Source organism: Candidatus Dormiibacterota bacterium (genome assembly GCA_035544955.1).
Classification (GTDB): domain Bacteria; phylum Chloroflexota; class Dormibacteria; order CF-121; family CF-121; genus CF-13.
Map to the genome: position 1 here is coordinate 1 of DASZZN010000009.1, position 56210 is coordinate 56210.

Below are 56210 nucleotides of genomic sequence, written 5' to 3' on the forward strand. Positions count from 1 at the left end.
CGCTCGCATGGCACTAAAGCGCCGCTCGCGTGGGCCGGCGGGCCCGGCGCACTCGGCCGAAATCACGATGGCCTCGTGTGCGCGTACAGGCCGCATGCGACGCCGGCCCTGTTACGCGCGAAAGCGCGGGCGGCCTGACGGCCGCTGGACGACGCACCCGCCCGCCCGGTTAGTCACCGCCGCCGCCGCCACCGCCACCACCATGGCCGCCGCCCCCGCAGCCCTCATCGCAGCGCGATGGTGGTGGGGGAGGCGGGAGTTGCGACTGCGCAACTAGCTCGGTGCCCGGAAGGAGGTAGGCGACGTATCCATTCATGCTGACCGGATTGAGACCGCCCGGCACGGCAAACCAGCTGTCGGGCTGGCCGTTGAGGGCTTCCGTCATGAAACCGTGGAAGATCGGTGCGGCGCCCACGATCCCACTGACATTGCGCATCGGCGTCTGATCGGCGTTCCCGACCCAGACGGCAACCGCCAGGTTGGGCGTGAAGCCGACGGTCAGGTTGTCGCGGAAGTCGTTCGTCGTCCCGGTCTTGGCGGCGACATGATGGCCGGCCACCACCAGGTCGCTGTTCCGGCCGAACTCGAGCGACCGGTTGCGATCGTCCGAGAGCATCTGCGCCATGATGAAGCTGACCTGCGAGGTGAGCGCCGGCTTGCCGTTTCCGCGCGGGTCGTAGCGATAGAGGGTGCTGCCGTCATGCGCCGTGATCTTGAGGATCGGTTGCGGGTGTTCGTAGATGCCCTGCGCGGCCAGCGTGCTGGCGCCGACGGCCATGTCGATCAACGGGACTTCGTACCCGCCAAGCGTCAGGCTCGGCTGATAGCTGCTGGCCGGCTGGTTGAGCGTCGTCACGCCCATGCGGCGGGCGACATCCACGACCCGGTCGGTTCCAGTGCCCAGCTCGACTTTCACGGCCGGAATGTTGAGCGAGTTGCCCAGCGCGAAGGGGAGGGGCTGCCAACCGTGATACCAGCCGTCGTAGTTCTGGGGCGTGTAGCTGCTGCCATCGCTCAGCCGGACGTTGATCGGCTCGTCCAGTACCCAGGAGCCCATCGTGAATTTCTGCGACTCGATGGCAGCCGTGTAGGTGAACATCTTGAACGCCGACCCAGGTTGACGCGGGACGACCGCCATGTTGTACTGCCCGCCCGGCACGTCGGCGCCCGCCGACCCGACCATCGCCAGCACCGCCCCGGTTTCCGGATCGAGCGCGACCAGCGCGCCGTCGGTGACGTGCTGCCCCTGCAGCGCCATGACTTTCTCCCGAACCTGGCGCTCGGCGATCGACTGCAGGTTCCAGTCGAGCGAGGTGATGACCGTCAGTCCGCCGTTCTTGAGCAGCTCCCCGCCGTAGGTTTGCTCCAGTTGCGACGCGACCCAGTGCACGAATCCGGGAGCTTTGACGTCGTCGGCCGTCGAGGGTTTTTGCGGGCTGAGCTTCTGCGCGTACGCCGACTGCGCCTGGGCTGCGGTGATCGCGTGGTTGCGGACCATCGCATCCAGCACCACGCGCTGCCGTGCCTTCGACCCGCTGAAATTGGTGATCGGATCGAGCTCGGTGGGTGCCTGTGGCAGTCCGGCGAGCAAGCTCGCCTCCGCGAGGGACAACTGGCTGGCGGATTTGCCAAAGTAGGTCTGCGCCGCCGCTTCCACACCGTAGGAGCGATTGCCGTAATAGATCCGGTTCAGGTAAGCCTCGAGGATCTGTGCCTTCGAGTACTGGTGCTCGATCTCGACGGCGAGGATCGCCTCGTCCAACTTGCGCAACACCGAGCGGTCCTGCGAGAGGTAAATGTTCTTGACGAGCTGCTGAGTGATCGTGCTGCCACCCTGGTTGAAGCGCAGATGCAGCAGGTCGTCGAGGCCGGCCTGACCGGTGCGCAGCAGGTTGAGGCCGCCGTGCTGATAGAAGCTGCGATCTTCGACGGCGATGGTCGCCTGTTGCATGGCGGGTGCCACCTTGGTCAAGGGCACGATGTGCCGCCGCTCCGATCCCTGGTGGATCTCGGCGAGCAGGACGGTTCCGGTGCGGTCGTAGATGCGGGTCGAGAGCGGCAGGCGGGCAGTGCTGAGATTCGCGGTGGATGGGAGTCCGGCCCACACGTAGAGCACACCGGGGAGTAAGACGAGGAGGAGGGCCAGGAGGACGGCCGGGCCCATCGTCCAGGGTCGGAAGCGGCGTGGCCGCCTCGATGCGACCGCCCGGCCACAACTCGAGCAGTACCGGCTATCGGGCCTCAGCCCAGAGCCGCAGGCGGTGCAGAACGAGCCGGTAGTATTGACGGGTTACATTATAGCGAGAGGCTCAATAAACTCCCGCCCCGACCCTCCCCCGAGGGGGGAGGGAGATCTCAGACGACGTGGGCGCCCAATACTCCCCGGAGATGGGCGAGCGCCCAGTGCTGGACGTCGTCGCCGGGGTGGCCGGGGCCATCGAAGGTCTCCACGGCCGAGGCCGGCACGAACACCCGGTAATCGCGGTTGCGCAGGTCGGCGACCGTGTGCAGGACACAGATGTCGGTGCAGACACCCACCACCGTGACCTGCTCCGGTTGGGCGGCGAGCAGGCGGGCGTCGAGGTCGGTTTCGAAGAAGCCGGAATAGCGCCGTTTTCGGATCAGGGTTGCGTCGTGGAGCAGCGGCTGGAGTTCCGGGACCACCTCCGACTCGGCCGTCCCGCGCACGCAGTGCACGGGGAAGACCTCGAACTCGCGGTCGTTGGGGTCGTGCGTGTCCGCCAGGAAGATGAGGTGGTCGCCGGCCTGGCGGCGTTGCTCGATCACCTCGCGAATTCGGGGGATGGCGGCGTCGCAGCGAGGGGAGGCGAGGTTCCCCTGCTTGCAGAACCCGTTGAGCACATCGACTACGATCGTGACGTTCGGCACGGTCAGGTAACCGGCTCGAGGCGCGGATTCGGCCGGTAGCGGCGCCCGGCCTTGGCACAGGGGCGGCCCTCGACCATCACGACGTCGGCCGTATAGTCATAGATCCCCTGGAAGAAGGCGCTGCCGACGCCGTAGGCATCGACCGGCACCCGCGCGGCCTCGAAGCGCTTGATCTTGTCGACGTTGAAGCCGCCACTGGCGACGATCTTGACGTGCTCGAAGCCCTCGCGGTCGAGCGCCTGCCGAACCAGGTGGCAGAGTTGGGGGTTGACCCCGCGCGGGTCGAAGTCGCCCATCAGTTTCTGGACGCTCACGTCGACCACCGTCTCCGAGGTGTCGAGGCGAACTCCCCACAGCCGGTCCTTGAGTGCGCGCGCAACCTCGAGCGAGGTCCGCACGCAATCATTCTCCCAATCGACCAGAACCACCAGGTTCGCCGCCGGTTCCATGTATTCCGCGTATTTCTTCGCCGCCAGCACGGTGTCGCCGTGGTAGGCGGCAATCAATCCGTGTGGCACCGTTCCGATCCCCTGGCCGCCCCACCATGAGGCCTGTGCGTCCGTGGAGACGCCGATCGCGCCCGAGACGTGGGCCGCGTAGCCGTCGCCGGTCTGGACCAGGTGGTGGTCGTGACGAGCGGGGAAGAACATGATCTGTTTGCCGTTGGCTGCCTCCACGACGCGCCGAACGTTGGTGGCGACCTTCGTCCGGCGCGAGAGCACGCCGAGATAGACCGTCTCCAGGCGGGCGAAAAGCGTGTAGTCCCCCTCGATGGTCATGGTGGTCTCCCAAGGCGCCGCCTCGTCGCCGTCGTAAAGCGCATGGACGCGAAGCTGCGTGAAGTCTTCCGAACACAGCTTGACGATGGCGATCGCTTCATCCATGCCGCCCACAACGGCCTGGTTCTTCTGGAAGACCTGCATCAGGACGTGCGGGTGCTGGTTGTCCGCCTTGAGGACGTCGACGGTGCGGTTGAAGTAGACGTCGCTGTAATAGCCTTCGCGAATCCGCTCGACCGGCAGCCGAAAGACCGACGGGTCGAGACGTTCGCGTTTACGCGTTGGGGCTTGGGTTATCGCTTCCGTGGCCACGGCAGGTGTTCAGATATTAGGCGCCGATCTTGCGATACCGTTGGTAGCGCTCCTCGACGAGACGATCGATATCGATCGTCTCGAGCGCGCCCAGATGGCGCCGCAATGCCGCGCCGGCGGCGTCGGTGGCCACGCCGAAGTCGTTGTGGGCGCCGCCCGGCGGCTCCGGCACGATCTCATCCGCCAGGCCAAGCCGTTTCAAATCCGCCGCCGTCAACTTGAGGGCATCGGCCGCCTCGACCTTGCGGGCAATGTCGCGCCAGAGGATGGAGGCGCAGGCCTCGGGCATGGCGACGCTGTAAATGGAGTGTTCCATCATCAGCAGGCGATCGCCTACGCCGATGCCGAGCGCTCCGCCGCTGCCGCCTTCGCCGATCACCAGCGTCACGATCGGCACGCGCGCCTGCGATAGCGCCACCAGGTTGTCCGCGATCGCCCAGGCGATGCCACGCTCTTCCGCGCCCGCGCCGGGAAATGCCCCCGAGGTGTCGACGAAGGCCACGATCGGAAACTGGAATCGTTCCGCCTGCCGAATCAGCCGCAGGGCCTTGCGGTACCCCTCAGGGTTGGCCATGCCGAAGTTGCGCATGGCCCGTTCCGCCGTGGTGCGGCCTTTCTGCTGGGCAATCACCATGACGGTCCGCTGGTCGAAGGCGGCTGGGCCGCCGATGATCGCATGGTCGTCACCGAAGACGCGATCTCCATGCAGTTCGAAGAAATCGCTGAAGATCGCGTGGATGTAGTCGAGCGCGTAGGGCCGGTCTGGATGCCGGGCGAGCTCGACCTGCTCCCAGGTTGCTGCCGCGACCGAACCGTTCTCGCTCACCGGGGGACGACGACGGACGCGGGCGCGGGCGTCTTCGCCTGGTGCTGCAGCTCGAAGTCGCCGGCGATGCCGTTCCTCGTGTAGAGGTCGAGCAGCTGGCGCAAGACGGCCGGCAGCTCGGGCCGGGGGACGACGAGGTCGATCATGCCGTGATTCCAGAGGAATTCCGCCGTCTGAAATCCCTCAGGCAACGTCTCATAGGTCGCCTGCTGGATGACTCGGGCGCCGGCGAAGCCGATCATTGCGCCGGGCTCGGCAATGATGATGTCGCCCAGCGAGGCGAAGCTGGCCGTCACGCCGCCCATCGTCGGGTCGGTCAACAGCGAGATGTACGGGACACCGGCCGCGTTCAGCCGGCCGAGGGCCGCCGACGTCTTCGCCAGCTGCATCAAGGAAAGCATGCCCTCTTGCATCCGGGCGCCGCCCGACGCGGAGATGATCAGGAGCGGCAAACGGTTTTGCAGGGCCCGCTCAATGCCGTTCGTGATCTTTTCGCCGGTTGCCGCGCCCATGCTGCCGCCCATGAAGGCGAAGTCGAGGCAGACGATGACCAGCCGGTGACCGGCCAGCATCGCTTCGCCCCAGATGACCGCCTCGTTCGCACCCGTCGCCGCACGACTCTGCTCGATCCGCTTGGTGTAGGGCTGCGAGTCTTTGAAGCCAAGGACGTCCTTCGCCACGATCCCCTGGTCCTCTTCCCGGAACGAGCCGGGTTCCACCAGCATTGCCACCCGCTCGGGAGCGCGCAGCCGGAAGTGGTAGCCGCAGCGATAGCACACGCCCAGGGCCGCCGTCAGGCGGGCGGGTTCGAGTGAGGTATCGCATTTGGGACAGGTGAGGCGGTCGATCTCCTCGCCGACGCCGGCACGCGGCGACGGCAGAGCGACATAACGGGTTTTCGGACGAAACATGGGTCAGGCCGCGGCCCTGACGGGCGCGCCTTCCCATTTGATGACGCAAGCACCCCAGGTCAGCCCGGAGCCGAACCCGACGAGGACGAGATGATCACCGGTTTTCAGGCGGCCAGCGGCCAGCGCGTCTTTGAGGGCGAGCGGAATCGAGGCCGTCGAGGTGTTGCCGTAATTGGCGATCTCGTTGACCATCACGTCGGCGCCCACACCCAACCGCTTGCCGGCCGCCTCGATGATGCGGGCGTTAGCTTGATGCGGAACGATCAGTTTGACGTCCTCCAGCGAAACGTTGGCCTTCTCTAGCGCCTCGAGTGTCGCCGAGGCCAGGATCTCGGTGGCGAAGCGGAACACTTTGCGACCGTCCATGCGGATCTCCGGACGGCCGCGGCCTTCCGGGCCGTCGGCGCCGGGTGCGACATAGATCAGGTCGCCGCCCGAGCCGTCCGATCCGAGCACGCAGGACTTGATGCCGGCGCCGTTCGAGCTCGGCCCCAACACCACCGCACCGGCGCCGTCACCGAAGACGACGCACGTGCCGCGGTCCTTGAAGTTGATGATCTTGGTGAGCGTCTCGCTGCCGATCACGATGGCTTGCTTCGACTCGCCCCCACTGACGAATCGGTCGGCAATGCTCATCCCGTAAAGGAAACCGGTACACGCCGCCTGGACATCGAACGCCGGGCCGTGGGCGCCCAGTCGCTCCTGCACACGTGATGCGACCGAGGGAAACATCGAGTCCGGCGTGGACGTGCTGCACACGATGAGGTCGGTGTCCTCCGGGCGCAACCCGGCTGCGGTCAGCGCGTCCCTGGCGGCATTAGCGGCCAGGTCGGTCGCGGTCTCGTCGACCGCGGCGATGTGCCGCTCGTGGATACCGGTCCGTTCGCGGATCCAGGTGTCGGACGTCTCGACCATCTTCTCGAGGTCGGCGTTGGTCAGGATGCCGGACGGAACATAGCTGCCGACCGACTTGATGCTGGTAAGCATGCGTCTCCCCGGCTGAAGAATCTGGCTGACCAGTATATACCGGCATCCCCAGACTAGTTACGCTTTTTCACCGACCGTCAACAGGACCGTTGCCGCCGCCAACGGCGCGTGTTTCATGCGAGCACGGTGACCTGGAAATGGCGCTCGCGTGGGCCGTCGAAGTCGGCGAAGAAGATCCCCTGCCACCGTCCCAGCGCGAGCCGGCCGTTGCGCACCGGGACGACCTGCGAGGTGCCCACCAGGCTCGCTTTGATGTGGGCCGCGGCGTTGCCCTCGGCGTGGCGGTAGCCGTTCTCCCAGGGCACGAGCGCCTCCAGCGTTCGAAGAATGTCGGTCAGGGCGTCCGGGTCGGCGTTCTCGTTGATGAAGACGCCGGCGGTCGTATGCGGCACGTAAACCTGGCAGAGCCCGGTTTGGACGCCGCTCTCGCGGACCACCTGCTGCACGCGATCCGTGATGTCGATGGCATCGGCGCGCTTGCCCGAGCGGACCTCGAGTACGTCGATTTTGGCCGCGCTCCCCATGCACAACATCGTAACAACGGATTCTTCCATCTCCCAAGTTGGAGACCGGCACCCGATAATGGCGCAACGTGTCTCGCGACTTACCGATCGGGAACGGGGCCCTGCTGGTCAACTTCGATCGCAACTACCAGCTGCGCGACATCTATTACCCGCGCGTCGGGCAGGAGAACCATACCAGCGGCGAACCGTGCCGCTTCGGGATCTGGGTCGACGGACGGTTCACCTGGCTGGACGACCCGGCCTGGTCGCGCAATATGGTCTACCTTCCGGACACGCTGGTTACGAACGTTACCCTTCGTCATCCGGATCTCGCGATCAGCCTGACCTTCAACGATGCGGTCGACCTCGGCCGCGACATGCTCCTGCGCCGCGTGAAGGTCTTGAACGAGGGGCCCGAGCGCGAGGTCCGCCTCTTCTTTCATTACGACTGGCACATCTACGGCACCGAGGTCGGCGACACCGTGATGTACTACCCCGCGGTCAAAGGGTTGGTCGCCTACAAGGGCCAGCGCTGCTTCGCCGCCTGCGGTCAGGTTGGTGATCGCATCGGGCTGGACGGGTACGCCTGTGGCAAGAAAGACGTCGGGGGTGCGCAGGGGACCTGGCGGGACGCCGAGGATGGCGAGCTCAGCAACAACCCGATCGAGCAGGGGTCGGTTGACATGACGATCGCGCTCAAAGTCGGCCGCATCGCCCAGGCAGAGACCGCCACCGCCTACCACTGGCTGATCGCCGCGCGCAACCTTGCCGAGCTGCAGACGGTCGCCGACGTCATCACGCTGCGTGGACCGGAGGCGTTTCTCGAGCGTACGCGCTCCTACTGGATGGCCTGGGTCAACAAGGAAGAGCGCGAGTTCGGCGATCTCTCGCCGCAGGTGGCGGACCTCTTTCGCCGCAGCCTGCTGGTGGTGCGCACCCAGATCGACAGTGGTGGGGCCGTGCTCGCCGCCAACGACACCGACATCATCAAGTTCGCGCGCGACACCTATAGCTATATGTGGCCGCGCGACGCCGCGCTGGCCGTCTACGCGATGGACCAGGCCGGCTATGTCGACGTTCCCCGACGGTTCTTCGAGCTCTGCGCGAAGATCGTGACCAAGGAGGGGTACTTCCGCCACAAGTACACGCCGGCAGGCGACCCCGGCAGCAGCTGGCACCCATGGGTCGATGCCACCGGGAAGCCGCAGTACCCGATCCAGGAGGACGAGACCGGCCTGGTGCTCTTCGCCCTCTGGCAGCACTACGACCACCATCGGGACTTCGAGTTCTTCAAGGCCTATTACCGCCCTCTGATCATCCTGGTCGGGGATTTTCTGGCGAGCTACATCGACCCGCTCACCGGGTTGCCGCAGCCGAGCTATGACCTTTGGGAGGAACGGCGCGGCGTCATGAGCTTCACCGTGGCCACTGTCTGGGCCGGGCTTCAAGCCGCCGCCAACTTCGCCGCGCTCTACGGGGAGATGACGCTGGCCGCCCGCTACCGGGGCGTGGCCGACGGGATCAAGCAGGGAACCCTGCGCTTCCTCTTCGACCCGGAGCTGAACCGCTTCATCCGCCGGATCTACGTTCGAGCGGATGGCACGACGGCGCGCGACCTGACGATCGACTCCAGCGTCTACGGGCTCTGGTACTTCGGCATGTTCACGGCCGACGATCCGCAGATCGTGAGCACGATGAAGGCGGTCTACGAGCGGCTCTGGTGCAAGACCGAGGTCGGCGGCATCGCCCGCTACGAGAACGATTGGTACTACCAGGTGAGCCAGGACATCGGGAACGTCCCCGGCAACCCGTGGTTCATCTGCACCATGTGGTACGGACAGTGGCTGGTCAGCCAGGCCCGGTCGCTCGACGACCTCAAGAAGGCCCGTGACATCCTCGACTGGGTGGCGGCCGCCGCCTTGCCCAGTGGGGTGCTATCGGAGCAGTTGGACCCCTATAGCAAGGCGCAGCTCTCAGTCTCGCCGCTGACCTGGAGCCACGCCACGGTCGTCTCGCTCGTTCACGAGTACGTGCGTAAGCTGAGGGGCCTGACAGGGAGTCCGGCTCCGGTGCCGCGCCTCACCGACGAGCGAGCCTAGGGCCGAGACCCGATGTTTCAGTTCGCCTCGCTTTGTTATTCTCGACTCCGTGCACGGCGTGCTGGCGGCGATCAAGGCTGACTTCGGCTGCCTGCTCGTCGCCGCGCTCTTCATCATCATCATGGCGTCGGCGATCATCTTCGCGACGATCTTGACGCCACCAGCCCACAACCCGTTCGTGTGATGGCCTCCTCCTTCAAGCGCCTCATCGAGGACAGCCGCGAGATGTCACGGCGAAGCTTCCTGGCGATCGCCGGCTGGGTCGGCTTTACCGGCGCCTCGGCGATCGCCCTCTACCAGAGCCTCAAGTTCGTGTACCCGAACGCCACCTACGAGGACCCGCCGGCGTTTAAGGCGGACCCGCCCACCACGTATGCGGTCGGGTCGACGACGGTCCTCATCGACAAACGGGTCGTCATCAACCACGATCCGGACGGCTTCTATGCGATCAGCCTGATCTGCACCCACCTGGGTTGCACGCCCCGTTACTTTGACGACGTCACCAGCGACCTGGTCGCCGCCGGCACCTCGATCTCCAAGGACCCCGACACGGGCCAGCAGGCGACGAAAGCCAACCCGGCCCTGAAGGGTTTCAAGTGTCCCTGCCACGGTAGCCGATACTTCCGAGACGCCATCAATTTCTTTGGGCCGGCGCCCCGGCCGATGGACCGTGTCCACCTCGAGGTGGCCCCGGATGGGAAACTGTTGATCGACCGCTCTGTCATTGTGGATCGCAGGTTCCGCCTGAAAGTCTGATCAGCTAACGGGGAGGATTCATGACCGTAATCCGTGCGGCGCTGGACGAGATGTTCTCTGTCATCGGCCAGATGGTTGGCTCCGTCTTCCGCCACGGTCTTCCACTCACCGACAAGATCGCCGCCCGCACGGCCCTCACCAACTTCTTCCTCCACATCCACCCGGTCCGCGTGCGGCGCTCCTGGATCCGGATGTCGTACACGCTGTGCCTTGGCGGGCTGTCCTTCTTCCTCTTCATCGTGTTGACCGTCACCGGGCTCTTCCTGATGTTCTATTACGTACCCTCTACCCACCAGTCCTACCAGGACATGCGCGACCTGCAGTTCGTCGTCACCTTCGGTGGGGTCATCCGCAACATGCACCGCTGGGCGGCGCACGCGATGGTGATCACGGTCTGGCTCCACATGGCGCGCGTGTTCCTGACCGGCGCCTACAAGAAGCCGCGCGAGTTCAACTGGGGCGTCGGCACGCTCCTCCTGCTGATCACGCTGCTGCTGAGCTTCACCGGTTACCTGCTGCCCTGGGACCAGCTGTCCATCTGGGCGGTCACAGTCGGTACAAACATGGCGAAGTACGCGCCCATCGCCGGTCCCTACACCCGCTACCTGCTGATCGGCGGGCGTGTGGTCGGGGACAATGCCCTGCTGCGCTTCTACGTGCTGCACGTCGTGGGCTTGCCGCTGGCGGCGTTCCTGTTGATGGTCGTCCACTTCTGGCGAGTCCGAAAAGATGGCTTCAGCGGGGGGCTCTAGCTAACTATGGCTACTGAGGCGCGCGACCGGATCGCGGCCCGCGAGCGGGTCGAGCAGCGCCGGCGTCAGGCCGAAGCACCATCGACCGTCCGGGACGACAGCGAGGACGAGATGGTCGTCTCGTTCCCCGAGTTCGTCTTCAAAGAGTTCATCGCGGCGGTCGCGATGACGGTCTTCCTGATCATCGTCTCGATCTGGTTGCAGGCTCCTCTCCTGGGCCAGGCCAACCCGGGGATGACCCCGAACCCCTCCAAGGCGCCCTGGTACTTCCTCGGCCTGCAGGAGCTGCTCTCACGCTTCCCGCCGCTGATGGCCGGCGTCGCCTTTCCGACCTTTGTGATCGTGCTGATGATCCTGGTGCCGTTCCTGGATCGCAACCCAAGCCGGCGGCCGGCTGAGCGGAAGGTGGCCATCATCCTGTTCGCGCTCTACACCGCGATCGTGGTGGCGCTTGTCATCATCGGCACCTTCTTCCGCGGCCATGAGTTCGTCTGGGACTGGGGTTGGGTGCTGGGCAACCCGCAGACCTGCGGAGGCAACCCGTGCTAGGGCGCGCCTTCCTGGTGGTGAGCGTCGCCTTCCTGCTGTTGCTCGGCTTCGCCTTCTACCAGGACCTGAGCCGGCCGTGGGCGCCGGTCCAGCAAAAGTACGCGGCGCAGTATGGCCAGGACTTTCCGATCCAGGTGCAGCAACTCTTCCCCAAGGTCCAGGTCAACGGGCAGTTCATGGTGGAACGGTGCATCACCTGCCATGTGCCCGACATCGCCAAGATCGGTCCGCAGCAGGCTGCCCAACGGCTCGGTCCCAACCATCCGGCGGTGATCAGCGATGCGGTCTTCGCGAAGTACGGCCAGGAGACGCTGATCTGCCGGCCGGTCACGGCAGCGGCCAGTCCCTCGGCGAGCCCCTCGGCCGCCGCGTCGCCGTCGGCCTCGCCATCTGCGAAGGCCTCCCCGTCGGCCTCGCCATCTGCGAAGGCCTCCCCGTCGGCCGCCGCCTCGCCGTCGGCGGCGCCGTCACCGTCGCCCGCCCAATCCGGGACGGTGACGACGGCGGCGAGCTGCCTGGATCCGCGGGCCCAGCCCTACTACGTGCTCGACACCAACGGCAAAGTCGTCAACGACCCCGCGACGAACAAGCCTGTGGTGGCGCAGCTCACCGGGTTCATCCCGAATGCCTACAAAGGGTTGGGGATCGATGAGAGCGGCTGCATCATCTGCCACAACGGCAACCGCCAGGCCACGGACCAGGCGGGCGCGCATCAGAACCTGGTGGCCAACCCCTTTGGGACCTTCGCCACGGCGCCCCAGCTCTATGAGAACAACTGCGCGCAATGTCACGGGGCTACGGGTGAAGGCGGCAAAGGGCCGCCCCTCAATGACCAGAACCGGCTGGGCTTCTTCAACAGCGACTATTACTACCGCTGCATCTACCTCGGCAATACCGGCGAGGAACACAAGGGCACGATCATGCCGGCGTGGGGCGTCAACAAGCTGCTGCCCCAGCCCATCAACGACAACATCAACCTGCTGGTGCACTGGATCCGGATGTGGCAGCAGTACACGAGCCTGCCATGAATCACCCCGTCGAATCTGCGATTCTCCGGGGGGCCCGATGAGACGCCAGCAGCTCAAGAACCTGATCGGGACGGTCATCGCCTTTGCGGTCCTCGTGGGATTCACCGCGCTCGTGATCGTGGCGGAGAACCTGCTGGACGTGACCAAGGCCCATAAGGCGGGTGGCTGATGGCGCCCGCCCTCGTCGAGCTGATCAATCTCAGTCGTGACCCGGGGGCCGGCGATTTCTTCTTCGTGCTCGTCTGGGCCGTCTGCACGCTGCTGCTGGTCGCCTACTACTGCTATCGAATGTTCCAGCGGTAGCAGGTCGAGCGCCTGTGGTCGAGCTGCATCGTCCCCCGGTCGTGACGGCGTCCCGACGCCGGGCGAGTGTCCGGCTGGCGACCTGGCTCTCGGCGGTGCCAGGCCTGGGTCAGCTCTACAACCGCCAACCGACGAAGGCACTGATCTTCCTGGTGGGCGTGGTCGGCCTCTTCCTGGTGACGCTGAACATCCCGGGCGCCACCGGCGAGCTGCTGGCGTTCTGGAAGCCACGCGGCAGCGCGATGGTGCTGCTCTCGCTGCTGGTGGAAATGCTGTCCTTGCTGGTGTTCATCAGCACCTTCCTTCTGGCATTGACCTTCTGGTACGACGCCATGCACGATGCCCGCCGGACCGCGCAGGAGCGGAACGGCCAGCGGGAACCAGGCGGCCGGTGGTGGCTCTTTCACCGATGATCACCGAGCCGGTCGGTACACTGTCGTGAGCGTGCCTGCGGTCAATGTCAGTCCGCTGAATTGCGCCGGCCCGAACGCCTGCGACATCGTGAGCACGTACACCAGCATCTTCTGGATCGCGATGGCGGTGCTCGTCATCGTGGGCGGTCTCCTCGTCTACGCGGCGCTGCGATTCCGCCGCAGGGATGATCGCGAGCCTGCGCAGGTGCACGGCAACCCGCGACTGGAGATCCTCTGGACCGCAATCCCGGTTCTGATCGTCTCGTTTGTCTTCATTCGGACCACGCTACGGATGGATTACGTGCGAAACGGACCGCCGCCGCAGCAGACCATCCAGGTGACGGGCATCCAGTGGGCGTGGTCATTCAAGTACCCGAACGGCAAGACTAGCGTCACCACGTTGACGATCCCGACCGGCCAGGTCGTGCGGCTGCAGGTCACCAGCAAAGACGTACTTCATTCCTTCTGGGTGCCGCGGCTGGGCGGCCAGATCTATGCTAAGCCGGGTTTTCAGAACAGCGGCTGGATCGAGGCCAGCCAGCCGGGCCAGTACTTTGGCCAATGCAACGAGCTCTGCGGGCTCAATCACTACTCCATGCTCCTGGAAGTGGACGCCCTGTCGGACGCGGATTACCAGGCTTTCCTGAGCGGCGCGCCCCCACCGGGCGGTGCCGTCGCACAGAAGGTGAATGGGGTGCCGGCCACCGATAATGTCGGCGAGACGGACGAGCTGAAATTTGTGCCCGCGGCCCTGACGGCGAAGGTGGGCGACGTCATCAAGTGGAAGAACGGCGGGACCGCGGTCCACAACGTCGTCTTCGACAACCAGGCGGTGCCGAGCTCGGACCCGATGAACCAGGGCGACACGTTCGAGGTCAAGTTCAGCAAGGCCGGGACGTACAGCTACGTCTGCAAATTCCACGAGGCAAACAACATGCGGGGCACCATCACGGTGTCCGGAGGATGAAGGAGGCATATGGCTAGCATCGCCCTGCCGCGGAGCCAAACCCGCCCCGCAACCGGCATCATGTCGTGGCTGACCACGGTCGACCACAAGAAGATCGGGATCCTGTACCTCTACACGACGTTCGCCTTCTTCCTGGTCGGCGGCTTCTTTGCGCTGCTGATGCGCACCCAGCTGGCGGTTGGGAACAACCACTTCCTTGCTCCGCAGACCTACAACGAGATCATGACCCTCCACGGGACGACCATGATCTTCCTCTGGATCATCCCGGTCTTCTCCGGCTTCGGGAACTACTTCGTGCCGCTGATGATCGGCGCCCGTGACATGGCCTTCCCGCGGATCAACGCCCTCTCCTTCTGGCTGATCCCGCTCGGCGGCCTGACGATGTACAGCGGACTGCTGACCAAAACCGGCGCCGCCGCCGCCGGCTGGACCGGCTATGTGCCGCTGACCGAAAAGGCCTACGCGATTGGGATCGGCCAGGACCTCTGGATCCTCGGACTGCACATCCTGGGGATCTCCTCGATCATGGGCGCGATCAACTTCCTGGTAACCATCCAGAACATGCGGGCCCCCGGGATGACCTGGTTCCGGCTACCACTGTTCGTCTGGGCGATGGAGATCACGGCCGCCCTAGTCTTACTGGCGAGCCCCTTCCTCGCGGGCGTGCTGGGCATGGTGCTGATGGACCGCCAGCTGGGCACCCACTTCTTCACCCATGGATCGGATCCCCTGCTGTACCAGTTCATCTTCTGGTTCTATTCGCACCCGGCGGTCTACATCATGATCTTGCCGGCCTTCGGGATTGTGTCGGAGATCATCCCGGTGTTCAGCCGAAAACCGATTTTCGGCTACCGCGCGATGGCCTTCTCGATGGCGGCCATCGGCGTGCTCGGCTTCATGGTCTTCGCTCACCACATGTTCACCACCGGACTGCCGCTGGCGCTGCAGGAGTTCTTCATGGCGACCACCGCCTTGATCGCGGTTCCCTCGGGCGTGAAGGTGCTGAACTGGCTGGCCACCCTGTGGGGTGGCTCGATCAAGTACACGGCGGCGATGCTCTTTTCGGTCGCCTTCGTGCTGATGTTCCTCATGGGCGGGGTTGACGGCGTGTTCATGGCATCGCTGGCGGTGGACTACCAGATCCACGCCACCTACTGGGTCGTGTCGCACATCCATTACGTGCTCTTCGGCGGCAGCGTCTTCGGTGTCTTCGCCGCCTTCTTCTACTGGTTTCCGAAGATGACCGGCCGCTACCTGAACGAAACGCTCGGCAAGATCCAGTTCTGGCTGCAGCTGGCCGGCTTCAACCTCACCTTCATGCCGATGCACTTCCTCGGGCTCGAGGGGATGCCGCGGCGCATCGCGATGTGGTACTCGAGCCGCACCGACTGGGCACCCTGGAATCTGCTGGCGACGTTCGGCGCGTTCATGATCGCGCTCGCCATCGTGGTGTTCATCGTCAACTTCGCGATGAGCATCCGGGGCGGCCGGCCGGCGTCCGCGGATCCCTGGGAAGGCAATACGCTGGAATGGGCGACCACGTCGCCGCCACCGGCTCATAACTTCGACAGTGTCCCGCCGGTTCGCAGCGGGCGTCCGGTCCGCGACCTGCGCCTCCGCGTGGCTGCACCCGCCGACCATACGTAGCCGCGGGATGAAGGCCTTCCGGGCGCTGAGCGTCGCGACCGCGCTCGTAACCTACGCCCTCGTCGTGCTCGGCGGCGTCGTTCGCGTTTCCGGATCCGGACTCGGCTGTCCGGACTGGCCGCTCTGCCACGGCCGTCTGCTGCCGCCACTCGATGTGCACGCCATCATCGAGTACTCACACCGGACCACCGCCTCGCTGACGAGCACGCTGGTCGTGCTCACAGCGGTCGTCGCCTGGATCGCGTGGCGCCGGCGCCGCGACATCGTGATTCCGGCGACGGTCGCCCTGGTCCTGCTGGTGGTGCAGGTGGTGCTGGGCGCGATCACGGTGCGGCTCGAACTGCCCCCAATGATCGTGCTGGCTCATCTCGCGACCGCGATGGCGCTGCTGGCGGCGGTCTGCGTTACGGCGGTCGCGGCGATCATTCCCCGCCCTGCCACGCCGGCCGATCGGGGCCCGGTTAGGCTGGCGCGCGCCGCCGCCGGCGGCACCTACCTTCTGATCCTCAGCGGCTCACTGGTGGTGGGCAGCGGCGCGAGCGGCAGCTGCAGTGCCTGGCCGCTCTGCGGCGGCGGCTTCAGCCTTGCCTTCGACGGGTACCCGGCGATTCAACTGCTGCATCGAGGCCTGGCCACCGCGGTCGGGCTGCTGATCATGGTCAGCTTGCTGGCCCTGCTGAACCGCTACCGGGACCAGCGCGCCGTCCGAGCCACGGTTGCGCTGACCCTGGCGGCGCTCGCCTTCCAGGTTGCGGTCGGCGCCGCGGTCGTCACCCTGCACCTGCCGGCAGCGCTGCGAGGTCTCCACCTGGCGCTCGCCAGCGCGGTCTGGGCCGGCACCGTCGTGCTCGCCGTCATTGCGGACCGTCTGCCGGCCGCCGGTGGATCCGTTGCCGTCACTGATTCGGCCAACCGGCCGCCCCGGCCCGCGCGAGAGGCCGTGCTCGACTATGTCAGCCTGGCCAAGCCGCGGATCATCCCGCTGTTGCTGATCACCGCGCTGGGCGGAATGATGATGGCCGAGCGCGGTTGGCCGTCGACCGGCCTGGTCGTGCTGACCCTGGCCGGCGGGGCGCTGGCCGCTGCCGGCGCCGGCGCCATCAATTGCTGGATCGACCGCGACCTCGATGGCGCCATGCTTCGCACCCGCCGCCGCCCGCTGCCCGACGGACGGATCGCGCCCAGCCACGCGCTGCTGTTTGGCATCGCGCTCGGCCTGGCCGCATTCATCCTGCTGGCGTTCTGGGTCAACGTGCTGGCCGCCACGCTGGCGATCAGCGGCCTGCTCTTCTACGTCTTCGTCTACACGCTCTGGCTCAAGCGCTGGACGGTGCAAAACATCGTGATCGGCGGCGCTGCCGGCGCCGTGCCGCCGGTGGTGGGGTGGGCCGCCGTCACGCACCGGGTCGACCTGACGGCCATCTATCTCTTCGCCGTCATCTTCCTCTGGACGCCACCACATTTCTGGGCACTGGCCCTCCGGCTGAAGGGAGATTACGCGCGAGCGCAGGTCCCCATGCTGCCGGTCGTGCGCGGCGAGGCCGCCGCCCGCCGGCAGATCCTGGTGTACACCGTGATCCTCGTGGGTGTCACGCTCGCCGTCGTGATGACCGGCGCGCTGGGGTTGCTCTATCTCGGCGGGGCCGTCGTTCTGGGCGGCGCCTTCATCGCGCTCGCGCTCGTCAACCTGCGCTCCCACCGGCAACGCTGGTCACGACTGCTCTTTGATTACTCGATCGCGTATCTCGGGTTGCTCTTCGCCGTGATGGTGGCCGATCGGATGGTCGGGAGGCTATAGTTTCCGGTGGTCGTTGATGCATAGAGAAGAAGCGCGCAAGAATGTTCGTCTCGGGGTGCTGCTGTTCGTGACGGCCCTGATCATGTTCGGCCTGGCCTTCGCCTGGGCGCTGATCTACAACAACTTCGGCGCATGACCGAACCTGAGCAGGGGTCGCACGCGGAAACCCACGAGGCCATCCACCTGCCGCCGCCGAGCATCTGGCCGGCCGTGCTGGCGGTGGGGATCGCATTCCTCCTTACCGGACTGGTCCTCAACCTCGTCCTGTTGACCGCGGGCGTGGTCATCTCGGTGGCCGCGACCGCGCTCTGGGTGCGCGATGCACGCCGAGAGTTCGAGGCGCTCCCCGAGTAGTACGGTCGACACCCGATTCTGTGGCGCCGGGCGCGATTCCGTGGTGATGTCGCGTAATCGCCCCGTAGACTCAGTCGAGGGTAAACCCGTTCGGACAAGGAGGCAATGTGTGAGCGTTTGGAAGATGGCAATCGTTGCGGTTGGGAGCGCCCTTGTGCTGGCCGCATGCGGGAGCTCGACCAGCGACAATGGCGGCGGTGGCGGCTGTACGCTAAAGGGCGGGACGTCGAGCGGCACCGCCTCCCAGACTGTCAAGATCAACCCCGACCCGAACACGGTCGGCAAATTCGAGCCGTCGACGGTGAGCGTCACCAAGGGCCAAACGGTCGAGTGGGATTGGGTCGATAACTCCGCCCAGCACAGTGTCACCGCGGACGACACCACGACCTTTGACTCCGGGCTATGTAGCGCGGGCGCCAAGTTCTTCGTGAGCTTCAACACCGCGGGGGATTTCAAGTATCACTGCACGATCCACGCGGCGATGACGGGCGACGTCAAAGTCAGTTAGTTCGGCTAGGGGAGGAATCAGGCGATTCCTTCCCTAGACTCTCGGAGATGAAGCGCGTTGCCGTCGGCTTGGTCACACTCTGGCTGGCCGCGTGTGGCGGGTCGGCGCAGCCGGATGACGCGGCCATCGTCTCCGACTTCAATAATCACCAATCAACCGTCGAGGTGACCGCCGATGGCACCGTCGTGCGGCTGATGCCCGACCGAACCAGCTCAACCGGTACGCACGAACAGTTCATCGTCAAGCTCTCGTCGGGCGACATCACGGTCGAGGTGGAGCACAACATCTCGATCGCGCCGCGCGTCCCGGTTGCGCTCGGCGACCACGTCATCGTGCATGGCGAATACGTCTGGAACTCGCAGGGTGGGCTGATCCACTTCACCCACCATGATCCGCAGGGGACCCATGAGGGCGGCTACATCCAGGACAACGGCAAGACCTACGACTAGGGCGTGCGCATGCGCTCGACTTCCCCAGCGACGACGCTGATCCGCGAGCCGTCGTCGAGGCGGACCCGGAGCGCTCCGTCCTCCGTCAGATCTTCGGCGATCCCTCGAATCAACGCGCCGTCACGATGGAACGCCACCGCGTCGCCCAGCATCGAGCTCCGGCTGCGCCAGCCGGGAACGATCCAGCTGACGCCTTCGCGGTCCGCGCGCTCGTAGGCGTTGCCGAGGTCGTTGAGGATGGCGGCCAGCAGGGGTTCACGTTCGAGCTCATGACCGATCTCGCTCGCCAGCGAGGTGGCGCCGTCTGGCAGGTCACCACGCGATTGGTTGACGTTCAGGCCTACCCCCAGCACAACGTCCGCTCCCGCGGGCCGTTCCAGCAGAATGCCCGCCAGCTTCTTGCCGTTGAGGAGGACGTCGTTCGGCCACTTGAGATCGGGCACGGCCCCGGTGGAGGCCTCGATCCCTCCCGCGACGGTGAGCGCCGCCAGCAGCGGCAGTAACGGGAGGACGTCGCGCGGCGGGCGCAGGATGGTGGAGAAGAGGAGCGCCGTTTCGGACGGAGCGATCCAGGACCGACCCTGGCGCCCTCGGCCTTCGAGTTGCAGGTCGGTGACGATCGTCCAGCCCTGTTCGGCGCCGCGCGCGCTGGCGGCACGGGCCAGGTCCTGCGTGCTGCTACAGGAGGGCTCGTAATAGAGGTTCCAGGTGACCTCACCGGCGACGAGCCGGGTGCGCACTCGCCCGAGGTCGATCGCGCTCACTGGATGGGCGCCACCGTGACCCCCGCATCGTTGCTCCCTGTCTGGGTTCGCACCGCCAAAACGAAAAGGCCGTACGCCACCAGAGTGCCCACCAGGCCCAGCAGTGCCATGGCGACCCAGATCCGCCAGTTTGTTGGTAGGTGGGTGCCGCTCACGACATCGAACGCCGCCCACAGCAGGCTGCCGGCGCCGAAGCCGTATAGCAGCAGTGTCCAGGTATCGAGCCGGCGGGCCAGCGTCGACGCCCGCAGGATATAGAAGGCAAAGAACCCGGCCGCCACCAGGCCCAGCATGACACCCGGAAGGTTGACCCGGAAGAGTTCCGGTTGGTAGGCTCCGACCGCGAAGAAGGCCCCGACCAACACCATGGCGAGGGCGACCCAGACCTGAGCGGGCACGGCCTGGCGCCGGTGATACCGTTCGAAGGCCGTCACCGCCACCAATCCCAGGTATTGGACGAGAGGGCGACCGCGATGTTGATTCGGGCGATCGTGAGGTAGTAGCTGAGCTGGACCCCGGCCAGCCCGATGGGGAAGCTCACGAAGCTTGACGCGGAGCAGCGGCGGCCGGACGGTGAGGAGGATGACCACGAGCCAGGCGAACGCCCACCAGATTCGGAGTTGAGACAGCACCAGCGGCGAGTAGCCCAGCTTGAACAGGGCCTTGACGGCGTTGCCGCCGGCGGCGAAGAGGAACGCGGAGAGGACGACGAGCAGGTAGCCAGGCTTAGTTGATCTCAGCGAGGGCCCATTGGTGAATCGGATATCTGTTCGAGTTCTTGACCAACTCCGTATTCGGAAGTAATGTAAACCCTCGGGAAGCATGGCTCGGACAACCCTCGGTAGTGGACGGATGATCGAGCAGACCTCGGTCCAGATCACCGCGCAACGCGAGCGATGGCAAGCAGAGCGCGAGTTGCGCTATGCGCGCCGGAACCGGATCCGCCACATCGATCGGCTGCTGGACGAGCTCGAGATGCTCAATATCGCCGAGGAGACCCAGTTGCCTGCTGACCTGGCGTTCCGCGTGCAGCGGCTCGCCGCCGAGATGGAGCACCCGCTCGGCAACCGGGCCCCCGAGGATATCTCCATCGGGGAATCGATGGACGCGCTCTACGACCTCCAGGATGGGCTGATGCTCACGCTTGAAGGGGTGCAGGACGACGAAGAGGTCTAGAGTCCGAAACCCGCGCGGCTAGTCGCCTTGTTTCGGCTTGCCGTCGTCGCCCTTCGGGTTCGCGCCGTGGCCCTTGTCGGTTTTGACATTGGCCTTCGCCTTGGCCTGGCCTGCGGCGGGTTTGGTGGCGGCAACCACGATCGTCGGCTGGGCCGCGTCGTTCAGCAGGCCGGCCAGCCCATCCGAGGCGATGGCCACGCCCTTGATCTTCACCAGGAACGCGCCTTCACGATCGGCATTCGTGGCCCAGAGCGCGACGAGGTCGTTGCGGCCCGCCACGTGAAGATCGCGCTGCGCCGCGGCGTGCTGCGACCGGTAGTCCTTGAGCAGTGACTGCACGATGTCCGTCGTGGAACCACGGCCTTCCAGGGTGAGCAGGGATTGATTGGCCCAATTCAGCACCGAGCCGATCGGTGCCTTCGCATGCGAGCCCGTGATGAAGTTGTAGGTACCGGCGAGGAAGGGGTCGATGACCGCGACCGGCTGCGGTCCAGCGCCGCTGCGCTTCTGCTGGAGCAAGGTATAGGCACTGAGCAGATCCGCATTGGACTGAGCGAGCTCAGCGAGGCCACGCTGGGTCGGATCGCTTTGCGTGCCGCGCGTCACTCCGTCCCACCATTCCTGGACGACATAGAAGGCGCTGTCGACGCTGACGCCCTGTGGCTGGTTCCAGAGCGCGTCGACATCGGCTGCGCCAGCGGCCTGAGCCGTGAGCGGAACCAGTGAGAGCGCCGCAACAACGCATGCGGCGGCAAGACGACGTTGCATGACACAACCTACAGGGAGCATTGCGGCCTCGGAACGATCATGCGACGGCTACATTAGGGAGCCGCCCACGTGCTAGTCGCAGACCGTTGACGGTGCTGCCGCGGGCAGCTAACGCTGGAGGTTTTCGACGACGGTCGAGATGCCCTGCCCCACGCCGATGCACATGGTCGCCAGGCCGTAACGGGCCTTGCGGCGGACCAGCTCGTGGACCAGGGTGGCGATCAGGCGCGCCCCGCTCGCGCCCAATGGATGACCGAGCGCGATCGCCCCGCCATTCTGGTTGACGCGCTCGGGGTCGAGTTCGAGGTCGCGCACGCAGGCAAGCACCTGCGACGCGAAGGCCTCGTTCAGCTCCACGCAGTCCAGGTCGGAAACCCGTAACCTGGCGCGGGCGAGGGCTTTGCGCGACGCCGGAATCGGCCCCAGGCCCATCAACGAGGGGTCGACGCCGGCGCTGGCGGCGGACAGGACTCGCGCCATGGGCCGCGCACCGATCCGCTGCGCATGCGATTCCGCCATCATCACCAGGCAAGCGGCTCCATCGTTGAGCGGTGAGGAGTTGCCGGCCGTGACGGTTCCGTCCTTTTCGAAGGCCGGCTTGAGGCTCGCCAGCTTTTCAAAGCTGGTGTCCGCTCGCGGCCCTTCGTCCTTTTCGACCTTGGCGCCATCGGCGAGCGCCACGGACACCAGCTCGTCGCGAAAGTGACAGGCCTCCTGCGCCGCGACCGCCTTGCGATGGCTGCCCAGCGCCCATTCATCCTGCGCCTCGCGGGTGATGCCGTAGCGGCGCGCGACGAGCTCGGCGGTCTGTCCCAGGCTGATTGGCGGATATTTCTCCGCCAGCCTGGGATTGACCATGCGCCAGCCCAGCGTGCTGTCGTGCAGCGTCTGGGCGCCGCGCGCAAATTCACGGTGCGGTTTCTCCAGGATGTAGGGGGCACGCGTCATGCTCTCGACGCCGCCGGCGAGAAAGCAGGCGCCGTTTCCGGTCTCGATCTCGCGTGTCGCCGCCACGACTGCCTGCATCCCCGAGCCGCAGAGCCGGTTCATGGTGGCCGCCGGGATCTCGACCGGCAACCCGGCCAGCAGGACCGCCATCCGGGCGACGTTGCGATTGTCCTCGCCGGCCTGGTTGGCATCACCGAAGTAGACGTCCTCGATGCTCGCCGGATCGAGCTGGTTGCGGCGCACCGCCTCGCTGACGATCAGGCCGGCGAGGTCGTCCGGGCGGACGTCTTTGAGGGCGCCGGCATAGCGCCCGATCGGGGTGCGGAGCGCGTCGATGATGACCGCTCTCTCCATCGACGACATGCTACACGCGGGAATCCCGCGACCCTGCACCACACTAAAATGTTGCCGATCATGAATGATCTCGCCCGCCAGTATGACGCGGTGAACCTGATGGCCGATCCACTCCACGGCTACATCAAGATCACGAAGCGGGTCCACGGGGACAGCGTGGCCGCGGAGCAGGACCTGCTCGATCACCCATGGCTCCAGCGACTGCGGCGCATCCACCAGCTCCAGTCGGCGTGGTGGGTGTTTCCTGGAGGCGAGCATTCGCGCTTCCAGCACGCGCTGGGTGCGATGCACCTGAGCGGCGACTGGGCCCGCCGGCTCTATCCGAACCTCGGCGCTCTGGTGGCCGATGTGCCGTCGCTCGCGTGCGTCGAGGAGACGCTGCGCGTCGCGGGCCTGCTACACGACGTTGGCCATGGGCCCTTCGGTCATTTCTTCGACCAGAACTACCTCGATCGCTTCTCGATCGACCACGAGGTGATCGGCCGCGCCCTCATCGGCGGGGAGCTGGCATCGATCATCGCCGCCCTGGGCGCCAGCCCTTCAGGTCCCTTTGCCGCCGGGGAGCGGATCGATCCGCGCTGGATCGCGGAGCTGATTGCGGAGCCCGAGCTGCCCGGCACGGCGGCCCCGGCCTGGGTCCGGGCGCTCAAGCCGGTGCTCAACGGCATGTACACCGCCGACAACCTGGATTACGTGCCGCGCGATGCCTACATGTGCGGCGTGAAGGTTGGGCCGGTCGACATCGAACGGCTGCTGCACTACTCGTTTCTCGGGCCGGAGGGGATGCTGCTCCACCAGCACGGAAGCCAGGCGCTGCTCCTCTTCCTGAACGCGCGCCTCTACCTCTACAACAACATCTATTACCACCGGACGGTGCGCCGCATCGACCTCCACATGCGCGAGATCTTTCGTGAGACGATCGACCGGATTCTTCCTGGCAACCCACTCGACCACCTCGACCACTACCGGGAACTGACCGACTGGTCGCTGATCGACAGCGTCGACCGCTGGCGCCACGAGGGTGGCCGCGCAGCCGAGCTCTCGCACGAGTGGGGCCGGATCGTCCGGCGCGAGCTCAAGTGGCGCCTGATCTTCGAGGATTACTACGAGTTCGCCAACCTGCCCGATGCCCTCCTCTACCCGCAGCCGTCCGACTACGTGCGCCGCATCCGTGAGGCCCTGCCGCCCTCACTGAAGGGGGCCTCCTTCGAGGTCGACCTCGCTTCCGTCGACCCGCGACCGCAGAACCCGTTCAAGGATCCGTTCCCCGTGAACATCTACAACCCGGTGAGCCGCGCGGTGGAGCGCAGCGCGGTCGCCGAGCTGTTCCGCCGGCTACCGATTCGCACCACCCTGGTGCGCGTCTTCACCGATGACACGTCACAGGTCGAGGCGCTCCGTGGGGCCGTGGAGCGCGCGCTCTACCGTCGCGACTCGGATCTTTTGGAGGCGGTCCCCTGATGGCGGTTCAGCCCCAGGACGCGATCAAGCCGCTCACGGTACTCGAGCTCAACACCCGCATTCGCGACCTGCTCGCCGCCCGCTTCCAGAGCGTGGTCGTCAAGGGAGAGGTCAGCGGAGTCTCCTTGCGGGGCGGCCACATCTGGTTCACGCTCAAGGACGCGGCGGCTGCCGTAGGGGCCGTGATCTTCAGCAGCACCGCTCGCCGGCTCCCATTCCTGCCGGAGAATGGGCAGGAGCTGGTGCTCACCTGCCAGGTCGACTATCACGCCCAGTACGGGCGGGTCAACCTCGTGGTCAGCAAACTCGATTACGACGGCGCCGGCAAGCTGCGAGCGGCGATCGAGTTGCTCAAACGTCGCCTGGAGGGGGAAGGTGCCTTCCGGCCGGAACGCAAGCGGGCCCTCCCGTTCTTGCCGCGCTGCATCGCCCTGATCACCTCGCCGAGCGGGGCGGTGATCCATGACCTGCAGCAGGGGATCTGGGAACGGTTCCCCAACACCCGCCTCGTCGTGTACCCGGCGCGGGTGCAGGGAACGGCGTCGCAGCGGAGCCTGGTGGCCGCCTTGCGGCAGTGCGACGAGGACCAGCTGGCGGATGTCGTCATCGTTGCCCGCGGCGGCGGCAGCTTCGAGGAGCTGATGGCCTTCAACCAGGAGGCCGTGGTGCGCGCCATTCAGGCGATGCGCATCCCTGTTGTCACCGCCCTCGGCCACACTTCTGACCGGACGCTGGCCGACCTCGTTGCGGACCGGGAGGCCCGAACCCCAACGGCAGCCGCGGAAATCGTAGTCCCCAACAAAGCGGACTTGCTCCGGCAGTTGGGCGAGCGCGGCCAACGGCTGCAACGCGCCGGGCTCACTGCCTTGATCGCCCCGGCGCACCAGCTGCAGCGGCGCCGCCAGTCCCTGCAGCGCCTGGCCCTCGATGCCTACGTGCGACGCCGTGACCGGATCGCCCACCTGGAGGGGATGCTGCGCCAGCGCGACCCACGGGAGGTGTTGCGGCAGCGCGAACGATCCCTGGAGGAGTGCCGCCGGCGGCTTCAGCGCACCTGGCAGGTGATCGCGAGTCGGATCGAGACGGGTCGCCTCGGAAAGGACGGCCTGCGGGAGCGACTGGTCGCGCTGGCGGGCCGCGGGGTGCGGGAGCGGGCGAGCAGCTTGCAGAGCCGTGCCGCACGGCTGAGCTCGCTGGCGCCCGAGCAGACGCTCAAGCGCGGTTACAGCATCACCCTGGACGTGAACGGCGGCGGCATCATCAGGGGCGCGGACCAGGCCCGCAAGGGACAGCCGGTCAAGGTGCTGCTGGCAGCGGGCCGGCTGGAGGCCACGGTCGACGAGGCGATCCCATGAGCCTCGACGAGTCATTGACGTACGAGCAGGCCCTGGCCCAGCTCGATGCGACGCTACACGCCCTCGAGGACGGCAAGCTGAGCCTGGAGGACGCGATTGCGGCCGTCGCCCGCGGGCGCGACTACTTGCAGCTCTGCGAGCGCAAGCTGGAGGAAGCCCGGCAGCGGATCGAAAGCCTGCCCGTCAAAGAGGACCCCGATCTGGAGGAGCCGCCGCATCCGGCGACCGTCGCCGAATTACGATCCGAGCGAGGCGCAGCGCCCGGGACGCCCCAGGGCGAGATTCCCTTCTAACGCTCTTCTTCCGATTCGGCGGGTGGCTGTCGCTCCAATTCGGGCCGCTCGGCGGGTGGCTGACCACCGCGAAAGACGCCCCAGTCGTTCAGCGAGCGGCGCAGCATCTCCGGGGTGGTCTTGTAGGCGGCCGCCAGCTGCTCCAGGTCGTCGGCGCGGAACGTCACGACCGGGGTGTTGAAATCCTGTCGCTGCTGCTGCAGCCGAGCCACGTGGCGGGAAAGGATCGACCCCTGCCGTTCGGGCAGCCCCTGCAACTGGGTCAGGTCGATCGCCAGCTTGGGCGGGAGCGCGGGCTCGCCCACGCCTTCGATCTCTTCCGGAAGGAGTTGATTGACGGGGACGCTGTACAGGGTCGCGATCTGGTGCAGCCGGGTGACCGAGATATTGCGGTCGCCGCGTTCGTAGGCGGCGAGCAGCGAGCCCTTCAGCCGCTTGCTCGACAGGACTTCGACCTGCTGGAGTGTGAGGCCGCGCTGCTTTCGCAGGCTGCGCAGCCTAGCTCCGACTTTTCGCGAATAGCCGTCCATCAATCCCCCTTGACTGTGTGTGATCAGTCTATCGCAGAATGCGACGCGACCAAAGCTTTTGGCGTGTTCTAGCCGGATGGTGGCGGGGGGATCGTTCTCGAAGAACGACACCACCTTCCGTGGTCGTCATTGTGGGACATTTGCCCACCGTATGTCAAGTAGGGCTTACTTAGGCGTCGAGCTCACTTACTGCGCGTAGCCGAGTTCTCTCGCCCCGGCCGGCCTCATACGCCTGCCGAAAACGTAGCGCCGCCTGGGCGTTGTCGCCTTCGGCTTCGAGGGCGCGGGCGAAATCGTAGGTGACGCGGGCGCGCAGGTCAGGGCTGTCGATGGTGACGGCGACTTCCAGGGCCCGCTCGAAATGGCGGTGCGCGGACTCCCACCGCCCGCGCGTATGGGCGATCCGTCCGGCGACCCGGTGGACGGCCACCGTCGCCATCGGATCGCTGGAGTGCGTCGAGAGGTCGATCGCCTCCTCGATGAGCTCGTTGGCTCGCTCGATGTCCTTGCGCTCCAGAGCCGACTCAGCCATACCCGTGACCAGGTGCGGCAAGAGCTCGCGATCGCCGAGTCGCCGCAGGTGCTCGGCGCCCTCGCTGAAGAGCCGGTCCGCCTCCGCCACGCGGCCCTGCTGCAGCAGCATGTCGCCCATATTGAGCCGCAACTGTCCGGCCATCCGCACGTCGCGGAGCGTCTCGAAGATGCGCAGGCCTTTCTGCGCGTAGGAGAGCGCCCGCGCATACTGGCCTGTCTCCTGCAGCGACAGGGCGAGCCCCTCGTAGATGCCGCCGAGTGCCGGCATATCGAGCACCTGCTGCGCCGCCGCGATCGCCGATTCGTATGCGGAGATCGCCTCGATCGGCTGGCCCGCCACGTAGTGGAGGTTGGCTCGATGGCCGAGGATCCGGGCCTTCAAGACGGGATCGGCCAGGCCGCTCGACTGATAGCGCTCCAGGGCTTGATCGAACCACTGGCCGGCGGCATGCGGCCGGCGTAGCAGGTAGTGGACGCTGCCCATCCGGTCATACAGCTCGACCAGGAGCTGGTGCCACTGCGCCCGCTCGGCGACGGCGATCGCCTCCTCCAGGACGGGCTTGGCATCTTGCGGGCGCCCCAGCTTGAGTTGGGCCGCCGCCAGCGCCAGTTGCGCGCGCGTGCGCAGCTCGATGGAGATGGTCCGGGCGAGGATCCGCGTCATCAGTGACTCGGCCCGGGCGGCTTCGCCGTGCAACAGGCTCATCTCGGCTTCCGCGAGCGCCAGCTCGAGCGCGGCGCTGGAGTCGCCTGGCTCTTCGAGAAAGTACTCGATCGGCCGTTGCAGCCGGTGGGCGATGATCCGCAGATTCTGCGTCGACGGCTGGGCGCTCCCCAGCTCGACCTGGTTGAGGAAGGCCCGACTAAAGTCGTCGCCGGCGACGGCGGCCAGGCTCAGCCCGAGTTCCTGCCGCGCCTGCCGGATCCGCCGTCCGAGCGGACTCGGCGTTGCGGGGTCATCCGCTAACGGACGCCCCGCCCGCCGTTTGTTAAGCACAGCCTACAGTCTATCAATACGAACTTGACAGTGACAAACCGCTTAGGTTGGGTTCGGCCAGACGCCGGCGAAGGATAGTAAGGCCGCCAAGAGGACAAACAGAAGCCAGGGGTTGAGAAGACGCCGCACGGTCCCACCTCCAAAACAGGCGGCTCGCTCCGATCGGCCTGTCTGCTGCCAGCTTATGAGCGGCCGTCACTCAAGGGGGTCACGTCTGTAACGGATTCCGTAAGGCCGGTCGCGAACCCCTGACTGCCCTGCCACCGGCGTATCTATAATCGGGTTCCGCTTGTGTCCCCGTAGCTCAGCCTGGATAGAGCACTGGCCTCCGGAGCCAGGAGCACAGGTTCAAATCCTGTCGGGGACACCACCCATTCCGGGTGTAAATACTTATTAGTGTATTTGTATAAACAACGTGAACGGAGCCACGAGGCGCTCCCAATCAGGCCGGTGGAGCTCACACGAGATCGCTACTTGTACTTTCTCGAATGCAATGCCCGATCCTCGCTAGATCCTCTGGCGTGCGGTGAAACTGGGCCTCGTTGCTGATAGGGCGGCCCTCGTAGGGATCTCCCGCATAGCGTGGATAGAGATGCATGTCTAGATGCGGAATCGTGTTGCAACGAAATGGGGCGCCCAACGTATTCAGCCAGTGCTGATGGTCGACCGCAACGGCAGAAATCGATCTTCAGGGATCGGCTGTTTCCCAGACACCTCGGCCTCTACAACGAGTCAGGCTGCGGAACATCACCTCCGGGCAACCCTGATGAAGGTATTTCACAAGCTCGGCGTCACGTCTTGCACCCAGCCGGACCAAGTGCCGTTGCTGGAACTGGTCGCGGAGGGCTTTGACCGACATCGGGCGGGCTCGGACGACTCGCCTCGTTTGGCCGAAGCTCGTGAGGATGCCGTCATCGCCGCCGGGCAGCCAGTTTGTTAGAAGAAGCTGGTGCTGAAGCCCGGGACGATCGGGCCGCTCAGAATCCGGCGTCCGTGCTGTCCGGTGACCACCCAGAGGTCGACGCCCTGATTGCTCGGGGTGCTCCCTCGATAGATGGCCACCGCCAAGTCGGAGCCGTCGGGGCGGCCCAGGACCGATACCACTAGCGGCTTGCCCTGCGGCCAATCGGCCGGGTAGGGCGTTGACCAGGTCGCGACATTCGTGCGCCACAGGATCGCGGCGACGGTTCGACTCGTGTCGCTGATGGTGAGCGCCACCGAGCCGTCCCACGAAAACCCGATGATGCTCAGGTTCGCGAACTGGGCCAGCACCTGGCCATCGGTTAGGCTGCGGATGACCGTCCCGCCCCCCGGCTCGCCGGTATTGCCTGACACGCTTCGATCCTCAACCAGGAACATGCCGTCGCGGGAGGCCAGGACTCGAGCCATCTCCTGCGCGGGATAGCTGTGCTGGAAGACCCGGGCGCCGGTCGACAACTTGAAGACCGAGACGTCGGTGACCCACGCGAACGCGCGCTGCGCCACCACCACTCGGTCGACGCTGAGGCTGCAGGCGAGGATCTCTGGTCCAGCATTGCCGGTTACCGTGCCATATGTCGCGACGACGCGAGCGCCTCCGGTCGGGTCCTTGAGCCAGATCTTCTGCGATCCCTCCTGCCCATAGGTGGTCCCCGCCGCTACGAAGGTGCACCAGTGATTGCTGTCGTCCGCCCAGACGGGGCCGGGTCCCTTTGTTAGGTCCGTGTGCCCGACCAGTTTGCCCGTCACGTCGTAGACCTCGCCTCCCAGCGCCGATAACTTGGATCCGTCCGGTGTCTGGTTGTAGGCGCTGAGGGCAAGCTGCCCGGCGTGCTTCCCACTCCAATCGAGCGCCACCATCTGGCCTGAGGACGGGCTGTACCAGATCAGCGGCTCCCCCCTCGACGGGGGAGAGGATGGAGGCGGAGTTGCTGTGGTCTGGGGTTGGTTGCCCGTCGGCCGACCACCGCAGGCAGCGATCAGGATCACCATCGTCGCCACCGCCGCCCGAAAAACATAGCGATTCATCGTCCACCCCCGTCTGGCTAACGCACTGGTATCACGTTTGATAACACTCTCAACGTCGAACACCCCCACAAGGTTTCACTCGGAACGATGCATCTGCTATTGCCAGGCGAACGCGAAGTTGATTGGGAAGGTCCGGGCATACTGTGCTGAGCGGCGGAACGGGAGCGGAGCCTGAAGCTGGGGATGGAGTTCGCCGTGCGTCCGCGGACCGTCCGCTGAGCGTCCGCTAGAACGCGATCGACGAATCCCAGGCGTTCATCTCGGTTGGCAGGTGGAGTTCATAACTTGTACGGTGGGGGACACCACTCAAAACAAGTTTTGAACCGGGCTGGGCGAATTCGAAAAGCTGCTGAAAAGGATCATTAAGAGCCCATCCGCGCAGCCGAGAGTTCCGTCGACGGTCACCCTGGAGAACAGGAGTTTTGCAAACTGCCGGCGCTGCTGAACCGTTCCGCACGGTCCCAGATCAGGCTAAGGTTGGAGAGGATCCCCAGTTCGGTCTTGACATCGCGCTGCTCCTTCTCAAACCCGGCCGTGACGTGGTCTAGTCGCTCGCGGACCTCCCGCTGAGCCGCCTCGTTGAGTGACCGGACGCTGCTGTGTTCTAGGTTTCTGCGCCTCGGCCTCTTGCTGGCCCGGGATGCGTCCCCTCAGCCGATCCAAGAGCGGTTGTTGCACCCCTCGGCCAGCTCCGGCTTGATCTCGATCCTTGCAAGCAATCGACGGAACTCGGACTCGACCGAACTTGCCGCTGCCCATGGCAGATCTCCAGGATCGATGGCCAGGTTCCTGCGGTCTGAAAGTCAGCCTGCTGGCGCGCAACATCTTTTATGACGCCCTGGGTCGCTAGCTATTCTTGGTAGACCGCGCCGGAATCTTCATGCCTCCTTCTGTGAACGGCCCGCGGCCGGGCCAACATCAACCACTTCAACAAGTCGCTCGAACGGTAGACCGGAACGCGTGACGACGTCCTCGACGACCTTCCTCGAGGGCGCGTCGAAAATGCAGAACAGCGAGTCCTCGGCCGGGACCAGGGTGGATTCGATAATGCGAATCTCGATGCCGCTCACCCGCAGCTGCGCGGCAACGTCGGCTGCGCGCATCAAGGCGGCTGCCAGCTGCTCGCTGGAGATGCCCACCGGATAGCTCTCTAGCATGAAGCGCGCCACCTGTTTCCTCCTCAGCTGGAGCTCTTTGGGAGGAGCTCAGCGAAGTTGACATGGGGGCGCGCGCTCGTTGTGGTGCCCACGATGTTTCCGGCGTGGTCGATCCAGACATAGTTCGGACTATTGTCAACCTCATAGGTCGCGTTGGTGTGCGGGTCCACCACGTCGACGACCCCGCGGATGTCTTTCGAAATCGATGTCGAGACCTCGTCTTGGATCGCCACCTTGCCGGCATACGGCTGATCGAAGATCTGGTGCATGGCTTCCCCTTCCGCGCCGATGATCCTGGCCTGCGCAAGCGTGGTCCGCCCCTGTTGGGCGACCCACTGAGGGTCGACACGGATGGAGGCAGCCGCATGCTTGAGCACGGCTCCGGCCTCACCGAGCCGGCCTTCGGGTGCCTCGAGCACCTGCCGCTTCGGGCTGCGCAGGCCTGGGAGCCGCTTCGACTGCGCGAGGCTCCAGCGAAAAAGCGATGTCCAGACACGCTGTGCGGCTTTCATGACCGGTGAAACGTGATCGTGCAGGCGGGGCACACCGCGTTCGAGAGCGTCAGCGTGTTGTTGTCGGCCATGCGGTAGTCGTCGGTTTCGGAGGTGCCCGCCAGGTACGGTTGTCCGTTTGGAAGTTTCTCGGGGTCGGCCTTCATGTCAGTGAAGTGGATCTGTCCGGTTGCCGCAAGGACTTGGTAGTTCCCCGTGATCAGGATTCGATACGTGCTTGGGCCGTAGATCCCGCTGCACATCGTCGTCTGCGAGTAGGAGTGGTTTGGGCTGAAGAGCATTTGCACCGTCTCTTGGCTACCATCGAACAGGCAGGTGCCCATGCCATTCCAGCCGCCCCACAGCACGCGAGCGGGGTCGGGAGGCGCGGTGGGGGCCGGCGCCGGTGACGGCGCCGGAGCCGGGGTGGGCGTCGGAACCGGCGTCGGCGCGGGCGTGACGGTGGGCGTCGGTGTCGGTGTGACGGTTGGGCTTGGCACGACCGCTGCGCCCCGGTTAGAACATGCGACGAGCCCGGCGCCAATGATGAACCACCCGAATAGAGCGATTGGCAATCGCAGCTGGCCGGCGTACTTCACAGTGATCCTCCTCTTCCGTTGAATGCCGCTATGGTGCGGCGACCGGCCGCTCCACGAAATAGAGGAATCCCTAGGAGTGCGCTGGCGTCCCCCCACTACGGCTGTCCCGCACGGGCGAGGAGGGAGATTCTTGCAGGCGTAGGGCAAGCTCCGTTCGCGATCGGAGCGCCAACTTGGTATAGATCCGCGTCAGATTCGCTTCGACGGCCTTGACGCTGACGAACATCGCACTGGCGATCTCGCGGTTGGTGCGACCCTCCGCGACCAGCCGTGCAACTCGCTCCTCGGTTGCGCTGAGCTCATCTGGCCCAGCGGGATGGAGGCCGAGACGCTGGGTTTCTGCCTCGACCTGGGCCGCCCATCCCAACGCCCCCAGGTTCTGAAAGAGTCCTAGGGCGCGCTCCAGGGAATCCCGCGATGCTCGCTTCTGCCGGGAGCGGCGCTGGATGTTGCCTTGTATAAGAAGCGTGCGTCCGAGTTCGAATGGCTCGACAAGCCGGTCATGCGCAACGAGCGCTTGCGCCAGCGCGATCTGCGCTCCGGCCAGGTCCCCATGCGCAGCGGCGAGCAATGCCCGGCACCTTGCGGCCATCGCAAGCGCCCAGGCTCGATTGAGCCGTCGCCCGCGCTCCTCTAGCGTTTCGAGCAGGTTCATGGCCTCCTCGAGTCGCCCAAGCGCAATCAGGGCCTCGATGGCATCGTGTCTGCTGCGAAGGACGGTCGGCTCGTCGAACCCTCCGCGCTCCTCGAGCTCGGTCACGCGTTGGAGCCAGCCGTTCGCGGACTCCGGATCACCACGTGAGAGCTCGATGAAGCCGAGCAGAGCCCAGATTCTGCCTTCGGCCAGGCGCGTTCCCGATTTCTTGTTGAGGGTCAGCGACTCGGTGGCGAGGCTGCAGGCGGTGTCCAGGCGACCGCGCCGAGCCATCACCAGGGCACGGGCGAGCAATAAGAGGGGGATGCGAAACAGCTGCTCGGTGCGTGCCGCCGCCTCCAGGCCGTCCGTTACGCAGCGATCTGCAAGGTCCAGGTCACCGGCCCGGCACTCGAGGTCGCTCACAAAGAAATAGAGAAGCGGCAAGGAGATGTCGAGGCCATGGTCATGCGCCTGTTGGCGCAAGGCGCCGAACGCCCGTCGAGCCAGGTCAGGCGTCTCTCCAAGCTGGGAAATCATCCAGGCCCATGCCATTCGCGGTGAATTCTCGAGCGGGAGATGCTGGGTGGCCCGTTCGACGGCCAGGCAGCGGTCAATCAGTTCGGGCGTTAGACCCTCTCCCGACATGTACCCCACCCACAGCACCGCCGTGCAGGCGAGCCCGACCACCGTCGGATCCGTTTGGGCCTCCGCCAGCTCGAGGGCAGCCTGGACATGGGCTTTCGCACGGCGCGCGTTGGCGCCGCCCCATGCAAACGACAGGCCAAGCGTGTGGTGGATTGCGGACTTGAGGGCAACATCGGAGCCGGCCTCCCCCAGGGCCCGATCCATGGCCGTGATCTGCTGCTCGACTTCCACCGTCGAGTGGCGAAACTCGCTGAGATACCAGAGCGCGCGAGCTCGCACTGGCCCGGCCGGTGCCGAGCGCTCGATCTCTTCCCACAGCTCACGCGCCCGCTCCGTGTTGCCCGCGAGATAGTGACACATCGCGCCGTCGGTCATCCGCCGCCACAACGCGTCGGGTTCGCCTGCCGGCGTCAGCCGTCGTGCCTCTTCAAGAAGGACGGCCGCTGTCTCCGGCGCACCGCGGGCACGCGCGCGCTGCGCGGCTTCGTCGATCGTCTGCGCAATCTCCTCGTCGGGGTCGGTGGTCGCGAGGGCCAGGTGCCGAGCCCGTTCCTCGACGTCGCTGACCACCTCAGCCAAGCGGCGATGTAGCGCACGCCGGTGCGCAGCTGATGCGGTCGCGTAGTGCACTGATGCCAGCAACGGGTGGGAGAACCGGACCCGATCGGCCTCGATTTCAATGACGCCTGCCCGCTCGGCGCGCTTCAGTTCGGCCTCGACCGTTTGCGGACTCTCCGCTGCCGACGTGATGATGGTCACGGTCGGACTCGAGAGCGCGGCCACCGTGAGGAGGGCGTCTCGGGTCTTACGCGGGAGACGTTCGAGCCGACCCTCCACCAATTCGCGCAGACTCTTAGGAACGGGGATGGTCCCTACTGGATGGTCGGTGTCCTGGGCCAGCAGATCGCGCGCGATCTCGAGGGCATAGAATGGGTTGCCCCCCGAGATCTGATGTAGCTGGACGAGCACTGGGCGAGGTAACTCGGCACCGAGACGCGAGCGAACCATGTGGTGCAGTGCCCCGAGGCTGAGTGGCGCCAGCTCGAGTCGGGAGAACCGATCGGCCGGGAGAGCCCGATCGAGTCCTAGGCTGACACTGCGATCCTCGCGTGTGCGCTGGACGAGAAGCACGCCGATCGGCTCGACCTGTAGCCGACGGATCGCAAATTGCAGCACCCGTGCGGATGGCTGATCGAGCCAGTGGGCATCATCGATCCCCAGCAGGACCGGCGTAGATTTCGCGAGCGTACGCAGGCTGGCGAGGACGGCGGCCGCGACCGCTCGCGAGTCCAGCGTTTCACCCGGCTCGGCTTCACGCAGAAGAGCAACTTCCAGGGCATGCCGCTGGGGGGCGGCCAGCGCCGAGAGGCTCTCCTCCACAACGCCTTCGAGGAGATCTGTCAGCGCGGCGTACGAGAATTTGGCTTCCGCCTCGGCCGATCGGCATGACAGCACCCGGAACCGCCTGGCGGCCTCCTCGAGCGACCAGCGCCAAACGGTGGTTTTTCCCATCCCGGGCTCGCCCTCGACGAGCAGCGCCTGAGGCCCTGCGGGGATGGCGTTGAGGAAGCCCGAGATGCGGACCAACTCCTCATCCCGGCCGAAGATGCTGGTCGCAGATGGGGCGGCCACCCGCCCGACATTCATCAGACCCCTCCCCGTCGAAGCACGGGCCCCCCGGTGAAGCTAACCTGCGATATCAGCGGTTGTCAAGCAGGCGGGCGTCCTTGCCGTGCGGGCCTGTGTCGCGTCTTGAACAAGCATTCGTATCAGCTTTGAAGGTTTCAGCGGGACAAGGTGTCGTTTCGTGTGGGCCTTGCTTGAGCGAGACGACTGAGGCCGGCGGTCCCAAGCAGACGGATCCGCGTAGCCGCATGGGTGCTCCTGTATGGAACCCTCAAATTGGTAGGCGCCCACCGAGCGTCCGCTGGAGCTCGACCGCTGAATACCAAGCGCCCAACTCGACGGGCAGGTGGAGTTCATAACTCGTACGGTTGGGGACACTCCCAGAACAAGTTATGAGCCGGGCCGCACACCGGCCTGGAATCAGGGCTAACCGGACTCATCTCGCCGCAGGCTGTGGGGCTGGCGCCAGGAAGACCGGTCGCGCCCGTGGCACCCGGGTGCGCCTGGCAAAGATCAGCATGCCCAGGCCAATGAATACCAGCGGCCAGACGAGAGCGACCCCTAGGTAATCCCATGGCACCATGTGCGTGAAGCCGCCGGCAACATACGCCTGGGTGGCTCCAAACGAGGGGAAATAGGTGAGGACGTCCTTGTTGGCCAACGGGTTGCCCACCGGGTTCTGCATGAACGTATCGATGAGGCTGACCATGATGATTACGAAGAAGCCCTCGAGCTCGCCGCGGACGAGCACGCCGAGGAGAAAGCCGAGGGCTCCGTAGGCGATGCCGGTCGAGGCCAGGCCAAGAAAGACGACCAGGACCGACTCCGGTCGGAAGAAGAGCAGCAGCACAAGTGTTGCGTAGCCGGTGACCGCACATGTGGCCACCGCCACTGCGGTGAGTTTGGCGGCCAGGAGGATGCGCTGCGGGTAGCCGCAGAGCACCAGGCGGTGGTCGAAGCTGATGCCTCGTTTGGTGGTGCTGAAGATGAGAAAGCCGACGATGATCGTGATCGCGTTCAGTCCCGCGGTGAGTACCGTAATCTCTTGCGAGTCGACGCTCAGGAAACCTCCCGTCGGACGGAAGCGGAACGAGACGGGGTCGTGCGGCATGATCGCCACCATCAGCACGTACCAGATCGGGACGAAGACGACGAGGAGGAAGAGCGCGGTTCGGTTGCGCAGATACTCCGCGGTGATGAAGCGAACCGCCGTGCGATAGCGGTGAGGATGCGGTAAGGGATGCCTCATGGCCTGTCCTCCTGAACCCGACCGGACCGGAGCCGCAGGATCCGGTCGAAACGCTCGCGCTCGAAGAGCAGATGGGACACCACCACGATCGAACGGCCCTCTTTGGTGAGATCCCCGACCAGCTCCCAGAAGCAGAGGTAAGTCTCCCAGTCGAACCCCTGGTATGGCTCGTCGAGGAGCAGCACCGGGGGACGCTGCATCAGCGCCAGGGTGAGATTCAGCTTCTGGCTGGTGCCTCCGCTGAGTGCCCTGACCGCGGTGGCGCGATACTCGGAGAAGCCGAGCCGGGCGATCAGCTCGTCGGCGTAGCCGAGGTCCAGGGTGTCATAGGCCGCGGCGAAGTAGGCCAGGTGCTGATCGACGGTCAAGGCCTCGTTGAGCACGGGTCGCTGCGGGCAGTAGCCGAGTGGAGCGTGGCGGATCACCGCGCCGCCAGTGGGGCGAAGCTCGCCGGCGAGGATGCGCAGCAGCGTCGACTTGCCCGATCCGTTCTCGCCGACGATTCCAACCAGGGTGCCGGGCGCGATGGCGAAGCTGAGGCCGTCGAGGACGGTCCGCCGTCCGTAGGCGTGGCGAAGGCCCTGTGCCTCGAGCACGCTGGCTGCCAGCGATGTCCGGGCCGCCCGCGGCTGGTCCGGCGGAGTGGTCACCATTCCCTGCACCGGCATGGGTGCAGCCTATGCCCGCCTCGTCCAGTGTGGAAAGGGCGCGGACATCCCTGTTGCTGCACATGCAGTCATCCGCTGCCTTCGCAGGGCAGCCCCGACGCAGGATGGTTGAACCGAGTCCATCGTTTTCGGGCACGGTGCCCCTTTGATCCCGGCGGCGGCCCGCGCCGAGGCGATCCGCGACATCACCGCCGCCCTCGAGGCGCGCCGCGACATCACCGCCGCCCTCGAGGCGCGCGAGCTCCCAACCATGGATTTCACGCGCTTTCCGCTCGACCGGATCGCTGCCGCCCACGATGCGGTCGAATGAAGCGCGGTCGGCAAAGTCCTATCGACATCCCCTAGCGTTAACTCCCCTCGCCCTGGATTAGATCCTCGAGCAGGACCGTGGCGACCGGCCCGCACTCGGGCGACAGCTTCAGGGTCGTGATCGTCATTTCGCCTCGACCCTGCCTGAAGGTCCAGAGCAGCGCGGCGGGGGCATGCAACCAGGCGACGAACACGCCGGCCGGCACCTCGTCCGCGTGCCGAAGCGGTTGATAGCCGCGCAAGACGTGGTCAGGGATTACCTCCTGATAGGCGAAGTCCAGCGGGTTGCGCTCCGGCAGGTCCGGGAAGCGTCCCGGCAGGATCCAGTTGAATGTGCTGATCCAGTCCCCCTCCCAGGGGTTTGGCGGATCGCAGTCTGGATCGGACATGCGACGCGGCCAGATCCGGACCTCACGCTCCAACGCGACCCCCCCTGGAACCGCGGCGCGGCTTCGCACCAGGAGGAGCACCCGTCCACCACCGTCGGCGAATTCCCGCGCCTCGGCTGTGAGCTCGGTCGTGATCAACAGCCGTGCTCCGTCGCGCGCGACCCGCTGATGGCCGAGCTCGCGCAAACGCTCGTCCAGTTTCCAGATGCCGAGCGGATCTTCGATCGCGATATGGCGCGAGGCTCCGGTGCGCTTCCGAGATGATGGCAGGACTGCCAGCGACCAGCTGCCCCGCGCCACCGCGCTGCCCTGCGCATCGACGCACGAGAGTCCAAGGTTCGCGCCGGTCTCCCCCGCCACCTCGGGCAGGCTGACGCGGAGCCGCACGCTGTGGTGCGTCCGGGCCGCGAGCGACGCAATCGGCAGCACGCCGTCGACCCGATGCCCGCCGTCGAGGGTCAGCGTCCAGGTGACCTGCAAGCCGGACTGGTGCGTGGCGGGTGACGCAACCACGATCTCGCATGTCACCTCGTCCCCTCCCCAGTAATCGCGACGGGGCAGGTCGGCGATCAGGACGGTTGGGCCATTCAGCTCCGCGAGGCGATCGTGAAAGACCTTGCGTCCCCTCGCCAGGTCGAGCAGCCCGTTCGCTTCCCAGTACGCGTCCGTCAACTCCGTGATGACATGGCCGCGGATCTCCGGGTGACGGCGCAATTCGCCGATCTCATACTGCAGCGCCTCGAACTGCCGCCACTGGGTGGCCGCCGCGAGCGCCGGCCAATCGCGCCAGATCCGCCCCAGCCCCAGGTCATGAAATCGCTGCTCGACGCCACCCGGCCGGCACAGTTGCCGCCCGGTCTCGAACCACCAGGGTGCCGTACCGTCGGCGTCGCGCATCCTCGAGATATCGGGCAGCCCCCAATTGCCGAACTCACTCATCATCAGCGGCTCGTCGCCTCGCGGGCGGGCGTCCCCGTATGGGCTCCACAGCCAAGCTGGCCGGCGGACCATGTCACCGACGAGGTTCCGCCAGCGCACCGCGCCATCCGGCATGGAAGAGTACGCGTGAAAGTCGGCGATGTCGGTCGCCAGGTGAAAGTTCGGCTTAGCGCTGGTATCGCAGGCGGAGTTGTCGACGACCAGGCGGGTGGGATCGAGCTGCTTCAGCCAGTCATACATCTCCAGCAGCCAGCGCCGGTCGCGCGCCTCCTCCTGCAGGCGCGTCCCCCAGTCTTCATTGATGATCGTCCAGATCACGATCGACGGGTGATGGGCCATCGCCTCCACCATCGCCTGCAGCGTCGCCTTCCCCCGGCTTGCCGCTGCCGTGCTGAAGCGGCTCCAGCTCGGCAACTCGCACCAGAGCAGCACGCCGGCCTCGTCGGCGGCATCGAGATAGGCAGGGTCGGGAACCTTGATGTGGCAGCGCACGAGATTCAGCCCCATCTCTTTCACCCGCTGAAATTGCTCGCGGTAGTAGGCCTGAGCATTGCCGGGCACCGACATACCGTCTGGAAAGACATCCTGGTCGAGCGCGCCGGATAGATAAATCGGTTCGTCATTCAAGAGAAAGTCGCCGTCGCGCGCCTCGATGCTGCGCATGCCGAACCGCATCGACAGCTCGTCACGAGCGCCGCGCTGGCTGAAGAGCTGAGCCCGCAGACGATAGACGTTGGGTGCGCCGATCCCCCACGGGCGTGGCGACGGCACGTCGAGGCTGGTCTCGCCGCCGTCGGCATCGGGAGGCACCGGGATCTCTTGCTCGGCGACCGCCTGTCCGCTCGGGTCGATGACGCGCAGCCGCAGACTGGCGGGCTCGTTGGCAGCGCGCACCGACCAGCTGACACGGACCCGGTGGTTTGGCAAATCGGGCCACACTTGCAGCCGCCGCAGCGCCGGTCGTGTCAGACATTCCATCTGGACCGATTGCCAGATGCCGCTCAGGCTCGTGTACCAGGTCTGCTTGCCGTGGGGGACCTCGGCCATCGGCAGCGCCGCCTGCCCCGAGACGACGACCTGGTCAAGCGGCAGCGTCGGGTAGTCGCGCAGCGCATTCAGCGGGCTGCTGACCCGGACCACCAGCTGGTTCTCGACCCCATGGTGGAGGGCCCCCGTGATGTCGATTTCAAACGGCGTATAGCCGCCTTCGTGGTCCCCGACCAGGATCCCGTTAAGCCAGATTCGCGCCATTAGCATCACGGCTCCGAACGTGATCAGAACCGTGCCACCCGTCCAGTCGGCGGGGATCTCGACGTTGCGCCGATACCAGCCGGTCACGATCCCGAAGCGACCGGGCAGCTGCGCCTCCCATGAGCCGGGCACGCTGATCGGCACGCCAGCCGGCAGCTGGTCGATGGTATGGGTCTCGCGCGGATCCGCAACGAACGCCCAGATCCCATCGAGATCCAGCACTTGCCGGCCCCAGGCGGCTGTCGGTCGCACCGTCATCCGATATATTCCAACACTCGGTGCACTACCGAAACCCGGTTTGGCCGGAGTACATGGCCGACCCGTTCATCCTCAGCTTCAGCTACCGAGGCAGCTACTACGCCTACGGGACGGGAAGCACCAATGTGATTATTCGTCCTGTCGCTGGGGTTGGCGCTCTAGCCGGGTTGGTCTTGGCCGCAAGCGCATTACTGCTCTTGTCTCGGTGAGCAATATTGAGCTCAGCGTCAGGAAGAGACCTGCGCTGCTAATAGTCAGATTCCGACCGAGGCGTGACCGGCGGCCCGTGCGAGTGGTCCACACGTGAAAGTAAAGTGCCAAACACGCGGCGTTGGCGATGAGAGCTGCGAGGAGCAAGAAGTACACGAATCGATCCATGTTGGGATCATCTCACCGAGCCTGCGGTTCGGGCTAGTTGGTGCCTCAGGCTGGCCTGCTTAGACGCGGGTGACGGGAGCGCCAGCCGCTATTTTCGGATAAGCCTTCCGGGCCTGCGAGTGACTGATCGACGAGCTGAAGAGGATCGTGCCGATCTCGAAGAAAGAGACCTACACCGAAGGCGAGGCCTGGCTCGACGATCGCACCTAATGGACTGCGGGGTGGTAAATACCAGTGTTTCGTAGCGTCCTGAAGTTCGCCTTTCTGTTGTTAGTTGTGACGGTACTTCCGGAAGTCCTCCTTATTCACATCCTCCCGACCACGTGGACGGTATGCCATCGTCGGCGTCGGCACGCTCGTGGGCTTGGCTTTGAGCTGTTTTATTGCCAGCCGCCTGGGATGGTTGACGGTCGGCAGGGGATGATTGTCGGGCGGGCTATTCCGACCCTATCTGGTCCAGCGCGCTTGGAGCGGCGGGTCCCAACAACACAAGAAATGGGCCAATTCGTGGGCCTGGACCTCACCGTTTTCAGCGATCCCCCGTGGGGCATCGCGCCACTTGCATTTCATCAGCTCAGTCCCGATCGTTTCACACGGACCCTTCTGGCGGCAAGCCATGCTTAGAATCCCGCGGGGCGCAGCATGGACAGCCGGCTACGCCTTCGGAATAGTGGTCGTTGGCGCTGGCCTCGCGTTCTTGACGCATATTCTGGTATTAGTCCCGGTGGCAGTGTTCTTCGGCGTCCTTTTCGTCTACCGAAGAAAGAAGGCCTAAGTGAGTCACCCAAGATAAGGGAAAACATCCGCGGTTGTGATTCACTCCTGATTCCTTCATGACCCATGCGAGCGCTGACGCGAGCTGCCCCTGCTCGTTGTGGTCCTCCAAGTGTTTGGTTAGCACCTCAGTCAAGGCGTGCGGGCCCAGTTCTGGAGCGTCAGCAGGCCGGAGCGGCCGCACGGATCTGAGATCAGCGTGAGGTGTAAGAGCCCGCTCGGAAGCGTCCACGTGTAGCGTCCAACGCCATCACAGCTGATGCCGTTGAAGAAGTCAATTTCGCTGTTATTGTCGACAAGGTTTCCGCTGCCTTGTTGTAGCTCCTTTCCGATATAGAGGTGGTACGCATTGGCTGCGAACGTGCTCATCCGGCCGTCACGTTCCGCCAGCCAACGCCGCACGCCGGCACGCCGGAGGCGCCGCAGTGGGACCTCTCCTTGATAATCCCCTGGTGTGCCGTTCATTTGGATACCAAACGCATGAGTGAGGTCTTCGTACCGGTGCGGATCGAAGTGATGACGCTGGGCGAGGCGTGGATAGCGATCGCGGCGGCGATTCTGAACGACGGTGTCGTCGGGAGCTGGGAGGGACTGCCAATCGTCGAGGTCTTCCGCGCGACGCTCGACGTGTATTCACCGAGCGTGGACGACCCGATCATTGCCCAGCATGGCGATCCCGAACGCCTGGCCTGGATGCATGCGAACTTTACTGAGGACTCCCAAGTGGCAGAGGTCGGTGACGCCGACAGCTATGCGACGCGGCTGTACGACTACGCCCACGCGGGCCGCGACCAGATCCGCTGGGTGATCGACCGACTAGCCGCCAATCCATGGACGCGCGACGCGACGGTCACGACGTTCCAGCCACTAACCGACACCAGCTACATCCCATGTGTCAGCCTGCTCGACTTCTGGCTCGTCGAGGGCAAGCTGCAGCTCGGCGTCTACGCTCTCGCGATCGACTTCGGAACGAAAGGCTACGCCAATCTCGTCGAGCTCGCGGCGCTACAAACTCGCGTGGCTAGCGAACTCGGCGTTGGGGTCGGCACGCTGACGATGACGGTGAAGTCGGCCCACATTTATCAGACCGAGCTCGGCCAGATGCGACGCATCATCGCGGGGACATAGGGTTAACCACGCCGAGGAGAACCTATCTAACTGACGGGCTGGCGACCAGGACCTTTTGCCCGCCACAGGACGGACACGCATGAACGGTCACGACCGTTGCGGCGACCAGGCTGACGGCGTGCCTTGTCACGGGGCGAACCATTTCCTGGCATCCCTCGCACAGAACGAGGTCGCTGTCGCTCTTCTCGTCAGGCACCGGTGAAAGCCTCAGTCAGAGGGTAGATCACTCCGGGAAAGGCGTCAAGGCTGCCCCAGCTTTAGAAGCGAGGAGCGTCGTCGGTACCAAGAATGCCGCCATCATGGGCACGGCGATATCGGCCCAAACGCCGAGCACCATCAATAGGGCCGCGATCAGCAGCCCGACGCCGGTCGGCCAAGGCGACGAAGAGGACTCGACCGACCAGGAGGATCGCGCTTTGCCGTCGTGCTCATGGCTACTGATTCTCGCCGAGATTGATGGTACGCACGGTACACGACGCGACCAGACGGCGCGGTGGTGGTTCATAATTTGGGTGGACGGCGGTTCAGGGGTTAGAGGAAGGGGCAATACGGTGGGGACATCCTTTTCACGGCGGCTTTTCAAGACCCTCGTCGCCGGCATCCTGGTTGTGGCGAGCTCCACCGCGGGGGCTTCGGCGGCGCTAGCCGAAGACCAGCATGGCTCGGCGCAGCCTGACTTCGGACCCAACGTCTTCGTCTTCAGCCCCAGCACGCCACAGAGCGAGATCCAGGCAAAGGTCGATGCCGTGGCCAGCCTGCAGGTCTCCAACCAGTTCGGAACACAACGTTACGCGCTGCTTTTCAAGCCGGGCACCTACGGATCGAAGGCCAATCCCCTCAGTTTCCAACTCGGCTACTACACCGCGGTAGCGGGCCTTGGTCTCTCACCCAACGACGTCGTCATCAACGGCTCGATCGATGTCTACAACCAGTGCGCTGGCAACTTCTGCACCGCGCTCAACAACTTCTGGCGCTCGATGTCCAACCTCACGATCAACGTAACCAAGCCGGCCGGTTGCCGAGAGCGCGAATTCTGGGCAGTCTCGCAGGCGGCCCCAATGCGACGGGTCCAGGTCAATGGCCCGTCGACCCTGATGGACTATTGCACCGGTCCGTCCTACGCGAGTGGCGGCTTCATCGCCGATTCGGGGTTCAGCGGCCTTGTGGTCAACGGTTCGCAACAGCAGTGGATGACGAGAAACAGCACGCTGGGCGGCCCCTGGACCAACGCGGTCTGGAACCAGGTCTTCTCCGGCGTCGTCGGCGCGCCGGCCCAGAGCTTTCCGAATCCGCCCTACACCACGTTGCCGGCCAGTCCGGTGACCCGCGAGGCCCCCGTCCTCTACGTGGACTCGCGCGGCAACTACAACGTGTTCGTGCCGGCGGTGCGGCGCAACTCGGTGGGCACGACCTGGGGCAGTGGCCCTGCCGCCGGTTCGTCCATCCCGCTGGAGCGCTTTTTCGTTGCCCTCCCGAGTGACTCGGCCCGCACGATCAACCGGCAACTGGCGAGAGGCAAGAGCCTGCTTCTTACCCCAGGGATCTATCACCTGGACCGAAGCATCCAGGTCGGGCGCGAGGGCACCGTCGTCCTGGGTCTTGGCTTCCCCACATTGATTCCGGAGGACGGGACCGTTTCCGTGAAGGTCGTCAACGGCGTTGTCCTTTCCGGGCTGATCTTCGACGCCGGGCCGGAGAACTCTCCGGTGCTGCTGCAGGTGGGGACTCAAGACGACAACCCGGGCGAGGATAACGCCTCGCGATCGGCCCAGTCGGGCAACGAGAATGGTGGAAGATTTGCTGGCCCGACCTCGCTGCACGACATCTTCTTCCGCATTGGCGGTGCCACACCCGGCAGAGCGACGACCAGCCTGGTGGTCAACAGCGACAACACCATCCTCGACAACATCTGGGCCTGGCGCGCCGACCACGGCAGCGGCGTCGGCTGGACCAGCAACACGGCCGATACTGGTGTCGTCGTCAACGGTGACAACGTGATCGCCTACGGCCTATTCGTCGAGCACTACCAGAAGACCGAGGTGATCTGGAACGGGAATGGCGGCACCGACGTCTTCTTCCAGAACGAGATGCCGTACGATCCGCCGAGCCAGGCGGCGTGGATGGAGGCGCCCGCTGTCGACGGCTGGGCGGCGTTCAAAGTTGCCGGCGAGGTGGATCGCTTCGCCGGTTACGGGATGGGCAGCTACAGCTTCTTCAACCAGGGTGTCAACATCTACGCCGCGCACGCGTTCGAGGTTCCGACGACCCTCCCGCCGTCCAGCCTCCACGACCTGCTCACCATCTTCCTCGATGCCACGCACGGGAAAGGCGGCATTTTGCACGTTGTGAACGACGCGGGCGGATCGTCGACAATCGCCAATCCGGACGTCCCGGTGACCGTGGTTGCCTACCCCTGATGCCAGATAGGAGCCGAGCGATTGTCGCTTTAGGAGCGCTTGCGGTCGGACTGCGTCTTCGAGCGTGAGACGACCGATAAGACGAAGATGATGGCGGCCGCGCCCAGGATGGCCGTGAGGACGGGCACGCCGCCGGCGGTCATGTCGCCCGGGATCTTCCAGCGGAACATTTCGACGAGGAGCCAGGAGCCGATCAGGGCCCCAAAGATCGCTCCTACCAGACCGTACGGCAGTCGACCCTGGGTCATCCGCTCGGCGACGAAACCGCAGACCGCAGCGATAAGGACGAGCACGACCAGGTTCTCAAGGTTCATTCAATAGCCTCCACCGCGAGTAACCGCAGGGCTTGATGCCTCCTGTTGCTGGCGGCCATCTTCCACAGAGTTGTGGCCGCGCCGCGACTGGCTCGTCACGGGCGAACGTTTTGCCTTATCGTTGGCCATCGTGCGCAACCGGGCACGCAGCGTGGGAATCGCACTCCTCGTGATCCTCCTGGTCGGGTGCGGCCAGCCCTCCCTGACGTCTAGTCCGACCGCGAGCACGGGCCCTTCGCACGCCGCCTCGCCGTCACCCACCCCGCTGTTCGGCTTTCCGGTGGCGAGCGGGGTCACCTGTCGGGACCTGAGATCTCTCGGCCTGGAACGGGCGCTGCTGTACGCCTCCGATCAAAACCAGCCGGATCGGCGCGATGTGGTCCTGTGCGATGCTCGAGATACCGCGCGTCCCAGGAGTCTCCAGGCGCTCGTTGGCTCCTCTGATCAGCGCTTTCTCGGCAGGGACCTGATCGGCTACGTTGCTCTCAAGGGCGGCGGACCGTCATCGCCCACCGACCAGTTCACGTCGGTTGTGACGACTCTCAACCTGACAACCGGCCAGACCGCGGAGCTCGCCAGCAGCCGGGGCGTGGCATTGGCCGCCGGCTGGAGCGCTGATGGCTCGATGGTTGCCTACTTCACCGATTCCGGAGGGGTCCATCACTTCTGGTTGAAACGAGGAGGCGCGGCCCCAGTCGCCTTCAGCACGCCGGCGCAAGTCGCGGGAAGAGGCGGGTCACGAGACGATATGCTCCTCGTCGCGTTCTCCCCCGACGGCCAATACGTTCTCGTGGTCGACACGTTCGTCTATCGTTTACAGCTCTTTCGGACATCGGACGGCACCATGGTGTACGCGGCGCCGTCAGGCGGTGCCGGCGGCCTGCGCACCGGGGCGGTGTGGGCCCACACCGGCGACCGCTTCTACTTCCGCAACAACAGCGGCGTCTACCAGTGGGACGCGTCCTCTGGCATCTCCAGCTTCATCCCGGGCCTCAGTTGGAGTACCCCGTCGCTGACGACTGATGACCGGTTGGTCGCGTATGCGCTCGGAACGAATACCGCGCCTCACGTTGAGACACGCCTGATGAGCTCCGGCGCCACGACGGCCTATGCACCGTGGCGAGACTCGCCGGTCTTCGTCGCTCCGACGACACTCCTCGCCCACGAAGAGGCGCCGTGCGATAACTGCATGGGCATCTACAACTGGACGGGGAAGACGCTGCTCGTCCACACGGACACGCGTGCCGAGTCAGACCTGGGGATCACCGGGTGGCTATTCGGCGCCTTCTGGCCGAACAACTAAGCACCCCGCAATTCGGCGTAGTCTGGCCGGTGGGCTGCTGGCGATAATCAGGACATGCCTCAACTCCGCGAAAAGGCACGTGCCCAGTTACCAGACAGCGCCTTCGCTTATATCGATTCCCGCGGGATCCGGCGTCTGCCCATCAACGACGAGGCCCACGTCCGCAACGCGCTCGCGCGCTTCAACCAGGTCCGCTTCGAGGACGAAACGGCGAGAGATCGGGCGCGAACGAGGCTGCTGAAAGCCGCCAAGAAGTACGGCATCGTGCCGGTCGGCTTCATGACCGGCCAGTTGCGTGCGCAGAGCCTGCAGGCGGCGGCGGGGAAGGCCGTCATCGAGCTCGGCGGCCTTGGGACGGCGGAGCAGCTGGAAGCGCGGCTGCGCACCGTGCTAGGCGATCCGACGCTTTCGGTGCTCTACTGGTCCGATTCGGTCGCCGCCTACCTCGATGGTGAAGGTCAGGCTGTAGCGCTTCCGGGCGAGGGGGCTGATCGCGCCGTGACCCTACTCCAGCGTCAGGGCAAGCCCATGACCGCCCTGGTCCACGCGCGCTCGGTGCTCAGCGATCCGGACCTGGCCCGAACCGTCACAGCCGCCGTAACGCTGGCCATCGAAAACCAATGGATGAACAGCGAAATCCAGGCTCGCGCCACGGAGGTGCGCACGCTGCCGACCGGCGTCGTGACCTTTCTTTTCACCGACATCGAGGACTCGAGCGGTCTCGTCCGACGTCTTGGCGACCGGTATGACCGGTTCCTCGCCGATGTGCGACGCCTCCTGCGCGCGGCGATCCGCGAGAGCGGTGGCCGCGAGGTCGAGACCCGCGCTGATGAAATGTTCGCCGTTTTTGAGCGGGCCGCCTCTGGCCTCGAGGCGGCCCTCACGATCCAGCGCAAGGTTCGCGCTCGCGCCTGGCCGGATGGTCTTCCGGTACAAATTCGCATCGGCCTGCACACCGGTCGGCCAACCCTGACCGATACGGGCTACATCGGCCTGGCCGTCCACACCGCGTCCCGAATCTGCTTTGCAAGCCATGGCGGCCAGATCCTTCTGTCAGGCGCGGTTCGGGAGGCGGTTGCGGGGTCTGAGCCGGTGGGGGTTGGCTTCAGGGACCTCGGTCTGCATCAGTTTCATGGGTTGCCGGCGCCCGAGGCTCTTTTCCAGGTCGAGGCCGCGGACCTGCCGGCCAAATTCCCGCCGCCGAGAACGTTCGGCTAAGGACCTGGGGCGGCCTGGGCGGCCACCGCCACCTCGCGGAACGCATCACGGTAACCGCGCTGCGGCTGGTAGCCGAGCATCGTGCGGGCCCGGCGGGTATCGAGCACGCAATCGGAGGCGAGTTGCGAGACAACGTAGCGGGTGAGGAGCGGAGGGCGACTCGCCCGAACCGTTAGAAAGACTGACTCCATGGCCGACGCGATGGGCCATGCCGCACGTCGTGGCAGATAAAAGATGTCGGGCGGAAGCCCGAAGGCGACCAGCAGCGAGCTGAGCAGCACGCCAAGCGGTTCCGCTTCCGAATCCGCGACGTTGTAGACTCCCGCAGGCGATCGCGGCAAGAGCGCGAGCTCGATCGCATGGACCAGGTTGTCGATATGCGTGAGCGACATACGGTTGCGACCGTCACCGACCGCGAGGAGGTGGCCGAAGCGTCGCGCAGCCAGCAGCCGGGGTAACAGCTTGGTCTCGCCCGGGCCATAGATGGCATGCGGTCGAAGAATGATCGCCTGGCGTCCACTGCGCAGCACAGCGTGCTCCGCCGCAACCTTCGTCCGCACATACGCGTTGAGTGGTCGGCGGGCGTAGGCCGCGGTCTCATCGATTGGCTCGGCTGGACGTCTGTGGTCGTACACGCTCGAGGTGCTGAGGTGCACGAAACGCGCCTCAGCAGTGAAGCTCGCGAGCACCGCCTCGGTTCCTCGGGCGTTGACCGCGTCGAACTCGGTCGTTGGCCCCCAATCGGTCACCGTGCCGGCACAATGCACGACGGCATCGATCGGCCGCAACGCTAGCGCCGGCCTGGGGCCCTCCGCGATGTTCCACTGGGTGTACTCGGCCAGCTCGCCATGGCGAAATGCCTCGCGTGGCCTGCGGCCGAAGGCCAGCACGTGGTGACCACCTCTGGCAAGGGACTCCACGACCCGGCCGCCCACAAACCCGGTGGCGCCGGTAACAGCGATCAGCAAGGCGGCGTGCTGCCAACGAAGAAGGGTAGGCGGCCCAGGGCGGCGAGGACCGCCGTGCGGTCAACCTTTCTCGACCGGACCGAGAGAGGGATCGGCATCACAATGATGCGGTCGGGCAGGGCGGCCGCATCGATTCGATGCGGTCCCTGGCGAAGCTCAAGCCTAACGCGGGCGGTCAGCGCCGACTCATCGACTCCCGGATCGGGCTCGATGCAGAGGACGACCTCTTCATCGGCCCGTTGATCCTGATATAGCCCGACGAGGCAGCAGCGACGGACACCGGCAATCCCCGCGATCGTCGACTCGAAGAGCTCTGGATAGATGTTCTCCTGGCCTCGGATGATCATGGCCTTCTTTCGCCCGAGCAGGATGACCCGGCTGCTCGCGTCCAGCGAGCCAAAATCGCCCGTCCGGACCTCGGTGATCGGCTCATCACCCCAGTAGCCGGCGCACACGTTAGGTCCACGGACAATCAGCTCACCGTCGGCCGCGGTCCTGACGTGGACGCCTGCGACCGGTGCACCGACCAGGTCTCCATCGGCGTGGAAAGCGAGTTTCGCGTCGAGATCGACGAGGCAGACGGGGATCACCTCTGTCATGCCGTAGACGCATGTCACCTTCGTGCTCAGCGGGAGCACCGGGACGAGACGGCGGAGGAACGTGGTGGGTACGGCCGCGGAGCCCAATAACACCTTGCGCAGTGAATCGGGGAGTCTAAGCCGGTGAGACACGGCGTACTCGACCAGCTCCTGGTACTCACTCGGAACCCCGAAGGTATGGGTGACGCGATAGCGACGGAGGTGATCGAGCAGGCGAGGGGCACGAAATCGGCCGCGCGGAATAACGGTGGGTACGCCGGCGAGCAGGGCCGGCAGTATGAGGTGTAGCTGGTCGCTGTAGAGGACGTCGCCTGACGCAAAGCGCGCCTCTCGTGACATGATCTCGAGCGCCGCCCCAATCGAGGCGTTGGTGTGCACGACAGCCCGTGGCGCCGCGGTTGTCCCCGAGGTGAAGACGATGACCACCGGGTCATGAGCTTCTCGTGGGACGACAGGATCGATGGATCGGCCCGCGCGGACCAGCGAGCGGATACCGATCATGTGCGGCCGGCCCCACATGGGCGGCCCAACCCGCACGAAGCGCCTCGCGGGAACGGCGCCGAGGTCGGGCAGCACGGGGAGGCGGCGGAGTAACAAAGGGCCGCGGTGCCGGCCGAGCAGGTACACGAGGGAGGTGGCCATCACCCAGCTCGGCTCCATCAAGCGGATGCGGCTGGCAAAGACCTCGGGGCCCATCAGCGGGTTGGCGGCGATGACGACGCCACCGGCGCGCACGATCGCCAGGATGAGGACAATCGAGTCGATGCCAGGGGGCACCGTGAACAGCACGCGGTCGCCCGGACGCATGCCCTCGGCCAGCAACCCGCTGGCAACCCTTCCGATTCGCCGATGGAGCTCCGAAAACGTGAGTCGCCGTCCGCTTGTCTCGCGCAGCGCGAGCGCGTCCGGGCGCTCGATCGATTGTCGCTCGAGCTCATTGAGCACGTCGAGGGCGGTCATCGCACGAGCTCGATTTCCAACAGGGAATACGCCGGGATGAAGACGCGTCGGGCGTAGCGCCGACGCACAACCCGGACAGGCTGGGGAAGCCCGAGCAGACCAGTGAGTACGGCGCGGAGCTCGCGCTGTGCCAGCGTATACCCGATACAGAAATGCGCGCCGGCGCCAAACCAGAGGTTGCGAACGCGCCGGTCGACGCGACGGTCGACGTCGAAGCTTCGCGGCCGGGGAAACCAGGCGGGATGCTTCATAAGGTTGTAGGTGTGAATCATCACCCGGCCGCCGTGCCGGAAGCGATGGCCGCGAACGATCGTGTCGCGCTCGACGCTGCGAAGCATGATGGGCGTTGGGACCGTCAGTCGAAGGCCTTCATCGATAGCCGGTATCAGCAGCGCGCGATCTTCGCGAAGGCGCCCCAGTTCGCCACTGTCGATCAGCAGGGCGACCAGCCGCGGCAGGGCGGTCGAGATCGTCTGGGTTCCCGCCAGGAACAGTGACGCCGTGACCCCTTTGACCTGTTCAAACGGCAATCCCAGCATGCGAAGCCGCTGGATGAGGGAATCCGACCTGGGGCCGGCGTCGTACGCCGTTCGCATGTAGACGGCTAACCGCTCGAGCACCAGCTGTCGCTCGCGGACCTGCCGCTCGCTCAACCGCCGGGTCGACAGCCGCAGCACGGAGACCAGTTCCTCGCCGAGTTGCCACATGTCGAGGGCGATTCGTTCGTCCGCCGCATCGATCCCCAACATGTGGCACATCAGGCTTCCGGTCAGGACGTGAACGAACCGCACCAGGTCCACGCGCTCACCGGCAGCCAGCTCGAGGCGCAGGGCATCCACCGCGGGCTCGAGGACAGCGGCATCGAGCCGATCGAGGTAGGTCCGCGAAAAGAGGTCGGTGAGCTGGGCTCGCAATTCGTGATGCGGCCCGCCGTGCATGTTGAAGAGCGCGAAAGGACCCATGACCTGCGTGATCACGACCCCCATGCTGCCGGGGCCCGTCTTGCTGAAGTGCCGCTCGTCCTCGAGGATCTCGCGAGCCAGTTCCGGATCATTGACGATGCTGCCCATCACCGGCAGCCTCACGACCGGTCCCAGGCGCCTCACGAGTTCGGAGAAGACCAGTGCCAGCGGGTGGCTCGCGGCGTAGATGCGCAGTTCGTGCCACGCGGCCGCGCGCTGAACCCGGCGCTTGTCACGCGACGCAGTCCGCGTGGATAATCGGCTATCCACCCCCGAGAGCCCGGAACGCGCCTGATCATGCTGCTCGGGCTGCTCACGTTCACCGACACCTTCGGCTATGCGATCGTGCTGCCGGTGCTGCCGTTCGCCGCCCAGCGTATGCATCTCGGCGCGTTGGTCATCGGTGGGGTCTTCGCCACCTATTCGTTCTGCCAGCTGCTGGCCGCTCCCGTGCTCGGATCGTTGAGCGATCGGTACGGCCGCCGGCCCTTGCTGCTGGTCAGCCAGGCGGGCAGTATTGTCGGATTCATCGTCCTGGCGCTCGCCAACTCGGCCGGCTGGTTCTACCTCTCGCGGTTGATCGACGGACTGACGGCCGGCAACATCGCGATCATCTGGGCCGCGGTGCTCGATCACTATCCCCGCTCCGAGTGGGGTCGGCGCTTCGCCAACCTCTCGACGGCGACCGGCATCGGCATCCTGCTGGGGCTGATCGTCAGCTCGTTGCTGGCTCGGTACGGCCTCGCCCTGGTGGCGGCGGTGGCGATCGCATTGACCGTGATCAACATGGCCGTCACGCTGTTCGCCTTTCCAGCGGCCAACGTTGTCCCTGCCCGAGCGGGATGGGGAATCCGGTTGGCGGGTGCCCGCTTTATCGAGCTGGTCACGCGGCCGTCGAACGCGGTAACGCGGCGGGTCGTCTTCGCGGGCCTGCTGTCGACCATCGTGCAGAGCGCATTCCTCCTCGCCTTCCCGCTGTTCCTTTTTCGGCTGCTCCATTTCGACGCATCGCAGGCCGCGCTCACCCTCACCGTCTTGTTTGGCTTCGCCGCGGCGTTCCAGGTCCTGGCGCTGGCGCCGCTCGTGCGCCGGCTGGGTGACCGAGGCGCGGCAATCGCGGGATTTGCCCTGGTCGTCCCGGGGGCCGTGACGATCGCCATGGTGCGAACGTTTCCGCTAGTGCTGCTTGCCGGCACCATCATCATGTGGGGCATCGTTCTCCTCAACCCATCGCTGACCGCGCTCCTCGGCCGCGCCAATCGGACGCTGGACGAAGGCGCGATCATGGGCGTCAACCAATCGATCGCGAGCGCCGGCCAGATGCTGGGACCGCTGGCGGGGTACGCGGCCCTCGCGCTGGCGTCGACCGCGGGGTACGGCGCGCTGTGCGCGGTCCTGGCCGCCGCGGGTCTTATCATGTCGCTCCAAATCCGGGTGCGTGATGACCGCCCCTGACTTCTGGGTGGTCGTGCCTTTCTTCAACGAAGCCGGGTGGATCACTGCCACGCTCGAGGCGCTGGCGGCGCAGACCGATCGGGCCTTTAGCCTGCTGCTTGTCGACAACGGCAGCACGGATGCCGGTCGCGCCGAGATCGAGGCCTTCCGCGGCCGACACCCCGAGATGACGATCGAGGTCATCGCTGAACTGGAAAAGGGGACCGGGGCCGCCGCCGACACCGGCTTTCGCTACGCGATCGCGCACGGAGCGCGCTACATTGCGCGCACGGATGCCGATTGTCTCCCGCGGCGCGACTGGGTCGCGAGCATCAAGCGAGCCTTCGGGGAAGAACTCGAGTTCGTGATCGGCACGATCAAGCCACGGGCGGATGACTTCCCGCTGAGTTGGGGTGACCGGATTGCGATCCCCGTGCTGATCTTCGTGGCATCGAATTGGGGAAAGATCTACCGTCGGGGCCGGCCCGGCCAGTTCCGGTACGCCTACATCATGGTGGCCGGGAACAACCTCGCCATTACCGCATCGATGTACGAACGGGCGGGCGGATTTCCGCGGTCCCGCATCGAGGACGTGCACGAGGACCGTGTCCTCGGCGACCGCATCAGAATGCTGACGCGGCGTACGCGGAGAAAGCGCAACGTCGTGGTCTACAACTCGACTCGCCGGGCGCGCCGCTACGGCTTCATCAATACGTTGCTGTGGTACTGGGAGCATCGCTACCGTCCCCAGGAGATCGACGTGCGATAGGGCATCGGCCCTCAGTACTCCATCAGCATCACGCCCATGCTGATGCCGCCCGCCAGCCCGATCCACATCAACCGGTCGCCCCGGTGAATCTCGCCGCGCTCTTCGGCGATCGCGAAGGCGACGGGCAGCGAGGCGGCGCCCATGTTGCCGAGCTCCGGCAGGGTGAGGACGATTTTTTCCTGCGGGACACCGCTCATCTCGAGGAACGTTCGGATGAACGGCATCGAGACCTGATGCACCAGAACCCGCTGATAATCCGCGCAGGCCGTGCCTGTCGCCGCCAGCGCGTCCTGGAGAATGCCCGGGCCCACCTCGAAGAATGCGTCCTTGAGTTGGCTGCCATCGCCCTGGATGTAGGTCCATTCATCGCCGCGGGGGTGCATCGATCCGCCGCCCGGAATCACGCCCAGGTCCCAGAAGCGGCTGGCGGTCTGGAAGGACCGGTAGTAGATGCCCCGTCCGCTCTCAGAGAGTTGCAGCACGGCCGCGGCTCCGGCATCGCCAAGGGTGTAGCCGGGAAAGCTGAGGCGCAAGTCCCTGCGGTCGCGGACCGACCACTTGATGCAACGCGACGGCAGCTCTCCGACCGTGACGAGGATTGTCCGATAGGTGCCGTTTTGGATCAGCGCCTCCGCGACCTGGAGCGCATTGAGGAAGCTGTTGCAGGCGTTCTTCAGGTCGAAAACCGGGCTGTGAGTTCCAAGCTTTTCTTGGACGATGTTGGCGGTCGCCGGTTCCACCAGGTCCTGGCTGACCGAGGCGTAGATCAGCAGATCGACGTCCGCCGGATCGATGCCAGTTTTGTCGAGGACCCGGCGCCCGGCGGCCGCGGCCAGGTCGGAGGCGTTGACACCATCGGCCGCGACCCTACGGCAGCGAATGCCCGTCATCAGCTCGACGATTCCGCGTGGCACACGAACCTGCGGGCTCGACGCCGCGATGAGGGACTCGACCTCGGCGCTGGAGCGCTGCTGCGGCGGCAGATAGGCGGCAATACCCGTGAGAGCGACGCGCGAGTTCGTCGATATCAGCGTCGCCACGAATACCTTAACGCCACAGGGTTGGGCAAAGTATCGGCCAAAAAGGGCCTGCGTGCACGCGATCGACGGGGCTCGCCTCTAGTGCGTTCCGGACGCCGCCTGCCAGTGGGCGGCGATGCGGTCTGCCGATAGCGCGGTTGCGTAGATCGCGACGTCCGCCAGGGCTGCATCGTTGAAGAGCCCGTCCATTCGGCGGCCGAGAAATAGCGGGTCGGCCGTCTGCTTGGGGACGGCGGTGACCTTGAGCGTGCCGTCGGGCTTGCCGTTGACGTAGAGCTTGGCCGTGGAGCCGTCGTAGGTCGCGACCACGTAGTACCAGGTGTTGAGCGCCAGCGTTGAGTTGGAGACGACGGCCGGCGAACCGTCGGAGGTCACTCGAAATTCCAACTTGCCGTTGTGATGGCTGTTCAGCAACTGGAACCAGCTGCTGCCGGCACCGCCCCCCGGTTCGACGTTCTTGGCGACGTAGACCCCGTACTCGGTGTCGGCCCGCTTGTTGATCCAGGCCTCGATCGTCACCGTGTTCACCTGCAGGCTGGTTGAGCTCAGCACGCTGGCCGCGCCACTCTGCCCATCAAAGGCGACCGCGGCACTGCCGCCACCAATGGCGCCCGGCTGCCCGAGCGTATAGATACCCGCGTAGTGACCATTGTTGGCATTGCCGGTGGCGTCGGCCATGGTGGTGCCGGTTGTCTCATCCATTCGCCAGTAGGCCACGGGGTGGTCCGCGAGAACCGTAGCGCTATAGGTCCTGGCAGTCGTGGCGGACGCGGGCGTCGCGCTCCCGCAGCCCAACATTACGAAGGCAACGGCGAAAAGAAGAAGCTCCCTCCTCACACCTGTTCAAACGGAGGTCGGCGGGGGGCCCTTGCAAGCACGCGCCGGTGACGACCGATCTCGACCCAGGGCACAATTCAGGCGCGAGGAGCTCGCTAGTGCGTTGCGGAAGCGGCCTGCCAGTGCGCCGCGATCCGGTCCGCCGAGAGCGCGGTCGGGTAGATCGCGACCTCAGCGAGCTGGGCGTTCGTGAAGAAGCCATCCGCTCGCCGGCCAATGTAAAGCGGATCGCTATTCTGCGCCGGGGAGACCACGGCCGCCAGCGTACTGTCCAGTTTGCCGTCGATATAGAGCTTGGCGACGACCCCGTCGTAGGTCGCAACCACGTAGTACCACCGGTTCAAGTCCAGCGTCGCTGTCGAGACAAGCACTGGGTCAACGTCGCCGGTGACGCGAAACTCCAGCCGGCCGTTGTTGTGATTGTTCAGCAACTCGAACCACCCGGTGCTCGCGCCGCCTCCGCCCACCACGTTCTTGACGACATAAAACCCGTAGTCCGAGTGGGCCCGTTTGTTGATCCAGAGCTCGATCGTGACCCAGTTCATCTGGAGAGTGGTCGAGCTGGGCACGATGGCTCCACCGGTCGCCCCATCGAAACCGACCGCTGTGCTGCCGTCAGAGGTGAAGGGGCCTGGCTGGCCGGGCAAGACGATGCCGTCATAGTGGCCGTTGTTGCCATTCTTGGTGGCGTCGGCCATCGTCGTTCCCGTGGTGTCGTCCATCCGCCAGTAGGCCGCCGGGTGGTCCGCCAGCACGACGGCGCTGTAACTCTTCGGGGTACTGGCGGGAGCCGCTCCCGTGGTCCCTCCGCAACCCGATATCGCCACGGCGACAAACAACACGAGGAAGGTTCGTCGCACGCCTATTCAAACGC

At 65.5% G+C, this 56210-nt stretch carries 57 protein-coding genes and 1 tRNA gene; 28 read left to right on the plus strand and 30 right to left on the minus strand.

Annotated features, from left to right (window positions below; all coding sequences use genetic code 11):
• Window positions 1–169: 169 nt before the first annotated feature.
• The 7 genes from VHK65_02435 to VHK65_02465 form a co-directional block, all read right to left on the minus strand.
• Entirely contained in the window at window positions 170–2164 is a 1995-nt protein-coding gene (locus tag VHK65_02435) for a transglycosylase domain-containing protein (GenBank protein HVS05008.1), read from the minus strand.
• 191 nt (window positions 2165–2355) lie between these two features.
• Window positions 2356–2889: an isochorismatase family cysteine hydrolase gene (locus VHK65_02440; GenBank protein HVS05009.1), complete on the minus strand. Its 534-nt coding sequence runs from the start codon at window positions 2887–2889 to the stop codon at window positions 2356–2358.
• A 2-nt stretch (window positions 2890–2891) separates the two neighbouring features.
• A complete protein-coding gene (locus VHK65_02445; GenBank protein ID HVS05010.1) occupies window positions 2892–3980 on the minus strand; it encodes a quinolinate phosphoribosyl transferase in 1089 nt (362 codons plus the stop codon).
• Window positions 3981–3996: 16 nt separating this feature from the next.
• Complete coding sequence (locus tag VHK65_02450) at window positions 3997–4806, minus strand: acetyl-CoA carboxylase carboxyltransferase subunit alpha (protein ID HVS05011.1); 810 nt, start codon at window positions 4804–4806, stop codon at window positions 3997–3999.
• Entirely contained in the window at window positions 4803–5717 is a 915-nt protein-coding gene (accD, locus tag VHK65_02455; protein ID HVS05012.1) for an acetyl-CoA carboxylase, carboxyltransferase subunit beta, read from the minus strand. Before accD ends, VHK65_02450 begins: the two co-directional genes overlap by 4 nt.
• Before the next feature lie 3 nt (window positions 5718–5720).
• The gene (locus VHK65_02460) at window positions 5721–6704 is read right to left on the minus strand and encodes a beta-ketoacyl-ACP synthase III (protein ID HVS05013.1); all 984 of its coding nucleotides are present in this window, start codon (window positions 6702–6704) and stop codon (window positions 5721–5723) included.
• 113 nt (window positions 6705–6817) lie between these two features.
• Window positions 6818–7228: a secondary thiamine-phosphate synthase enzyme YjbQ gene (locus VHK65_02465; protein ID HVS05014.1), complete on the minus strand. Its 411-nt coding sequence runs from the start codon at window positions 7226–7228 to the stop codon at window positions 6818–6820.
• 68 nt (window positions 7229–7296) lie between these two features.
• Between VHK65_02465 and VHK65_02470 the strand changes: the two genes are divergently transcribed.
• From VHK65_02470 to VHK65_02540, 15 genes are all read left to right on the plus strand, one after another.
• Complete coding sequence (locus VHK65_02470; GenBank protein HVS05015.1) at window positions 7297–9306, plus strand: glycoside hydrolase family 15 protein; 2010 nt, start codon at window positions 7297–7299, stop codon at window positions 9304–9306.
• Between the two features lie 49 nt (window positions 9307–9355).
• Complete coding sequence (locus VHK65_02475; protein ID HVS05016.1) at window positions 9356–9490, plus strand: hypothetical protein; 135 nt, start codon at window positions 9356–9358, stop codon at window positions 9488–9490.
• Window positions 9490–10062, plus strand: coding sequence for a ubiquinol-cytochrome c reductase iron-sulfur subunit (locus VHK65_02480; protein ID HVS05017.1), 573 nt, complete (start codon window positions 9490–9492; stop codon window positions 10060–10062). The genes VHK65_02475 and VHK65_02480 overlap by 1 nt, the downstream gene beginning before the upstream one ends.
• A gap of 20 nt (window positions 10063–10082) precedes the next feature.
• Window positions 10083–10814: a cytochrome b N-terminal domain-containing protein gene (locus tag VHK65_02485; protein ID HVS05018.1), complete on the plus strand. Its 732-nt coding sequence runs from the start codon at window positions 10083–10085 to the stop codon at window positions 10812–10814.
• Window positions 10815–10820: 6 nt separating this feature from the next.
• Window positions 10821–11363 carry a hypothetical protein gene (locus VHK65_02490; GenBank protein HVS05019.1) on the plus strand — a complete coding sequence of 181 codons (543 nt, stop codon included), beginning with the start codon at window positions 10821–10823 and terminating at the stop codon, window positions 11361–11363.
• Window positions 11357–12391: a c-type cytochrome gene (locus VHK65_02495; GenBank protein ID HVS05020.1), complete on the plus strand. Its 1035-nt coding sequence runs from the start codon at window positions 11357–11359 to the stop codon at window positions 12389–12391. The genes VHK65_02490 and VHK65_02495 overlap by 7 nt, the downstream gene beginning before the upstream one ends.
• A 37-nt stretch (window positions 12392–12428) precedes the next feature.
• Window positions 12429–12560 carry a hypothetical protein gene (locus tag VHK65_02500; GenBank protein HVS05021.1) on the plus strand — a complete coding sequence of 44 codons (132 nt, stop codon included), beginning with the start codon at window positions 12429–12431 and terminating at the stop codon, window positions 12558–12560.
• Window positions 12560–12694, plus strand: coding sequence for a hypothetical protein (locus VHK65_02505; GenBank protein ID HVS05022.1), 135 nt, complete (start codon window positions 12560–12562; stop codon window positions 12692–12694). The genes VHK65_02500 and VHK65_02505 overlap by 1 nt, the downstream gene beginning before the upstream one ends.
• A gap of 14 nt (window positions 12695–12708) precedes the next feature.
• Window positions 12709–13107 carry a DUF6677 family protein gene (locus VHK65_02510; protein ID HVS05023.1) on the plus strand — a complete coding sequence of 133 codons (399 nt, stop codon included), beginning with the start codon at window positions 12709–12711 and terminating at the stop codon, window positions 13105–13107.
• A gap of 31 nt (window positions 13108–13138) precedes the next feature.
• Window positions 13139–14074, plus strand: a complete 936-nt coding sequence (coxB, locus tag VHK65_02515; protein ID HVS05024.1) for a cytochrome c oxidase subunit II — start codon at window positions 13139–13141, stop codon at window positions 14072–14074.
• Window positions 14075–14083: 9 nt separating this feature from the next.
• On the plus strand, window positions 14084–15721 hold the full coding sequence (ctaD, locus tag VHK65_02520) for a cytochrome c oxidase subunit I (GenBank protein ID HVS05025.1): 1638 nt from the start codon (window positions 14084–14086) through the stop codon (window positions 15719–15721).
• Between the two features lie 7 nt (window positions 15722–15728).
• On the plus strand, window positions 15729–17519 hold the full coding sequence (locus tag VHK65_02525; protein ID HVS05026.1) for a heme o synthase: 1791 nt from the start codon (window positions 15729–15731) through the stop codon (window positions 17517–17519).
• 132 nt (window positions 17520–17651) lie between these two features.
• On the plus strand, window positions 17652–17873 hold the full coding sequence (locus tag VHK65_02530; GenBank protein HVS05027.1) for a hypothetical protein: 222 nt from the start codon (window positions 17652–17654) through the stop codon (window positions 17871–17873).
• Between the two features lie 109 nt (window positions 17874–17982).
• Window positions 17983–18381, plus strand: coding sequence for a plastocyanin/azurin family copper-binding protein (locus VHK65_02535; GenBank protein ID HVS05028.1), 399 nt, complete (start codon window positions 17983–17985; stop codon window positions 18379–18381).
• Window positions 18382–18428: 47 nt separating this feature from the next.
• Window positions 18429–18830: a DUF3465 domain-containing protein gene (locus VHK65_02540; GenBank protein ID HVS05029.1), complete on the plus strand. Its 402-nt coding sequence runs from the start codon at window positions 18429–18431 to the stop codon at window positions 18828–18830.
• On the opposite strand, the gene VHK65_02545 is transcribed toward VHK65_02540, so the two are convergent.
• Window positions 18827–19594 carry a biotin--[acetyl-CoA-carboxylase] ligase gene (locus VHK65_02545; GenBank protein HVS05030.1) on the minus strand — a complete coding sequence of 256 codons (768 nt, stop codon included), beginning with the start codon at window positions 19592–19594 and terminating at the stop codon, window positions 18827–18829. The genes VHK65_02540 and VHK65_02545 overlap by 4 nt on opposite strands.
• Window positions 19591–20418, minus strand: a complete 828-nt coding sequence (locus VHK65_02550; protein HVS05031.1) for a DMT family transporter — start codon at window positions 20416–20418, stop codon at window positions 19591–19593. Before VHK65_02550 ends, VHK65_02545 begins: the two co-directional genes overlap by 4 nt.
• Here VHK65_02550 and VHK65_02555 point away from each other — a divergent pair.
• Window positions 20417–20770 (plus strand): hypothetical protein, encoded by a 354-nt coding sequence (locus tag VHK65_02555; protein ID HVS05032.1) that lies wholly within the window; start codon window positions 20417–20419, stop codon window positions 20768–20770. The genes VHK65_02550 and VHK65_02555 overlap by 2 nt on opposite strands.
• An 18-nt stretch (window positions 20771–20788) precedes the next feature.
• On the opposite strand, the gene VHK65_02560 is transcribed toward VHK65_02555, so the two are convergent.
• Window positions 20789–21538, minus strand: coding sequence for a hypothetical protein (locus tag VHK65_02560; protein HVS05033.1), 750 nt, complete (start codon window positions 21536–21538; stop codon window positions 20789–20791).
• A gap of 108 nt (window positions 21539–21646) precedes the next feature.
• Window positions 21647–22840: a thiolase family protein gene (locus tag VHK65_02565; protein ID HVS05034.1), complete on the minus strand. Its 1194-nt coding sequence runs from the start codon at window positions 22838–22840 to the stop codon at window positions 21647–21649.
• A 60-nt stretch (window positions 22841–22900) separates the two neighbouring features.
• Here VHK65_02565 and VHK65_02570 point away from each other — a divergent pair, with 60 nt between their 5' ends.
• The 3 genes from VHK65_02570 to xseB are packed head-to-tail and all read left to right on the plus strand — an operon-like array spanning window position 22901 to window position 25949.
• A complete protein-coding gene (locus VHK65_02570) occupies window positions 22901–24301 on the plus strand; it encodes an HD domain-containing protein (protein ID HVS05035.1) in 1401 nt (466 codons plus the stop codon).
• Window positions 24301–25656: an exodeoxyribonuclease VII large subunit gene (gene xseA / locus VHK65_02575; protein ID HVS05036.1), complete on the plus strand. Its 1356-nt coding sequence runs from the start codon at window positions 24301–24303 to the stop codon at window positions 25654–25656. Before VHK65_02570 ends, xseA begins: the two co-directional genes overlap by 1 nt.
• Complete coding sequence (gene xseB, locus VHK65_02580; protein HVS05037.1) at window positions 25653–25949, plus strand: exodeoxyribonuclease VII small subunit; 297 nt, start codon at window positions 25653–25655, stop codon at window positions 25947–25949. Before xseA ends, xseB begins: the two co-directional genes overlap by 4 nt.
• On the opposite strand, the gene VHK65_02585 is transcribed toward xseB, so the two are convergent.
• A complete protein-coding gene (locus tag VHK65_02585; protein HVS05038.1) occupies window positions 25946–26479 on the minus strand; it encodes a transcriptional regulator in 534 nt (177 codons plus the stop codon). The two genes, xseB and VHK65_02585, sit on opposite strands and share 4 nt — an antisense overlap.
• Window positions 26480–26648: 169 nt before the next feature.
• Window positions 26649–28010, minus strand: coding sequence for a tetratricopeptide repeat protein (locus VHK65_02590; protein HVS05039.1), 1362 nt, complete (start codon window positions 28008–28010; stop codon window positions 26649–26651).
• 293 nt (window positions 28011–28303) lie between these two features.
• On the opposite strand from VHK65_02590, the gene VHK65_02595 reads away from it, so the two are divergent.
• A tRNA-Arg gene (locus VHK65_02595) sits at window positions 28304–28380 on the plus strand.
• 234 nt (window positions 28381–28614) lie between these two features.
• The gene (locus tag VHK65_02600) at window positions 28615–28950 is read left to right on the plus strand and encodes a hypothetical protein (GenBank protein HVS05040.1); all 336 of its coding nucleotides are present in this window, start codon (window positions 28615–28617) and stop codon (window positions 28948–28950) included.
• On the opposite strand, the gene VHK65_02605 is transcribed toward VHK65_02600, so the two are convergent.
• The 7 genes from VHK65_02605 to VHK65_02635 all read right to left on the minus strand — a co-directional run bounded on the left by VHK65_02605 (window position 28947) and on the right by VHK65_02635 (window position 37089).
• Window positions 28947–30017: a hypothetical protein gene (locus tag VHK65_02605; GenBank protein HVS05041.1), complete on the minus strand. Its 1071-nt coding sequence runs from the start codon at window positions 30015–30017 to the stop codon at window positions 28947–28949. The genes VHK65_02600 and VHK65_02605 overlap by 4 nt on opposite strands.
• 878 nt (window positions 30018–30895) lie before the next feature.
• Entirely contained in the window at window positions 30896–31186 is a 291-nt protein-coding gene (locus VHK65_02610) for a nickel-binding protein (protein HVS05042.1), read from the minus strand.
• Between the two features lie 11 nt (window positions 31187–31197).
• On the minus strand, window positions 31198–31686 hold the full coding sequence (locus VHK65_02615) for a hypothetical protein (protein ID HVS05043.1): 489 nt from the start codon (window positions 31684–31686) through the stop codon (window positions 31198–31200).
• Window positions 31683–32264, minus strand: coding sequence for a hypothetical protein (locus VHK65_02620; GenBank protein ID HVS05044.1), 582 nt, complete (start codon window positions 32262–32264; stop codon window positions 31683–31685). Before VHK65_02620 ends, VHK65_02615 begins: the two co-directional genes overlap by 4 nt.
• A 70-nt stretch (window positions 32265–32334) precedes the next feature.
• A complete protein-coding gene (locus tag VHK65_02625; protein ID HVS05045.1) occupies window positions 32335–35193 on the minus strand; it encodes an AAA family ATPase in 2859 nt (952 codons plus the stop codon).
• Between the two features lie 415 nt (window positions 35194–35608).
• Entirely contained in the window at window positions 35609–36421 is an 813-nt protein-coding gene (locus tag VHK65_02630) for a hypothetical protein (protein HVS05046.1), read from the minus strand.
• The gene (locus VHK65_02635; GenBank protein ID HVS05047.1) at window positions 36418–37089 is read right to left on the minus strand and encodes an ABC transporter ATP-binding protein; all 672 of its coding nucleotides are present in this window, start codon (window positions 37087–37089) and stop codon (window positions 36418–36420) included. The genes VHK65_02630 and VHK65_02635 overlap by 4 nt, the downstream gene beginning before the upstream one ends.
• A gap of 145 nt (window positions 37090–37234) precedes the next feature.
• On the opposite strand from VHK65_02635, the gene VHK65_02640 reads away from it, so the two are divergent.
• The gene (locus VHK65_02640; protein HVS05048.1) at window positions 37235–37399 is read left to right on the plus strand and encodes a hypothetical protein; all 165 of its coding nucleotides are present in this window, start codon (window positions 37235–37237) and stop codon (window positions 37397–37399) included.
• Between the two features lie 37 nt (window positions 37400–37436).
• On the opposite strand, the gene VHK65_02645 is transcribed toward VHK65_02640, so the two are convergent.
• A complete protein-coding gene (locus VHK65_02645) occupies window positions 37437–40235 on the minus strand; it encodes a glycoside hydrolase family 2 TIM barrel-domain containing protein (GenBank protein ID HVS05049.1) in 2799 nt (932 codons plus the stop codon).
• A 1284-nt stretch (window positions 40236–41519) separates the two neighbouring features.
• Complete coding sequence (locus VHK65_02650; GenBank protein ID HVS05050.1) at window positions 41520–41852, minus strand: hypothetical protein; 333 nt, start codon at window positions 41850–41852, stop codon at window positions 41520–41522.
• Between the two features lie 15 nt (window positions 41853–41867).
• Here VHK65_02650 and VHK65_02655 point away from each other — a divergent pair, with 15 nt between their 5' ends.
• Entirely contained in the window at window positions 41868–42515 is a 648-nt protein-coding gene (locus VHK65_02655) for a thymidylate synthase (GenBank protein HVS05051.1), read from the plus strand.
• Between the two features lie 22 nt (window positions 42516–42537).
• Here VHK65_02655 and VHK65_02660 read toward each other — a convergent pair whose 3' ends face one another.
• Complete coding sequence (locus tag VHK65_02660) at window positions 42538–42711, minus strand: hypothetical protein (GenBank protein HVS05052.1); 174 nt, start codon at window positions 42709–42711, stop codon at window positions 42538–42540.
• Window positions 42712–42814: 103 nt separating this feature from the next.
• Here VHK65_02660 and VHK65_02665 point away from each other — a divergent pair, with 103 nt between their 5' ends.
• A complete protein-coding gene (locus VHK65_02665) occupies window positions 42815–44932 on the plus strand; it encodes an adenylyl cyclase (GenBank protein HVS05053.1) in 2118 nt (705 codons plus the stop codon).
• 29 nt (window positions 44933–44961) lie between these two features.
• Here the strand turns inward: VHK65_02665 and VHK65_02670 are convergent, their stop codons facing one another.
• Window positions 44962–45246 (minus strand): GlsB/YeaQ/YmgE family stress response membrane protein, encoded by a 285-nt coding sequence (locus VHK65_02670; protein HVS05054.1) that lies wholly within the window; start codon window positions 45244–45246, stop codon window positions 44962–44964.
• A 130-nt stretch (window positions 45247–45376) separates the two neighbouring features.
• Here VHK65_02670 and VHK65_02675 point away from each other — a divergent pair, with 130 nt between their 5' ends.
• The gene (locus VHK65_02675; protein ID HVS05055.1) at window positions 45377–46549 is read left to right on the plus strand and encodes a hypothetical protein; all 1173 of its coding nucleotides are present in this window, start codon (window positions 45377–45379) and stop codon (window positions 46547–46549) included.
• A 54-nt stretch (window positions 46550–46603) separates the two neighbouring features.
• Window positions 46604–47767, plus strand: coding sequence for an adenylate/guanylate cyclase domain-containing protein (locus VHK65_02680; protein HVS05056.1), 1164 nt, complete (start codon window positions 46604–46606; stop codon window positions 47765–47767).
• Here VHK65_02680 and VHK65_02685 read toward each other — a convergent pair.
• Genes VHK65_02685 through VHK65_02695 form a run of 3 tightly spaced genes read right to left on the minus strand, consistent with a single transcriptional unit; the run spans window position 47764 to window position 51526 of the window.
• A complete protein-coding gene (locus tag VHK65_02685; protein HVS05057.1) occupies window positions 47764–48735 on the minus strand; it encodes an NAD-dependent epimerase/dehydratase family protein in 972 nt (323 codons plus the stop codon). The genes VHK65_02680 and VHK65_02685 overlap by 4 nt on opposite strands.
• A complete protein-coding gene (locus VHK65_02690; GenBank protein ID HVS05058.1) occupies window positions 48729–50294 on the minus strand; it encodes a class I adenylate-forming enzyme family protein in 1566 nt (521 codons plus the stop codon). Before VHK65_02690 ends, VHK65_02685 begins: the two co-directional genes overlap by 7 nt.
• Window positions 50291–51526: a cytochrome P450 gene (locus VHK65_02695; protein HVS05059.1), complete on the minus strand. Its 1236-nt coding sequence runs from the start codon at window positions 51524–51526 to the stop codon at window positions 50291–50293. The genes VHK65_02690 and VHK65_02695 overlap by 4 nt, the downstream gene beginning before the upstream one ends.
• A 27-nt stretch (window positions 51527–51553) precedes the next feature.
• Between VHK65_02695 and VHK65_02700 the strand changes: the two genes are divergently transcribed.
• On the plus strand, window positions 51554–52711 hold the full coding sequence (locus VHK65_02700) for an MFS transporter (GenBank protein ID HVS05060.1): 1158 nt from the start codon (window positions 51554–51556) through the stop codon (window positions 52709–52711).
• Entirely contained in the window at window positions 52698–53459 is a 762-nt protein-coding gene (locus tag VHK65_02705; protein ID HVS05061.1) for a glycosyltransferase family 2 protein, read from the plus strand. Before VHK65_02700 ends, VHK65_02705 begins: the two co-directional genes overlap by 14 nt.
• Before the next feature lie 11 nt (window positions 53460–53470).
• Here the strand turns inward: VHK65_02705 and VHK65_02710 are convergent, their stop codons facing one another.
• The 3 genes from VHK65_02710 to VHK65_02720 form a co-directional block, all read right to left on the minus strand.
• Window positions 53471–54499, minus strand: coding sequence for a ketoacyl-ACP synthase III (locus tag VHK65_02710; GenBank protein HVS05062.1), 1029 nt, complete (start codon window positions 54497–54499; stop codon window positions 53471–53473).
• Between the two features lie 78 nt (window positions 54500–54577).
• A complete protein-coding gene (locus tag VHK65_02715; protein HVS05063.1) occupies window positions 54578–55216 on the minus strand; it encodes a LamG domain-containing protein in 639 nt (212 codons plus the stop codon).
• Between the two features lie 215 nt (window positions 55217–55431).
• Window positions 55432–56196: a LamG domain-containing protein gene (locus VHK65_02720; protein ID HVS05064.1), complete on the minus strand. Its 765-nt coding sequence runs from the start codon at window positions 56194–56196 to the stop codon at window positions 55432–55434.
• Window positions 56197–56210 lie beyond the last annotated feature (14 nt).

Bases quoted from the DNA above. Each gene is read 5' to 3' on its own strand.
- VHK65_02435 (HVS05008.1), bottom strand. From the start codon at position 2,164: ATGGGCCCGGCCGTCCTCCTGGCCCTCCTCCTCGTCTTACTCCCCGGT.
- accD (HVS05012.1), bottom strand. From the start codon at position 5,717: ATGTTTCGTCCGAAAACCCGTTATGTCGCTCTGCCGTCGCCGCGTGCC.
- VHK65_02460 (HVS05013.1), bottom strand. From the start codon at position 6,704: ATGCTTACCAGCATCAAGTCGGTCGGCAGCTATGTTCCGTCCGGCATC.
- VHK65_02465 (HVS05014.1), bottom strand. From the start codon at position 7,228: ATGGGGAGCGCGGCCAAAATCGACGTACTCGAGGTCCGCTCGGGCAAG.
- VHK65_02480 (HVS05017.1), top strand. From the start codon at position 9,490: ATGGCCTCCTCCTTCAAGCGCCTCATCGAGGACAGCCGCGAGATGTCA.
- VHK65_02485 (HVS05018.1), top strand. From the start codon at position 10,083: ATGACCGTAATCCGTGCGGCGCTGGACGAGATGTTCTCTGTCATCGGC.
- VHK65_02490 (HVS05019.1), top strand. From the start codon at position 10,821: ATGGCTACTGAGGCGCGCGACCGGATCGCGGCCCGCGAGCGGGTCGAG.
- VHK65_02500 (HVS05021.1), top strand. From the start codon at position 12,429: ATGAGACGCCAGCAGCTCAAGAACCTGATCGGGACGGTCATCGCCTTT.
- VHK65_02505 (HVS05022.1), top strand. From the start codon at position 12,560: ATGGCGCCCGCCCTCGTCGAGCTGATCAATCTCAGTCGTGACCCGGGG.
- ctaD (HVS05025.1), top strand. From the start codon at position 14,084: ATGGCTAGCATCGCCCTGCCGCGGAGCCAAACCCGCCCCGCAACCGGC.
- VHK65_02525 (HVS05026.1), top strand. From the start codon at position 15,729: ATGAAGGCCTTCCGGGCGCTGAGCGTCGCGACCGCGCTCGTAACCTAC.
- VHK65_02530 (HVS05027.1), top strand. From the start codon at position 17,652: ATGACCGAACCTGAGCAGGGGTCGCACGCGGAAACCCACGAGGCCATC.
- VHK65_02540 (HVS05029.1), top strand. From the start codon at position 18,429: ATGAAGCGCGTTGCCGTCGGCTTGGTCACACTCTGGCTGGCCGCGTGT.
- VHK65_02555 (HVS05032.1), top strand. From the start codon at position 20,417: ATGGCTCGGACAACCCTCGGTAGTGGACGGATGATCGAGCAGACCTCG.
- VHK65_02550 (HVS05031.1), bottom strand. From the start codon at position 20,418: ATGCTTCCCGAGGGTTTACATTACTTCCGAATACGGAGTTGGTCAAGA.
- VHK65_02560 (HVS05033.1), bottom strand. From the start codon at position 21,538: ATGCAACGTCGTCTTGCCGCCGCATGCGTTGTTGCGGCGCTCTCACTG.
- VHK65_02565 (HVS05034.1), bottom strand. From the start codon at position 22,840: ATGGAGAGAGCGGTCATCATCGACGCGCTCCGCACCCCGATCGGGCGC.
- VHK65_02570 (HVS05035.1), top strand. From the start codon at position 22,901: ATGAATGATCTCGCCCGCCAGTATGACGCGGTGAACCTGATGGCCGAT.
- xseA (HVS05036.1), top strand. From the start codon at position 24,301: ATGGCGGTTCAGCCCCAGGACGCGATCAAGCCGCTCACGGTACTCGAG.
- xseB (HVS05037.1), top strand. From the start codon at position 25,653: ATGAGCCTCGACGAGTCATTGACGTACGAGCAGGCCCTGGCCCAGCTC.
- VHK65_02585 (HVS05038.1), bottom strand. From the start codon at position 26,479: ATGGACGGCTATTCGCGAAAAGTCGGAGCTAGGCTGCGCAGCCTGCGA.
- VHK65_02600 (HVS05040.1), top strand. From the start codon at position 28,615: ATGCGGAATCGTGTTGCAACGAAATGGGGCGCCCAACGTATTCAGCCA.
- VHK65_02605 (HVS05041.1), bottom strand. From the start codon at position 30,017: ATGAATCGCTATGTTTTTCGGGCGGCGGTGGCGACGATGGTGATCCTG.
- VHK65_02615 (HVS05043.1), bottom strand. From the start codon at position 31,686: ATGAAAGCCGCACAGCGTGTCTGGACATCGCTTTTTCGCTGGAGCCTC.
- VHK65_02625 (HVS05045.1), bottom strand. From the start codon at position 35,193: ATGAATGTCGGGCGGGTGGCCGCCCCATCTGCGACCAGCATCTTCGGC.
- VHK65_02630 (HVS05046.1), bottom strand. From the start codon at position 36,421: ATGAGGCATCCCTTACCGCATCCTCACCGCTATCGCACGGCGGTTCGC.
- VHK65_02635 (HVS05047.1), bottom strand. From the start codon at position 37,089: ATGCCGGTGCAGGGAATGGTGACCACTCCGCCGGACCAGCCGCGGGCG.
- VHK65_02645 (HVS05049.1), bottom strand. From the start codon at position 40,235: ATGACGGTGCGACCGACAGCCGCCTGGGGCCGGCAAGTGCTGGATCTC.
- VHK65_02650 (HVS05050.1), bottom strand. From the start codon at position 41,852: ATGAACGGCACACCAGGGGATTATCAAGGAGAGGTCCCACTGCGGCGC.
- VHK65_02655 (HVS05051.1), top strand. From the start codon at position 41,868: ATGAGTGAGGTCTTCGTACCGGTGCGGATCGAAGTGATGACGCTGGGC.
- VHK65_02665 (HVS05053.1), top strand. From the start codon at position 42,815: ATGGGCACGGCGATATCGGCCCAAACGCCGAGCACCATCAATAGGGCC.
- VHK65_02670 (HVS05054.1), bottom strand. From the start codon at position 45,246: ATGAACCTTGAGAACCTGGTCGTGCTCGTCCTTATCGCTGCGGTCTGC.
- VHK65_02680 (HVS05056.1), top strand. From the start codon at position 46,604: ATGCCTCAACTCCGCGAAAAGGCACGTGCCCAGTTACCAGACAGCGCC.
- VHK65_02690 (HVS05058.1), bottom strand. From the start codon at position 50,294: ATGACCGCCCTCGACGTGCTCAATGAGCTCGAGCGACAATCGATCGAG.
- VHK65_02700 (HVS05060.1), top strand. From the start codon at position 51,554: ATGCTGCTCGGGCTGCTCACGTTCACCGACACCTTCGGCTATGCGATC.
- VHK65_02705 (HVS05061.1), top strand. From the start codon at position 52,698: ATGACCGCCCCTGACTTCTGGGTGGTCGTGCCTTTCTTCAACGAAGCC.